General features: G+C 62.0%; 53 protein-coding genes and 1 pseudogene. 27 read left to right on the top strand and 27 right to left on the bottom strand.

What is annotated here, in order from left to right:
* Positions 1-615: 615 nt before the first annotated feature.
* The 3 genes from QWJ46_RS22890 to QWJ46_RS22880 form a co-directional block, all read right to left on the bottom strand.
* Entirely contained in the window at positions 616-1,083 is a 468-nt protein-coding gene (locus QWJ46_RS22890) for a DUF3828 domain-containing protein (RefSeq protein ID WP_302754080.1), read from the bottom strand.
* Positions 1,084-1,308: 225 nt separating this feature from the next.
* A complete protein-coding gene (locus QWJ46_RS22885; RefSeq protein WP_302754128.1) occupies positions 1,309-4,083 on the bottom strand; it encodes a metal-binding protein in 2,775 nt (924 codons plus the stop codon).
* Between the two features lie 293 nt (positions 4,084-4,376).
* The gene (locus QWJ46_RS22880; RefSeq protein WP_302754079.1) at positions 4,377-4,763 is read right to left on the bottom strand and encodes a GNAT family N-acetyltransferase; all 387 of its coding nucleotides are present in this window, start codon (positions 4,761-4,763) and stop codon (positions 4,377-4,379) included.
* 210 nt (positions 4,764-4,973) lie between these two features.
* On the opposite strand from QWJ46_RS22880, the gene QWJ46_RS22875 reads away from it, so the two are divergent.
* The gene (locus QWJ46_RS22875) at positions 4,974-5,696 is read left to right on the top strand and encodes an SOS response-associated peptidase (protein ID WP_302754078.1); all 723 of its coding nucleotides are present in this window, start codon (positions 4,974-4,976) and stop codon (positions 5,694-5,696) included.
* Between the two features lie 118 nt (positions 5,697-5,814).
* The gene (locus QWJ46_RS22870; RefSeq protein ID WP_302754077.1) at positions 5,815-6,513 is read left to right on the top strand and encodes a hypothetical protein; all 699 of its coding nucleotides are present in this window, start codon (positions 5,815-5,817) and stop codon (positions 6,511-6,513) included.
* Positions 6,514-6,922: 409 nt separating this feature from the next.
* Here QWJ46_RS22870 and QWJ46_RS22865 read toward each other — a convergent pair whose 3' ends face one another.
* Together QWJ46_RS22865 and uvrB are read right to left on the bottom strand one after the other, a co-directional pair.
* Positions 6,923-7,372: a hypothetical protein gene (locus QWJ46_RS22865; protein ID WP_302754076.1), complete on the bottom strand. Its 450-nt coding sequence runs from the start codon at positions 7,370-7,372 to the stop codon at positions 6,923-6,925.
* Positions 7,373-7,436: 64 nt separating this feature from the next.
* Positions 7,437-10,445, bottom strand: a complete 3,009-nt coding sequence (uvrB, locus tag QWJ46_RS22860; RefSeq protein ID WP_302754075.1) for an excinuclease ABC subunit UvrB — start codon at positions 10,443-10,445, stop codon at positions 7,437-7,439.
* A 242-nt stretch (positions 10,446-10,687) separates the two neighbouring features.
* Between uvrB and QWJ46_RS22855 the strand changes: the two genes are divergently transcribed.
* The 3 genes from QWJ46_RS22855 (at position 10,688) to QWJ46_RS22845 (ending at position 12,316) form a co-directional block, all read left to right on the top strand.
* On the top strand, positions 10,688-11,008 hold the full coding sequence (locus tag QWJ46_RS22855) for a DUF982 domain-containing protein (protein WP_348647685.1): 321 nt from the start codon (positions 10,688-10,690) through the stop codon (positions 11,006-11,008).
* A 145-nt stretch (positions 11,009-11,153) separates the two neighbouring features.
* On the top strand, positions 11,154-11,543 hold the full coding sequence (locus tag QWJ46_RS22850; RefSeq protein ID WP_184457740.1) for a hypothetical protein: 390 nt from the start codon (positions 11,154-11,156) through the stop codon (positions 11,541-11,543).
* A gap of 395 nt (positions 11,544-11,938) precedes the next feature.
* Positions 11,939-12,316, top strand: coding sequence for a hypothetical protein (locus QWJ46_RS22845; RefSeq protein WP_302754074.1), 378 nt, complete (start codon positions 11,939-11,941; stop codon positions 12,314-12,316).
* Between the two features lie 141 nt (positions 12,317-12,457).
* Here the strand turns inward: QWJ46_RS22845 and QWJ46_RS22840 are convergent, their stop codons facing one another.
* Positions 12,458-12,913: a DUF805 domain-containing protein gene (locus QWJ46_RS22840; protein WP_302754073.1), complete on the bottom strand. Its 456-nt coding sequence runs from the start codon at positions 12,911-12,913 to the stop codon at positions 12,458-12,460.
* 161 nt (positions 12,914-13,074) lie between these two features.
* A complete protein-coding gene (locus QWJ46_RS22835; protein ID WP_302754072.1) occupies positions 13,075-13,845 on the bottom strand; it encodes an adenylate/guanylate cyclase domain-containing protein in 771 nt (256 codons plus the stop codon).
* A gap of 281 nt (positions 13,846-14,126) precedes the next feature.
* Here QWJ46_RS22835 and QWJ46_RS22830 point away from each other — a divergent pair, with 281 nt between their 5' ends.
* The 5 genes from QWJ46_RS22830 (at position 14,127) to QWJ46_RS22810 (ending at position 17,080) form a co-directional block, all read left to right on the top strand.
* Positions 14,127-14,915, top strand: coding sequence for a DUF899 domain-containing protein (locus tag QWJ46_RS22830; RefSeq protein ID WP_302754071.1), 789 nt, complete (start codon positions 14,127-14,129; stop codon positions 14,913-14,915).
* 283 nt (positions 14,916-15,198) lie between these two features.
* Positions 15,199-15,567 (top strand): DUF4087 domain-containing protein, encoded by a 369-nt coding sequence (locus QWJ46_RS22825; protein ID WP_302754070.1) that lies wholly within the window; start codon positions 15,199-15,201, stop codon positions 15,565-15,567.
* Between the two features lie 131 nt (positions 15,568-15,698).
* Positions 15,699-16,256 (top strand): NADH-quinone oxidoreductase subunit B family protein, encoded by a 558-nt coding sequence (locus tag QWJ46_RS22820; protein WP_281413916.1) that lies wholly within the window; start codon positions 15,699-15,701, stop codon positions 16,254-16,256.
* A gap of 138 nt (positions 16,257-16,394) precedes the next feature.
* Complete coding sequence (locus QWJ46_RS22815; RefSeq protein ID WP_302754069.1) at positions 16,395-16,772, top strand: response regulator; 378 nt, start codon at positions 16,395-16,397, stop codon at positions 16,770-16,772.
* A 53-nt stretch (positions 16,773-16,825) separates the two neighbouring features.
* A complete protein-coding gene (locus QWJ46_RS22810; RefSeq protein WP_184457755.1) occupies positions 16,826-17,080 on the top strand; it encodes a hypothetical protein in 255 nt (84 codons plus the stop codon).
* A 31-nt stretch (positions 17,081-17,111) separates the two neighbouring features.
* On the opposite strand, the gene QWJ46_RS22805 is transcribed toward QWJ46_RS22810, so the two are convergent.
* Positions 17,112-18,035: a LysR family transcriptional regulator gene (locus tag QWJ46_RS22805; protein WP_302754127.1), complete on the bottom strand. Its 924-nt coding sequence runs from the start codon at positions 18,033-18,035 to the stop codon at positions 17,112-17,114.
* Between the two features lie 100 nt (positions 18,036-18,135).
* On the opposite strand from QWJ46_RS22805, the gene QWJ46_RS22800 reads away from it, so the two are divergent.
* The 4 genes from QWJ46_RS22800 to QWJ46_RS22785 all read left to right on the top strand — a co-directional run bounded on the left by QWJ46_RS22800 (position 18,136) and on the right by QWJ46_RS22785 (position 23,069).
* The gene (locus QWJ46_RS22800) at positions 18,136-19,017 is read left to right on the top strand and encodes an NmrA/HSCARG family protein (protein WP_302754068.1); all 882 of its coding nucleotides are present in this window, start codon (positions 18,136-18,138) and stop codon (positions 19,015-19,017) included.
* A 152-nt stretch (positions 19,018-19,169) separates the two neighbouring features.
* A complete protein-coding gene (locus QWJ46_RS22795) occupies positions 19,170-19,970 on the top strand; it encodes a class I SAM-dependent methyltransferase (protein WP_184457759.1) in 801 nt (266 codons plus the stop codon).
* Positions 19,971-20,374: 404 nt separating this feature from the next.
* Positions 20,375-21,886 carry a DUF1800 family protein gene (locus tag QWJ46_RS22790; protein ID WP_302754067.1) on the top strand — a complete coding sequence of 504 codons (1,512 nt, stop codon included), beginning with the start codon at positions 20,375-20,377 and terminating at the stop codon, positions 21,884-21,886.
* 10 nt (positions 21,887-21,896) lie between these two features.
* A complete protein-coding gene (locus QWJ46_RS22785) occupies positions 21,897-23,069 on the top strand; it encodes a DUF1501 domain-containing protein (protein WP_302754066.1) in 1,173 nt (390 codons plus the stop codon).
* A gap of 293 nt (positions 23,070-23,362) precedes the next feature.
* Here the strand turns inward: QWJ46_RS22785 and QWJ46_RS22780 are convergent, their stop codons facing one another.
* Both QWJ46_RS22780 and QWJ46_RS22775 read right to left on the bottom strand, forming a co-directional pair.
* On the bottom strand, positions 23,363-23,950 hold the full coding sequence (locus QWJ46_RS22780; protein ID WP_184457765.1) for a hypothetical protein: 588 nt from the start codon (positions 23,948-23,950) through the stop codon (positions 23,363-23,365).
* Between the two features lie 18 nt (positions 23,951-23,968).
* Positions 23,969-24,355 (bottom strand): acyl-CoA thioesterase, encoded by a 387-nt coding sequence (locus QWJ46_RS22775; protein WP_064803309.1) that lies wholly within the window; start codon positions 24,353-24,355, stop codon positions 23,969-23,971.
* Between the two features lie 272 nt (positions 24,356-24,627).
* Between QWJ46_RS22775 and QWJ46_RS22770 the strand changes: the two genes are divergently transcribed.
* The 3 genes from QWJ46_RS22770 to QWJ46_RS22760 all read left to right on the top strand — a co-directional run bounded on the left by QWJ46_RS22770 (position 24,628) and on the right by QWJ46_RS22760 (position 28,346).
* On the top strand, positions 24,628-26,448 hold the full coding sequence (locus QWJ46_RS22770) for a methyl-accepting chemotaxis protein (RefSeq protein WP_302754065.1): 1,821 nt from the start codon (positions 24,628-24,630) through the stop codon (positions 26,446-26,448).
* Between the two features lie 150 nt (positions 26,449-26,598).
* Complete coding sequence (locus tag QWJ46_RS22765) at positions 26,599-27,927, top strand: extensin family protein (protein ID WP_302754064.1); 1,329 nt, start codon at positions 26,599-26,601, stop codon at positions 27,925-27,927.
* Positions 27,928-27,998: 71 nt separating this feature from the next.
* Positions 27,999-28,346, top strand: coding sequence for a hypothetical protein (locus QWJ46_RS22760; protein WP_008535048.1), 348 nt, complete (start codon positions 27,999-28,001; stop codon positions 28,344-28,346).
* 176 nt (positions 28,347-28,522) lie between these two features.
* Here the strand turns inward: QWJ46_RS22760 and QWJ46_RS22755 are convergent, their stop codons facing one another.
* Positions 28,523-28,936, bottom strand: a complete 414-nt coding sequence (locus tag QWJ46_RS22755) for an NUDIX hydrolase (protein WP_302754063.1) — start codon at positions 28,934-28,936, stop codon at positions 28,523-28,525.
* Positions 28,937-29,383: 447 nt separating this feature from the next.
* Here QWJ46_RS22755 and QWJ46_RS22750 point away from each other — a divergent pair, with 447 nt between their 5' ends.
* The 3 genes from QWJ46_RS22750 to QWJ46_RS22740 all read left to right on the top strand — a co-directional run bounded on the left by QWJ46_RS22750 (position 29,384) and on the right by QWJ46_RS22740 (position 31,971).
* A complete protein-coding gene (locus QWJ46_RS22750) occupies positions 29,384-30,160 on the top strand; it encodes an alpha/beta fold hydrolase (protein WP_302754062.1) in 777 nt (258 codons plus the stop codon).
* 126 nt (positions 30,161-30,286) lie between these two features.
* The gene (locus QWJ46_RS22745; protein ID WP_302754061.1) at positions 30,287-31,246 is read left to right on the top strand and encodes an acetylxylan esterase; all 960 of its coding nucleotides are present in this window, start codon (positions 30,287-30,289) and stop codon (positions 31,244-31,246) included.
* Positions 31,243-31,971 (top strand): esterase family protein, encoded by a 729-nt coding sequence (locus QWJ46_RS22740; protein WP_302754060.1) that lies wholly within the window; start codon positions 31,243-31,245, stop codon positions 31,969-31,971. Before QWJ46_RS22745 ends, QWJ46_RS22740 begins: the two co-directional genes overlap by 4 nt.
* A gap of 12 nt (positions 31,972-31,983) precedes the next feature.
* Here the strand turns inward: QWJ46_RS22740 and QWJ46_RS22735 are convergent, their stop codons facing one another.
* The 13 genes from QWJ46_RS22735 to QWJ46_RS22675 form a co-directional block, all read right to left on the bottom strand.
* Positions 31,984-32,976 carry a dihydroxyacetone kinase subunit DhaK gene (locus tag QWJ46_RS22735; RefSeq protein ID WP_302754059.1) on the bottom strand — a complete coding sequence of 331 codons (993 nt, stop codon included), beginning with the start codon at positions 32,974-32,976 and terminating at the stop codon, positions 31,984-31,986.
* 51 nt (positions 32,977-33,027) lie between these two features.
* Positions 33,028-33,441 (bottom strand): hypothetical protein, encoded by a 414-nt coding sequence (locus tag QWJ46_RS22730; protein ID WP_008535099.1) that lies wholly within the window; start codon positions 33,439-33,441, stop codon positions 33,028-33,030.
* Position 33,442: 1 nt separating this feature from the next.
* Positions 33,443-35,008, bottom strand: a complete 1,566-nt coding sequence (locus QWJ46_RS22725) for a putative PEP-binding protein (protein WP_302754058.1) — start codon at positions 35,006-35,008, stop codon at positions 33,443-33,445.
* Positions 34,992-35,336: an HPr family phosphocarrier protein gene (locus QWJ46_RS22720; RefSeq protein ID WP_302754057.1), complete on the bottom strand. Its 345-nt coding sequence runs from the start codon at positions 35,334-35,336 to the stop codon at positions 34,992-34,994. Before QWJ46_RS22720 ends, QWJ46_RS22725 begins: the two co-directional genes overlap by 17 nt.
* Positions 35,336-35,734: a dihydroxyacetone kinase phosphoryl donor subunit DhaM gene (gene dhaM, locus QWJ46_RS22715; RefSeq protein ID WP_037175071.1), complete on the bottom strand. Its 399-nt coding sequence runs from the start codon at positions 35,732-35,734 to the stop codon at positions 35,336-35,338. Before dhaM ends, QWJ46_RS22720 begins: the two co-directional genes overlap by 1 nt.
* 14 nt (positions 35,735-35,748) lie before the next feature.
* Entirely contained in the window at positions 35,749-36,363 is a 615-nt protein-coding gene (gene dhaL / locus QWJ46_RS22710) for a dihydroxyacetone kinase subunit DhaL (RefSeq protein ID WP_302754056.1), read from the bottom strand.
* A gap of 50 nt (positions 36,364-36,413) precedes the next feature.
* Positions 36,414-38,051, bottom strand: coding sequence for a dihydroxyacetone kinase subunit DhaK (locus QWJ46_RS22705; RefSeq protein WP_302754055.1), 1,638 nt, complete (start codon positions 38,049-38,051; stop codon positions 36,414-36,416).
* 52 nt (positions 38,052-38,103) lie between these two features.
* Complete coding sequence (locus QWJ46_RS22700; RefSeq protein ID WP_302754054.1) at positions 38,104-39,111, bottom strand: ABC transporter ATP-binding protein; 1,008 nt, start codon at positions 39,109-39,111, stop codon at positions 38,104-38,106.
* The gene (locus QWJ46_RS22695; RefSeq protein ID WP_302754053.1) at positions 39,104-40,201 is read right to left on the bottom strand and encodes an ABC transporter ATP-binding protein; all 1,098 of its coding nucleotides are present in this window, start codon (positions 40,199-40,201) and stop codon (positions 39,104-39,106) included. The genes QWJ46_RS22700 and QWJ46_RS22695 overlap by 8 nt, the downstream gene beginning before the upstream one ends.
* A 3-nt stretch (positions 40,202-40,204) precedes the next feature.
* Positions 40,205-40,423, bottom strand: coding sequence for a hypothetical protein (locus QWJ46_RS22690; protein ID WP_302754052.1), 219 nt, complete (start codon positions 40,421-40,423; stop codon positions 40,205-40,207).
* On the bottom strand, positions 40,420-41,373 hold the full coding sequence (locus QWJ46_RS22685; protein WP_302754051.1) for a carbohydrate ABC transporter permease: 954 nt from the start codon (positions 41,371-41,373) through the stop codon (positions 40,420-40,422). Before QWJ46_RS22685 ends, QWJ46_RS22690 begins: the two co-directional genes overlap by 4 nt.
* Positions 41,370-42,338 (bottom strand): carbohydrate ABC transporter permease, encoded by a 969-nt coding sequence (locus QWJ46_RS22680; RefSeq protein WP_285195692.1) that lies wholly within the window; start codon positions 42,336-42,338, stop codon positions 41,370-41,372. The genes QWJ46_RS22685 and QWJ46_RS22680 overlap by 4 nt, the downstream gene beginning before the upstream one ends.
* 114 nt (positions 42,339-42,452) lie before the next feature.
* A complete protein-coding gene (locus tag QWJ46_RS22675) occupies positions 42,453-43,778 on the bottom strand; it encodes an ABC transporter substrate-binding protein (RefSeq protein WP_302754050.1) in 1,326 nt (441 codons plus the stop codon).
* Between the two features lie 549 nt (positions 43,779-44,327).
* Here QWJ46_RS22675 and QWJ46_RS22670 point away from each other — a divergent pair.
* The 5 genes from QWJ46_RS22670 to QWJ46_RS22650 all read left to right on the top strand — a co-directional run bounded on the left by QWJ46_RS22670 (position 44,328) and on the right by QWJ46_RS22650 (position 50,780).
* Positions 44,328-45,773 (top strand): MFS transporter, encoded by a 1,446-nt coding sequence (locus QWJ46_RS22670; RefSeq protein ID WP_302754049.1) that lies wholly within the window; start codon positions 44,328-44,330, stop codon positions 45,771-45,773.
* 128 nt (positions 45,774-45,901) lie between these two features.
* On the top strand, positions 45,902-46,966 hold the full coding sequence (locus QWJ46_RS22665) for a sensor histidine kinase (RefSeq protein ID WP_184457803.1): 1,065 nt from the start codon (positions 45,902-45,904) through the stop codon (positions 46,964-46,966).
* 224 nt (positions 46,967-47,190) lie between these two features.
* A complete protein-coding gene (locus QWJ46_RS22660; RefSeq protein WP_302754048.1) occupies positions 47,191-47,742 on the top strand; it encodes a DUF924 family protein in 552 nt (183 codons plus the stop codon).
* A gap of 139 nt (positions 47,743-47,881) precedes the next feature.
* On the top strand, positions 47,882-50,401 hold the full coding sequence (locus tag QWJ46_RS22655) for a mechanosensitive ion channel family protein (protein WP_302754047.1): 2,520 nt from the start codon (positions 47,882-47,884) through the stop codon (positions 50,399-50,401).
* A 112-nt stretch (positions 50,402-50,513) separates the two neighbouring features.
* Entirely contained in the window at positions 50,514-50,780 is a 267-nt protein-coding gene (locus tag QWJ46_RS22650; RefSeq protein ID WP_064810608.1) for a hypothetical protein, read from the top strand.
* Between the two features lie 27 nt (positions 50,781-50,807).
* Here the strand turns inward: QWJ46_RS22650 and arsC are convergent, their stop codons facing one another.
* Both arsC and QWJ46_RS22640 read right to left on the bottom strand, forming a co-directional pair.
* A complete protein-coding gene (gene arsC, locus QWJ46_RS22645; RefSeq protein WP_184457807.1) occupies positions 50,808-51,230 on the bottom strand; it encodes an arsenate reductase (glutaredoxin) in 423 nt (140 codons plus the stop codon).
* 333 nt (positions 51,231-51,563) lie between these two features.
* Positions 51,564-52,547, bottom strand: coding sequence for a squalene cyclase (locus QWJ46_RS22640; protein WP_184457809.1), 984 nt, complete (start codon positions 52,545-52,547; stop codon positions 51,564-51,566).
* Between the two features lie 466 nt (positions 52,548-53,013).
* On the opposite strand from QWJ46_RS22640, the gene QWJ46_RS22635 reads away from it, so the two are divergent.
* Both QWJ46_RS22635 and QWJ46_RS22630 read left to right on the top strand, forming a co-directional pair.
* Positions 53,014-53,844, top strand: coding sequence for a response regulator (locus QWJ46_RS22635; RefSeq protein WP_302754046.1), 831 nt, complete (start codon positions 53,014-53,016; stop codon positions 53,842-53,844).
* Between the two features lie 186 nt (positions 53,845-54,030).
* Complete coding sequence (locus tag QWJ46_RS22630; RefSeq protein WP_184457812.1) at positions 54,031-55,362, top strand: diguanylate cyclase; 1,332 nt, start codon at positions 54,031-54,033, stop codon at positions 55,360-55,362.
* Between the two features lie 136 nt (positions 55,363-55,498).
* Here QWJ46_RS22630 and QWJ46_RS22625 read toward each other — a convergent pair.
* Positions 55,499-55,697 (bottom strand): annotated as a pseudogene (locus QWJ46_RS22625) (IS110 family transposase); the annotation flags it as partial.

Here is a 55,697-nt window from a genome sequence, read left to right as displayed (position 1 = left end):
TGGGGACGAAGGGTCAGTCGGAGAAGTCACGTACGGGGAAAGAACGTCTACGCAGGCGGGTATTCCCGCGCCCCTTCCGTAACGGAAGAGTACCACATCAGTCCAGTCACCGGCATGCAAATGCCCGAGTAGGTGGATTGGTGCCATCATTTCGGTCAAAATGCAAGCGTCATTATTGTGGCATGTTCTTTCTCGTGACAGGAAATGCCGAAGATTCAGTTACTTGAGGAAAAGTTAGCAGATCCTTGCACGGCTGTGCCACATCGGGATTTCGTGCCGAAACGGGATGAGGGGCGCTTCGGCGGCCGGGCATGGATTTTGCGGAGCGGCGGTCGGAGCGGCAGGCCACATCGATCAGCCTCATGCTGAAGAGGATCGCAGAGCCTGCCTCCGGTGTTCCTGGCGCCGTCTTTGCTCCGCCCTCATCCTTGCTGAGGTGCGTAGGCTACAGGGTGAAGCCTTGAAGGACGGGGGCGGCCACCGGCGCCATTGCCTTCGATTCTGCATAGGGGCTGTGTGGAATGCCGGTAAGGGGTTGCGCGCCCGCCCTCGTGGTTCGAGACGGCGCCCCTTGGGCCTCCTCACCATGAGGGTTCTCTTTTGGCGCCTGCGGTATTACTGCGCATCCCCCAGCAATGCACTCAGGCTCCAGGGATTGTCGCCCTGCTGATCGGCGATGTCGTCGACCTTCCAGCCGCCATGCTCGCGCACCAGGCTGTAGAAAAGCGTCACCTCCTTGCCATTGTCGAACTGCACTTCCACCTCGGCCTTGTCGTCCAACAGGGTCGGCTGTCCGATCCTGACATTGCTTGCCTCGCCGTCCTGACCTGCAATGACGGGATCGAAATCGACTGCGCCGACATCGCCTTCGGGCGTGTTGTCGAGATCGGCCTGGAGAAGCTTGTTCAGATGGTCGGAAAAGAAGATCGAATAGGGCGACGGCGCCTCGGCGTCGCTCCTGTCGGTGTCGTAGCTGTAAAGCGCCTTGAGCAGCGCCTTCGGCGTCTTGTAGGTCTCCGCCAAGGCGGGCAGGGCCGCGAACGCCGAGATGGCGAGGGCGAGGATGACGGTGGGCAGACGCATGTAGGCTCTCCTGCGATGAGCAGAGAATCATAGCCGAAACGGGCGTTGAGGTGGAGCGGCATTTTCTGAGATGCCCCGGCCGGGTCGCTTGCCTTGCCGCGTCCCTGGTGCCAGCAGGCAAGCGCCTGAAAATCGCAGCCGGTGGGGCTTGCAGATTGCAAGTCCCACCGGTGCTGAAAGCCCGGACAGCGCACATCTTGGCGTCTGGCAACAATCCTGCCGCGATTAGATCAAGGTGTCATGCAGCAGGCTGGAGGACGACAGCTCGAAGATGTCTTTCACGGTAAGGGTGAAATCGTGGCTAGTGGTGTTGCCGGCTGCGTCATAGGCCTCGGCGGTAAAGGTCAGGCTGTGGGTGCTTTCGAAGTCGATCGCAGCCTTCGTCTGGATCTTGTTGCCGACGAGCTTGAAGATGCCATCGGCATCATCCGTCAGACGCCACTTCACCGTGCCGCCTTCCGGATCGACGGCGGAGAGAAGGCCGACCGAGGTGCCGATCGCGACGTTCTCCGAGATTGAGCTGCGCGAGAAGGAGAGCTTGATCGGCGCCTGGTTGACCGGTGCCTCGTTGACGTCGAGCACGTTGATCGTGATGTCCTTTTCAACCGTGACCTTGCCGTCGGAGACGGCGACCTTGATCGTGTGCGACTGATCGGTCTCATAGTCGAACGCTTTGGAGGTGACGATGCGATTCCCCTTCAGCCGGAAGTGATCGTCGGCGCCGTCGAGCAACGTGTAGGTGAGCGTGTCGCCGTCGGCGTCCTTGGCGCTGAGCAGACCGACCGTGGTCCAGATCGGCGTGTCCTCGGAGAGGGCGGTTTTCGACAGCTGGATATTGGTTGGTGCGTTATTGGTGCTCTCGAAAGTTTGCGTGGCGAAGTCATAGACCCCATCGGCAAAACGGGCGAATTCGACGTCGGTCAGCATATCCTCACCATCTTGCCCACTCAGGCTCATCACGATGTGGGATTGATTGTCGTAGCGGAAGCCGAGCATGTAGTCGGAGAAATTACCGGAGAAGACCGCCGTGTCGGTGCCGGCGCCGCCATGGATGATGTCGTAGCCGCCGTTGCCTTCGAAAATGTCGTTGCCATCGGTGCCCGTAAAATCGTCGTCGCCACCGCCGGTCTTGACGTCAATGCTGGAGCTATAGCCGGTGATAAAAGCTCCGTGGTCTCCCAGTTCATCGGAAAGATCGAGGTGGGCGCTGTCCGTTATTGCCAGTGAGGGCCGAGAAACAACGTCGAACGGATTGATCGACCCGATGATGCTATCAAAGCTTTCGAACTGCGCGCTCGAACCGGCAACCTGAAATCTCCCAGTGTCAAGGACTTCGAAGTTCTCGATCGTTAGCCCTCTAAGATCGGGAGCTTGTAGCGTATCGAACCCGTCACCGCCATTCACTGTTCCGGAGACCAGTGGAGCGAATGGCTGCACGATAACGACATCGCTGCCATTGCCGGCGTCGATGTCCAAGATTTCCGGCACGAGCCCGAGATCCGGAGAGAAGTTGCCAACATCACCGTCGGTGATCGTATCGTTGCCGGCGCCGCCTCTGATGACATCATTCCCGCCGTCGCCGAAGATCTGGTCATTGCCGTCGCCGCCATTCAGCGTGTCGTTGCCAGTTCCGCCATGGAGGTGATCGTATCCAGCGCCGCCGTTTAGTGTATCTGCGCCGTCGCCGCCCGAGATCGTGTCGTTGCCTGTACCTGTCGTGATCACATCATCGCCGCTCGAACCCGTCACATTGGCGGAGCCCGAGCCCAGTTCGTCGGAAAGGTCTAGCGTCCCGGAATCCGAGATTACCAGGGTAGCTGCGAGGAGAGGATTCGTTTCGGAGTGGCGGATGACGTCGTAAGTTTCGAACTCCGCGCCGGTCTTGGTGATCACGGCGCCATTCGTCTCCAGAATATTCAAAGGAATACCCGGCTCGGTACTGTCGGCGGTGAACGTTCCGGTGGCGAAATCGTAGACACCATCGGCAAATCGCGCGAATTCGACGTCTCTCAGCGTATCCGTGCCTTCCAGGGCGCTCGTCACGACGTTATTGAAATTTTCCTGGGCAAGGGAATAGTCGGCAAAATTGCCGGCGAATACAGCGGTGTCCGTGCCGTCGCCGCCATCGATCTCGTCGTCGCCAGCGCCGCCGGTCAATTTGTCGTTGCCGCCATTGCCGGCGAAGTAGTCGTTGCCGCCGCTGCCGTCGAAAATGTCGTTGACGTCACTGCCCTGAAATTCGTCGTCGCCGTCGCCGGTTTTGACGTCAACGCCGGAGGGATTGTTCCAGTCCCAGATAAAAGCTCGGCGGTCCGCCAGTTCGTCGGAGAGATCGACGTGGGCGCTGTCAGTCACCTCCAAAGAGGCGAAGGAGTTGAGGAGCGGATCTGTCGACCCGATGATATGGTCAAAACTCTCGAACTGCGCGCTCGAACCGCTCACAGTGTATGGCCAGGTTTGAAGGACCTCGATGTTCTTGATCGTCAGACCGTCGAGCGAAGAGGTTTGCAGCGTATCGATTCCGGCGCCGCCATCGACTATTCCTGAAATCAGTGGATTGTATCTCTCCACGATTATGGAATCGTCGCCGTCACCGGCGTTGATGTCGGTGAGTTGCTGCTGGTCGCCCGTTCCCGGCCAGGGGATGCCACCATCAAAAATTGTATCGTTACCGGCGCCGCCGATCAATTTGTCGTCGCCGCTACCACCACTGATTACATCGTTGCCGGCGCCGCCGTTCAGCGTGTCATTCCCGTCGTCGCCTGAGATGGTGTCGTTGCCTGCGCCCGTCGTGATCGCATTGCCGTAGTAAGAGCCAATCAAATATGCAGAGACGGAGCCCAGCTCGTCGGCCAAATCCACCACCGACGAATCGGAAACGGTTAGGGAGACAGGCGCGGCGGGGTTGGCTTCGGAGTTGCGGATAACATCATACGCTTCGAACTCAGCGCCGGTCTTGGTAACTGTGGCGCCGTTGGTGTCCAGAATATTCAGGGCCATATTAAACTTTCCAAAAGATGCGTTGCATTCTGTAAAACGAGAAATCTTCAGAAGAACTGTTCTCCGGTTCAACGGACGACAACCCTTCGGGGATCTATGCCAATGCGCAACCAAGTTTTCAATGGAAAATTGTGTTTTTTTATTATGCTTTTAACGGAAAAGTAAGTGTGAACACCTTGTTGTAGTCGGAATTAGAGAACCTGTTGCTTTATTTTAGTCTTTTAAATTATATTGAATTCGCGTAGCGGTTGTGGGTCGGCTTCCGGTTCAGCGCCATTCCAGTCGATCCCGCTTTACGCCAGCTTGATGAGACCTGCTTCTGTGGGCCTGAAGCCGCAGGCTCGGTAAAAGCCGGCCAAGCGCGGTTCGAAATCGACGTGCAGCCACTCAGCGCCGCGCTCGCGGGCGATGCTCGTAGCCTGCCTGACCATGCGCATCGCGATGCCCTGCCGCCGCATATCGGGATGGACCGACGTGTCGAGGAGGAAGGCATGAATGCCTCCATCCCAGGCAACATTGACGAAGCCGACGAGCCTGCCGTCGCTATAGGCGCCGATATGGGCGAGACTGCGGGAGAGGATTTCGGCGAAATCCCGGCTGTGCGGGCTGCCCCAGGCGGCAGAAAAGAGGGCGTTCAATTCGCCGGCGGCGGGGAAGGGGTCGGTACGCAGTTCCAGCATGGGTGGTTTTCTCCGTTCGAGCCGGCCGAGAGCAGAAGCTAGGGCCGGGAGGTTGCGGATCAATCACGGTGGAGTGGTTCGAAGCTGCAGCACGTGTTACACATATGAGGCGCGGGCATTCCCGCAGGGGCGCAACTGAGGCGTCGTTGACACCGTATCGTCACGGAACATAATGAGAACATCTGGCATTCCACTGGCAGAGAGGGTTCCATGTGCGGACGCATATTCGTCAAGACCTCGCTTGAAGAGCTGATCAGCAATTTCTCATTTGCGGTCAGGGGCGGGGATATCGACGGACTGGGAAATCGCTTTCCCCGATGGAATGGCGCGCCGTCGCTGGATTACCCCATCATCATCAGTGACGTCGTGCGCGAGCCTGATACAACAGGCCCCATCTTCGTGTCGGCACGCTGGGGTCTGCTGCCCTCCTGGGCCAAGCCCGGGGGCCGGCCGCCGCCGGTCAATATCCGTTGCGAGAGCATTTCTTCCAATGGCATGTCTCGCGCGGCATATCGTTCGCGCCGGTGCCTGGTGCCGATTAACGGCTTCTTCGAGTGGAAGGACATTCATGGCACGGGCAGGAACAAGCAGCCCTATGCCATCGCGATGAAGGACGGTTCCGCCTTCGCGCTCGCCGGCATCTGGGAAAGCTGGAAAGATGAGAACGGTATTTCGATCCGCAACTTCGCCGTCGTCACCTGCGAGCCGAACGAGATGATGGCTGAGATTCATGACCGCATGCCCGTCATTCTGCATCGCGAGGATTATGAACGCTGGCTGTCGCCGGAGCCTGATCCGAAGGATCTGATGAGGCCTTTTCCGGCCGAGCTGATCACGATGTGGAAGATCGGCCGGGGCGTCGGCTCGCCCAAAAATGACGGGCCCGAGATCATTGAGGAAGTCGAGGACGATCCGGAGCCGACGCTGATCTAGGGCAATTCCGGAAAAGGCGGTGGCGGTCTTGCCTGGAATCGCTCTGATTCACCGGCTCAGGCGGGAGCCATTCACAAAACCATGCGGCCAACCCATCCTCACGAGGAGAGGACAAAGCATGCCAGACGATGCCGGAACGCTGTTACGGTCGTTCCTCAACAATGCCCTTCGCAGGCAGACGCAGCGCCGGATCCGGGATTTCGGCGGCTATGAGATCGGCAAGCGCCGAAAGCCTGATGTCATCGATGCGATCGCAGACGAGGTAGCCGAATTCCTCTGCACCTATCTCGACATCAAGGCGAACGGCCGACCGGCGACCAGGGAAGGGGTGGTCTTCGCCATCGCCCAGGCACTGCGGAATGTCTCCGATGAACTCGCCTACAGGCTGACATCCCGCGAGGACCAGGCGTGGAGAACCGTCTGCGAGTCCGTCGCCGTTTTCCTGGAAGCCTGCATGGAATTCGACCAGAAGCCCTATGACGGGTCGCTGACAGCGCGATCGAACTATAACGGCTGGAAGAGCTGGGAAATGATCGTCAGCGGCGAGAGGCCCCGGGGCAAATGGCGCCACGCGTGGAAGGAAAAACCGGGCGACGATTTCATCGGCTTTGACGGCGAAACCTGTATGGGGCGGATCTTCAAGATCGATTTCACCGGCTCCGACGAGCGCTGGTACTGGCTGATGGCGGCCGATGGCAGCCCACGGCGCGGATGGCCGGCGGCCGGGTATGAGGCGAGTGCGAGGAGTGCGGCTTGTCGGGTGGAGCGGATTTATTTCGCGCTGGCGAAGGGGGCGGCGAGGATTGAGTCTGGGTGAGGGTGGAGGCGGTACTTGGGTAGACTAGTTGGCTCTCTCCAGGTCGGGCGAGGGCGACTACTGCTCCTCCGTCATCCCAATAGTCTTGCATCAGAGAGATATTCCCTCGAGTAATGCGGTACCCGAGCGCGTTATTTGGAGCGCCGCGGAAAGTTCCCCGTTAAAGAGATTCATCGCGATAAGGATGAGAATTTTTCCGTATCATTCCATTGGTGGGGCCGATGCTCATTCAGGCAAGGCTTTGTTTTGCGGATGGAAGCACGTCAGTACAGCATATGCGCATCTCCCTCAGCGTGACAGGTGACAAGCACCCGTACAAATAGCTGGCCTTCAAGCCACGGCGAACCGCGTGTACAAACTTCGCGTTAGCAGATTGTAGCTATGGCTCCCAACCAGTCCCCACAACAACCTAGTAGCGCGCCCAAATCTTGCGCAGTTGAACGCCCACGCACTCGGTCATCTTCCGATCCTGCTCCTCGGTCGTATCGGCAACGCGTGGATTGCGCGCCTCAAGAGCAAACCGACCAAATGCGGCGGGCCAGATGTAGCGCAGGTCGTTCAATGATACGGTGCCGCCGCAGCAGGGGGCTTCGGCGTTCAGGTCTTTGAACCCATCGGCAGCGGCGGCATCCATGGCGTCTCCCCACCATTCCTCGGCATCCGCGCCGCAGGCGCTGCATTCCACCCCGGACCAGTTCTCGCCTGGGTCGTAGAACCTGACCTCATCTTCGAAGCCCGCAGTTACCTCATCCGCCTCGGCGGCGATGGTTTCCAGCAGGGAAACCGCCGTGTCTGCAACCTCGGGGGAGGGCTGCCAATAAGGGTCTGCAGGGACGTAGCGAAGGATGGTTTCGGACATTGTCGCTCCTTTTGGGCTCGAGGCACCGGCTCAGTACTTTACTGCACCAAAAGAGTCGGATTCGTTACCGCCCCGGTCGCCCGGTCTTCCCCTTCGTCCGTCCCTTGCGCTTCTGTTCGCCCGGCTCCTCATAGCTGCCCGCGCCCACCCGGCCGCGCACCACCGGCCGCACGCCGACGTCGCGTTCCGGCTGGCCTTCCAGTAGCGGCGAAAACCGCTTCGTGCCCTTGGCGGCGTCAGGCTTGTCAGGCACATGGCCGCTCACCGGTTTTTCCGTGCGGCCGACGGTCATTTCGTCGAGGGTGTTGCGGCGGAAGAGGCTCTTGTTGTCGGCGGGGGTGGCGACGTGGCGGCCCATTTCGTCGAGTTCGGGCTTGCGGAAGAGGGGCGTGGCTGTGTCCGTGCCGGGGCCCATGTCGTCGAGGGTGGGTTTCGAGAAGTAGGAGGGTGTGGTACCCCCCTCTGTCCTGCCGGACATCTCCCCCACAAGGGGGGAGATCGACTCGCGGGTGGCTTTTCCGTTCCTTTTGCCGCCTTCCTGGTTGCGGGCTTCCTCGCGTGCCATCGGATCGTCCATCGCGGCGAGTTCCACGGCCTTGAGGCGTTTGATTTCGTCGCGGAGGCGGGCGGCTTTTTCGAAGTCGAGGTCGGCGGCGGCGTCGCGCATGCTCTTTTCGAGCGCGTTGAGATGGGCCTGCAGGTTGTTGCCGACGAGGTTGCCGCCGTCGGCGAAGCCTTTGCCGGAGACACCCGAGATGTCGGCGCGGACGTGGTCACGCTCGTAGACGCTGTCGAGGATGTCGGAGATCTTGGCCTTGACGGATTCCGGCGTGATGCCGTTTTCGAGGTTATAGGCCATCTGCTTTTCGCGGCGGCGCGCGGTCTCGTCCATGGCGCGCTGCATGGAGCCGGTGACGTTGTCGGCATAGAGGATGACCTTGCCGTCGACGTTACGGGCGGCGCGGCCGATCGTCTGGATCAGCGAGGTTTCGGAGCGCAGGAAGCCTTCCTTGTCGGCATCGAGGATGGCGACGAAGCCGCATTCGGGAATGTCGAGGCCTTCGCGCAGCAGGTTGATGCCGACCAGCACGTCGAAAGCGCCGAGACGCAGGTCGCGGATGATCTCGATACGTTCAAGCGTGTCGATGTCGGAGTGCATGTAGCGCACCCGCACGCCCTGCTCATGCAGATATTCGGTCAGGTCCTCGGCCATACGCTTGGTCAGCACGGTGCAGAGCGTGCGATAGCCCTTGGCCGCGGTCTCGCGAATCTCGCCGAGCACGTCGTCGACCTGGGTGCGGGCGGAGCGGACTTCGACCGGCGGGTCGATCAGGCCGGTGGGGCGGATCACCTGTTCGGCGAAGACGCCGCCGGATTGTTCCATCTCCCAGCCGCCCGGCGTGGCCGAGACGGCGATGGTGTCCGGGCGCATGGCGTTCCATTCCTCGAAGCGCAGCGGCCGGTTGTCCATGCAGGAGGGCAGGCGGAAGCCATATTCGGCCAGCGTCGCCTTGCGGCGGAAGTCGCCGCGATACATGCCGCCGATCTGCGGCACGGTGACATGGCTTTCGTCGATGAAGACGATGGCGTTGTCGGGGATGTATTCGAACAGCGTCGGCGGCGGATCGCCGGGGTCGCGGCCGGTGAGGTAGCGCGAATAGTTCTCGATGCCCTGGCAGGAGCCGGTGGCTTCCAGCATCTCGATATCGTAGCGGGTGCGCTGTTCCAGGCGCTGGGCCTCCAGCAGGCGGCCGGCCTTCTCCAGTTCGGCCAAGCGCAGCCGCAGCTCCTCCTTGATCGCCTTGATGGCGCCGTTCAGCGTCGGACGCGGCGTGACATAGTGCGAATTGGCGTAGATCTTCACCGATTTCAGGTCGCCGGTCTTTTGGCCGGTCAGCGGGTCGAATTCGGTGATGGCGTCGATCTCGTCGCCGAACATGGAGATGCGCCAGGCGGCATCCTCCAGGTGGGCGGGGAAAATTTCGATCGTATCGCCGCGTACGCGGAAGGAGCCGCGGGTGAAATCCATGTCGCGGCGCTTGTACTGCTGGGCGACGAGATCGGCCAGCAACTGGCGCTGGTCCAGCCGGTCGCCGACATTCATCTGGAAGGTCATGGCCGTATAGGTCTCGACCGAACCGATACCATAGATACAGGAGACCGAGGCGACGATAATGCAATCGTCGCGTTCGAGCAGCGAGCGCGTCGCCGAGTGGCGCATGCGGTCGATCTGCTCGTTGATGGAGGATTCCTTCTCGATATAGGTGTCGGAGCGCGGTACATAGGCTTCCGGTTGGTAATAATCGTAGTAGGAAACGAAATATTCCACCGCATTGTCGGGGAAGAAGTTCTTGAACTCGGAATAGAGCTGGGCGGCCAGCGTCTTGTTCGGCGCCAGGATCACGGCCGGGCGTTGCGTTTCCTCGATCACCTTGGCCATGGTGAAGGTCTTGCCGGAGCCGGTGACGCCGAGCAGCACCTGGCTGCGGTCGCCATTCTCCAGGCCCTCGACGAGATCGCGGATCGCCGTCGGCTGGTCGCCGGCCGGCTTGTACTCCGAGTCCATGCGGATGGTGATGCCGCCTTCGGATTTGTCCGGACGGGCAGGGCGGTGCGGCGTCCAGATCTTGCCGTTCTTGTGCAGCGGGTTGCCGCTCTCGATCAGCTTCGACAGCGCCTCCACCGTGGCGGTGACGCCGCCGGGTGCAATGTTGCCGGCATCCTCGAGCGAAATGTCGAGGCCCGCCACCGGGTTGAGGCCGGCGGCGGCGCGCGTCTTCGGATCGGACGAGCCGCCGATGGAAACGCCGCGCGCGGTCTTGCTCACCGTCGCCTTCTTGTTGACGCTGACGGCTTCCGAATGCTTGCGTGCTTCGTTCTCCACCTTCTTGCGGTGCTTGCCCGCTTTCGAGGCAATCTCGCGCTGGCTTTCGACGCCCGATGCTTCGGCATCGGCCTCCAACTGCTTCACCCAATCGGCGACGGAGCCGGAGAGGGGGACGCCTTCAAAGGACGATTGCGGGGCTTCCTCGAAACCATTCGAGGTCGGAGATTTTTTCGGAGCTTTGGCCATGGCGCGAATATGGAGAGAGTTAGCGCGAAAGGGAAGAGGCAAAGAGTACAAAAGGGAAACGAATGAATCGTTCGGATTGGCTCAACAATTCCTCGAGTTGTGGCTGTCAGCAGGAGCACCCGCCTCATCCTTCGAGGCCCCTCCGGGGCGCCTCAGGATGAGGCTCTCTTGGGCGGGGCACAGTTGCTATCCTCTCGCCCGCACTGGAACCGGGATCGGCCTTCGGCAGTTAATCCAATGTAATTTCAGCTTCAGGTGCGACTGCCATTAGCGACCATTCCGCCTTCTGGAAAAAACCGATCTCGATCGATCTTGATACCGGCGAACGGCTGGTTCTCCGCTCACCGCAGGATGCGCTTTACGCACTCGTCTCCGACTGGCCCGTCAATGGCGGCGTCCATCAGCAGAGGGCGATCGATTTCTGCCGCGCCTGGCTTGCCGGCCGCATGCCGGCGGAAACGGTGCGGCAGGCTTTTATCCTTGCGGCGCTGGAGGCTGGCGTGGCGATCAATGATGACGATGGGAATGGGACCACAAGTTCCGTTTCAAACCCTCCGGTTTAAATAGAGCGTGCAATCATATCTACACGGCGCGCGACCAACACGCGGCTTCAAACAATGTTGTTTGTGTATTGCAAAAATTATTCCCGCTGTGTTTGTAGGAATACGCAGCGTTTATCGCGCTCCGATTCTTTGGAGATTCGTCTGAATGAGAATAAAAGTCCTCGCTTGCACTGCCCTGCTGATGCTGGCCGGCTGCAATGCCCCGGTGTCGCAATCCGTTGCGGATTCCCAACGTGCTCCCTCCAGTGACGTCCGACAGAACTTCATCAATATTGTATTCAAGAGAAGTTATAGACACGAGGCGGGGGAAGTGGTTTGGGCACGGATTTCCAGCGTGGTGCTGCTTGAGCCTGAGAAAAAGATCTATGCTTACTGTGTGCGTGTGGTGCCCAAGCGCAGCTGGGGCGACTGGGCCTATCTCGGGGTTTCCTTCACCGATGGCCAAATCCTCGGCGCAACGGCGAATGACTATCGTTGCAAGGACAAGCGGCTGCACTACTACCCGTTTCCTGAGCTGACCGGCATGAAGACCTGAAGCGGGCGTGAGAGATTTGGCGGCGTCGATGTTGCTGCTTATCGCCATCGACCGCCGGCGCCCCCGCCTCGCCCTTCGAGGCCCCTTCCGGGCACCTCAGACTCTGTGAATCTTTGGGATTTTCGTCGTTTTTACGAGAGCTAAGTCATTGATTTGACTCGCATCGAAAAATCGAAAAATCGATAGATTCACAGGCTCTCAGGGTGAGGCTCTCTTGGGCCTTGCCGGCATAGCCGCGGCGCGCCGGTAGAGGCTGCGGCATCCTCCAATCTCCCTCATGCTGAGGTGCTCAGCCCGCTGGGCGGAGCCTCGAAGCACAGGCTGTAACGTTGCTGCTTTACCATCGCCTTTTGGGAAAACCGATCTATCGGCCTTGATACAGGAGATTCAACCAGATGAAGATTAGATTCCTTGCCAACGCTGCCCTGTTGGTCCTGGCCGGCTGCCAAACTCCGGCGCCGCAATCCGTTGCAGAATCCCAGCGTCCGCCCTCCAGCGCGGTTCGACGCGAGTATGTCGACGCACTGCGGGGAACCATTAAACCGGGGAACTTCGTAAAGGCCGAAATTTCCAGCGTGGTTCTGCTTAATCCGGAAAAGCAGATATATGCTTATTGCACGCGCACGACGGAACGTGCTTACCCAGACTGGTCTTATATCGGCCTGGGCTTGCAACACAACATGATACTCTACTTGAAAAAGGACGACTACCGCTGCCACGACAAGCGGCTGCGTTACTATGATTTTCCTGAATTGCGGAACATGAAGTACTGAGGCACAGGCGGGCTTTTGCCAACCGCGCCGGTCCCTTCCGGATTCCGTCAGAAGCGGACCGCGCACCCCGCAGTCCGCGTAACGACGATGACCGGTGCCTCGGACGGGCTCAACCCCGCGAGGACCGTCCTTACACCTTGCTCAAGCAAAGACGGCTTCCCTGGAATCATCCATTGTGGACGCCGTGCAGTACCCTGCGAGCACGACAACCGATCCAATTGGAACTAGCAGTGCGAGAAGCTGCCACCATCCGCTTCGGTTGATGTCGTGAAGGCGTCGGGCGGCCATGGCGATCGACGGAAGAAATGTGGCCAGCGACCAGATCAGGTTCAAGGTTTCGCTCCGATCCACGACATACAAAACAATGGCGACGAGAAAGATGAAGAGCGCCGAATACCAGAATTCCGATCGGCTCGCCCTGCCGCTGAAGTTCACATAGTTCTTGAAAAAGCTTGCAATCGCTTGGCCGAAACCCATGGCCGGCGGCCGGCCACCGAAGCGGTTCGGCCCGACCAGCGGTTTTTTTAAGACGAAGATCAATGGCACGCCGATCAGGATCAAGACGATCAACCAGTGAAACAGAGAAAAACTGCCCATGAGATACCCCAGCTGTTAAAACAGCTCAGAGATAAGCGATGTTTGTTTCCGGAGGTTTAACTTGCTTGTGATCCGATGTGTTTCGCAATCACAGCGTGAGAAACTGCAGCTGCCATGTTGGCGGCGGTTTGATGCTTTGAGAAGGGCGCGATCGCCGTCGTTCAACGCTTGACCAGTACGCGTGCCTGCACCGGCTGCTCGATGCCTTTCAGCGCCAGCATCCGCGTTTCGGCGCCTGTCACGAGTTCGGGAGCCTTTGCGGCCGTTTCGGCCGAGATCAGGATCTCGCCGGCGGCGGCCTGGGATTCGAGCCTTGCGGCCTGGTTGACGACGCCGCCGATCGCAGTGAAATCGCTGCGGAAGCTCGAGAATTCGCCGATCTGGACCTCGCCGGAATGGATGCCGACGCCGACGCCCAAGGTGCGGCCGGACAGAGCGTCGAGCGCCAGTCCGCTCAGCGCCGCGGCGCAGTTGCGCTGGATCTCCTGGGCGGCCCTGATCGCCGCGCCGGCGTGATCTTTGCGGATGATCGGGAAATTGAAGATCGCCATCAGACCGTCGCCCATCTGCTTGTTGACGATGCCGTCATGCGCCCAGATCGCCTGGGCGCAGCGATCCTGGAACAGGCTGACGATTTCGCTCAAGCGCACCGCCTCGATACGCTCGGAAAGATCGGTAAAGCCCCTGATATCGGCGAACAGGATGGTGGCGTCGACGGTGATCTGGCGCTGTTTCTTCACATATTGGAAGGAGCGCTCGCAGATCGTGCAGATATCGGGATTCATCTTGCTGCGGGTAATGCCGAAGGCGCGGAAGGGAAGCGCAAGCGGGCCGCCGATCGGAATCGGCATATGCATCTGATCCCAGCAGCCGCGGCAGATTCTGGCGCTGCCGTGCCTTGCCTGATCTGTGAAGGTGGATTCTGCCGTCATGTCACGTGATCCAATGGCCGTGGTGAAGCTTCCGTCAACATGTGGGTTTTGGCAACTGTTGTGTTGGTTGAGCAGGTTTTATCGGCCGCGGGCGGAGCCGTTACATTGCCTGCGGACCAACTGCATTGGCTCGCGGACCAACTGCGTTGGCCGCGGGATGACAGACACAGTTGTTACTCCCACTGTTCGATGCCCGATGCGAAACTATCTCCGACCAATCGCGATGCACCGGCTTTCGAACAGGAGGCGCGGGAACTCGCCCCAAAGAGGAGATTGAAGCGATGACTGCAACAGCCGAGAATGGAAAGGGCGGACCGACCATGCAGAGGCCGCCCGTCGTGTCGCAGGCGGCCTGGGAGGCGGCTCACCGGCAGCTTCTCGTGAAGGAAAAGGCGCATACGCATGCCCGCGACGCACTTGCCGCCGAGCGGCGGCGCATGCCGTGGATGGCCGTCGAAAAGCAATATGCTTTCGAAGCGCCGCAGGGCAGGATCAGCTTGCTCGACCTGTTCGAAGGCCGGCACCAGCTCATCGTCTACCGCGCCTTTTACGAGCCCGGCGTCTTCGGCTGGCCCGAGCATGCCTGCCGCGGCTGCTCGATGGTCGCCGATCAAGTCGCCCATGTCGCCCATCTCAACGCCCGCGACACGACGCTGGTCTTCGCCTCGCGCGCGCCGCAGGCCGACATAGCGCGGCTGAAGGAACGGATGGGCTGGACGATGCCGTGGGTGACGATCACCGACGACTTCGACAAGGATTTCGGTGTCGACGAGTGGCACGGCACCAATGTCTTCTACCGCGACGGCGAGCGCATCTTCCGCACCTATTTCGTCAATAACCGCGGCGACGAGCAGATGGGCGGCACCTGGAATTATCTCGACATCACGCCGCTCGGACGCCAGGAAGTCTGGGAGGATTCGCCTGCGGGTTATCCGCAGACCCCGACCTACAAATGGTGGAACTGGCACGACAGTTACGTTGCCGACGCCGAGCCCGATAGGAAATGGGTCGAGGTCTCCGATGCCGGCGAAGCCGCGTTCCGGGAGGAAAGCGCCAAGGGGAAATCCTGAGCCGCGTTCAGGATCAGCCCTCATTCTTGTACGCTGCCGTAGCTGTCTGATGCGGTTGTGCGGCGAAGATGCGCGTTTTAGGATGGAGGGGATGGGGGTGCCACACAGCACGCCCGCAAAGGAAAGACGAAAGTATCTCGTGCTCAAGGCCGGAGCCTCGAAGGCGAGGCGGGTGGCTGGAAAGAGTTGGCGCGATGATGGAGAGAAGTCGCGCGGTCTGAAGTACCCCGGTTGCCTTGCCGGCCACTGACCATGCATAGTGGCCGGCGCGGCGGAGGGGTCGATGATGAGATTGCATGCGCTTGTTCTGATGGTGCTTCTCGCGCCCGCCGCGGCGCATGCCGAACGCCGCTGCGGCTGGCTGGAGAATCCCTCGATGGCGAAATGGTCGCTCATCGATGCCGGCGGCGGCTGGACCATCATGGACAATGGCAGCGGCTACAAGGCGGCCGAGGGAATGGACAAGATCCCCGATCTGACGGCCGGCGAATTTGTCTACACCTATGCCTCGCATGGTTATGCCTGCGCCTGCATGGACGTCGACACCGACGGTGAGGAGGGGATCACCCGTATTCACTCCGTGCGGCAATTGCCGCTCTCGCGGTGCCGGAACGACGCCGCGATCCGCTGGTTCCTCGATAAGGATCAGTGATCCCGGCTACCGGTGGGGGCGTCAGACCTCCGAAAAACACATGAAGCAAATGGTCGCTATTGTACTGGGGCGGGTGCGGCTGGAACTTTGTCGTGCGCGCTGTGTTTGAGGTCGGCTCACAGGAGAAGACGATGCCGTCTACGCAACCGCACTCGGCCCCGCGCAATTTCCAGTTCCCCGGTGAACAGCGGCAGGGCGACCCGACCATGGGGACGATCAATGCCGAGCTTGCCGACAAAGGCTTTCTGGTCACCAGCACCGACGAGCTTATCACCTGGGCGCGCACCGGCTCGCTGATGTGGATGACCTTCGGTCTTGCCTGTTGCGCCATCGAGATGATGCAGATGTCCATGCCGCGATACGATGTCGAGCGCTTCGGCGTCGCCCCGCGCGGAAGCCCAAGGCAGTCGGACCTGATGATCGTGGCGGGTACGCTGTGCAACAAGATGGCGCCTGCGCTGCGGAAGGTTTATGATCAGATGCCGGAACCGCGTTACGTCATCTCCATGGGCTCCTGCGCCAATGGCGGCGGCTATTACCATTATTCCTATTCCGTCGTGCGCGGCTGCGACCGGGTGGTGCCGGTCGACATCTATGTTCCCGGCTGCCCCCCGACGGCCGAAGCGTTGCTCTACGGCATTCTGCTCCTGCAGCGGAAGATCCGGCGCAACGGCAGCATCGAGCGGTAGCTCGCGATCCTTTACCGAATTGCTTACCATTTTTCGCACGCCCCTCCTTTGCGGCGGAAACTTCCGAGCGGGAGTTGCGTTAGGACGGTGACCGGGGATGTGTCCACCGGCGAGCCTGCGATGGGAGGAGGAGGATCCATGAACGTCATGATCGTTGAAGACGAGGGTCTTGTCGCCATGGAACTCGAACGCATCGCGCAGGATGCCGGACACCAGACCGTCGGACCGGTTTCGACCACTGAGCAGGCGCTCGCCTATGCTCCGAAAAGCGATGTCGCGCTCGTCGATCTCAGCCTCGCCGACGGTGCCAGCGGCGCGCAGCTCGCACGCCGACTGATCGATCGCTACGGCGTCGACGTCATCTTCGTGACCGGGAGTCCGGAAAGCGTCGGAAACGGCATTGAGGGCGCGCTCGATGTGATCGCCAAACCCTTCACCGACGAGAGGATCACCCGCGCGCTAGCGCGGGCGCAATCGCTGCGCAGAGACTACGAAGGCAGGAACGCTGTTTTCTGAGCGAGTAAAGTTGTATTCTTCCGTTGCCACTGTCGCCGGGAAGAGATGTCAGGATGAAGCACGCGCTCTTTGCCGTTTTCTTCGCTCTTACGGCCTGCGCCAGCACCGCCGGCGGCCCGCAGCCTCTTCCGGATAGTCTCACCTATGGCGGAAAACTCGTGCGTTCACCTTATCGTCCGGGAACGGTGGTCCAGCACACCTTTCTCGGCGCCTTCGGCTACCGCGTCTTCGAGACCTATGTCGTTCAGCCGGACGGAACGCTCAAGCTGACCTCGCAGACCACCGGACCGGATTTCCTCTGGCGATGATACAAGGCAGCATTTTCAGCGAGGCCAGGGTTCATCCCGATATGATCGCCGGCGCATCCATTGCGCTATAGCCGACATTCAGGTGATCGATCGCCAATTGGACGAATGCCTTGACCAGGGGCGACAGGTGCTGACTGCTGGGATAGACGACATGTAGGCCGCCGGCTGGGGTCGTGTAGCCGTCGAGGACGCGTTGCAATCGGCCATCGGCGATGCAGGCTGCGGCGACGCCGTGCGGCAGTTGCGCAATGCCGTAGCCGGCGATCGCGGCGGCCATGACCGCCTGCATCTCGTTGGCGGCGAAGCGTCCCGATACCGTTACCGTTTCCCGAATGCCCTCGCCCTCCAGCACCCAGTGCGCATTGGCCGCCGACCGACCGGCGATGACGCAATCGTGGCTGGCGAGGTCCTCCGGCCGATCCGGCGCGCCACAGCGGGCGAGATAGTCGGGGCTAGCACAGAGAATCCGGTAGGTCGATCCGAGCTTGCGGGCGATCAACGTCGAATCCTCCAAAATGCCGGTGCGGAAGGCGAGGTCGATGCCGTTCTCGATGAGATTGAACCGGTCGTCGGACAGGCGCAACTCCACCCTGGTTTTCGGGTAGGCCGCCAGGAAATCGAAGATGGTGGCGGAGAGGAAATGACCGCCGAAGCCGACGGGCGCGGAGATGCGGATCGTGCCGGCGGGCTCGGCCCGCGCCTCGGCCAGCCGAAGGTTCGCCTGCTCGAGGGTGCGAAGCGCCTCACTGCTCTCCTCGTAATAGAGGCGTCCCGCATCCGTCAGCCTGAGGCTGCGGGTGGTTCGCTGCAGGAGCCGCACGCCGAACTCGCGCTCCAGCGCGGCGATACGACGGCTGACCGTGGTCTTCGGCATGGCAAGCAGGCGGGCGGCGGCGGTGAAGCTGCCGGCCTCGACGACGCGGGCAAAGACGACGATGTCGTTGAGATCGAGCATTGTATTCACCAGTGGCACGATGTTTCTCAATCTTAGGCTATTATGGTTTAATGCGGCAAGCCTTACCTCTGGCTCATCGCCAACCACAAGGAGCAGAGACATGAGCAAGGAAAGAAGCGTGCTGGTAACCGGCGCGACCGGACAGCAGGGCGGCGCGGTCGCTCGCGCATTGGTGGCGCGGGGCCACCGCGTCAGGGCGATCTGCCGAAGACCGGAGAGCGACAGCGCCAGGCGCCTGGCCGCGGCGGGCGTCGAAGTCGTCGCCGGTGATCTCGACGATGCCTGGTCGGTGACGCAGGCTGCGAGCGGGGTCGATACGATGTTCCTGATGGGCAACAGCTACGAGGCCGGGACGGATGCGGAAACCCGCCAGGGCATCACCGCCGCGAATGCGGCCAAGGCTGCCGGTATCGGGCACTTGATTTATTCCTCCGTCGCCGACGCCGATAGAAAGACGGGCATTCCGCATTTCGACAGCAAGTTTCTGGTCGAGCAGCATATTGCCGGGCTCGGCGTTCCCTACACGATCAGCGCGCCCGTCGCCTTCATGGAAAACACCGTGGCGCCCTGGGCCATAGACGCGCTGCGCCAGGGCGTCTACGCCGCGGCCCTGCCGTCCGGGCGCGCGCTGCAGCAGATCTGCCTTTCCGATATCGGCGCCTTCGTCGCGGCCTTGGCCGAACGGCGCGAACGGGTGTTCGGCAGGCGTTTCGACATCGCCGGCGACGAATTGTCCGGCGAGGATCAGGTGAAGATCCTGTCGGAAGTGCTCGGTCGTCCGATCGGCTATCAGGAATTGCCGATTGCCGCGATGCGGCAGCAGAGCGAGGATGCGGCGCTGATGTATGAATGGTTCGACCGCACTGGCTATGACGCCGACATCGCCTCGCTTCGCGGCGATTTTCCTGACGTCGGCTGGCATCGTTACGACGATTGGGCGCGCGGGTTTGATTGGAGCGTTCTGAATAAAGCTGGCGGCTGACGCGCTCCACGGCGGTTGACGGGTGGCAGATCCTCGGCGCAGGGCCGAGGACAAGGGGGAAGGAGATCTGGTGGATCGACAGCGATTATCCGCTTGCGGCCGCCGGCGGCGCGTTCATAATGAGCCATCGTCCTTGGGGGGAGGAGGCTTTCATGCCGTCTAGTTTTCATGTCGAAAGTGCGGATGGGTATGAGCGGCTGATGGGCCGCTGGAGCCGGAAGCTGGCGCCGATGCTCATCGATTTTGCCGGGCTGGCGGATGGCGATCGCGTGCTCGACGTCGGCTGCGGCACCGGCAGCCTGGCGTTTACGCTTGCGCAAACGCCCAGCCTGCGGGAGATCGCCGCCATCGATTATTCTCCGGTCTTCGTCGAGGCGGCGAAACGGGCCAATACCGATCCACGCATATCGATCCAACAGGCGGATGCCTGCGCCTTGCCTTTCGCGGACGACCGTTTCGACAGGGCGATTTCGCTGCTGATGCTGCATTTCGTGCCGGAGGCCGGCAAGGCGGTGGCCGAGATGGCCCGCGTCGTCCGCCCCGGCGGCGTGGTCGCTGCCGCCGTCTGGGACCATTACGGCGGTATGTCGAATATGCGAATGCTGTGGGATACGGCCGTCATGCTCGACGAGGACGCGCTGCCGCTGCGCCGCCGATATTGTTTCCAGCCGATGATGCGGCCGGGGGAAATGAAACAGACCTTCATCGCGCAGGGCCTTTCCGACGTCGAGGAAACCTCGCTCCTGGTGCGGATGGATTATCTTTCCTTCGACGATTATTGGCAGCCGATCGCGGCCGGCGAAGGGCCACTCGGCAGGTATGTTGCGGGACTCGAGCCGGACAAGCGAAAGGCCGTCGACGCTGCCATTCGGGCCGCCTATGAGTCTGGCGAGCCGGACGGGCCGCGGTCGTTTGCATCGGTGGCGTGGGCGTGCCGGGGCAGGGTGGCTTGAGACGGTCGGGCGGATGCGCCGGTTGCGATGAAGAGCGCCGGGGGCATGCGCCAGTGCTCAAGAGAGCCTCATCCGCAGGGGCTTCGAAGGACGAGGTGGGTGCTGCGGCGGCGAAAAGATGCAAGGAGCGAGGTTGATGCGCGTGCTTCGAGGCTCCGCCCTCTCGGGCTGCGCACCTCAGCATGAGGAAAGCTGGAGGATGCCACCAAGGGCCCGAGAGAGCCTTATCCTGAACTGAAGCCACCCACTGCAATCGGAGCATCCTTCATCTTCCGCGCATGAAACCTGAGCCTTTTCAGTAGATTACAAATCGTCCATGTCGTGATATCGCCGCATTTCCTACAGATTCCCGTCGCAATCGGCTGTCAGCCTGTCACCATCAAGTGATCAGGAGGTGATCGGGCATGAGCCTCTCTTTCCCGACGATGGCGGCGATCCGATTCGGTTATGGTTTCCGGCCGGGCGAGGTGGCGCCGCAAAGCAAGGATGAGCTGATCGGGCAATTGTCCAAAGGGGCGGCGGCAACGCCGGATTTTCCGCTCGGCGGCCCCGACATGCGTCACCGGGCGATCCTCAGCCTGCAGGACCAGCTGAAGCAGATCCGGGAAGATGCCAAGACGGTCACCGACGATCCGACGCAGCGCGAGATGCGCAAGGCTGTGCAGCGCCAGGCGCAGCAGCAGTTTCAGCACGATGCGAACTTGCGGCTGATGCAGGCGGTGCTGTCGCCCTACGGCTTTTACGAGCGGCTTTCGACCTTCTGGACCGATCATTTCTCCACCAGCGCCAACAAGAGCCTGCCGATGCGTCTTATCGTGCCGCTCTACGAGGCCGAGGCAATCCGGCCGTTCATATCGGGCAGTTTCGGCGATCTCCTGCGCAGCGCCACCGCTCACCCCGCCATGCTGATCTACCTCGACCAGGCGGATTCGCTCGGGCCGGATTCGGCCGGCGGCGTCAAGCGCAACAAGGGGCTGAACGAAAATCTCGGCCGCGAACTCCTGGAACTGCACACGCTCGGCGCCGGCAGCGGCTATACCCAGGCGGATGTTACCGCTGCGGCCATGGTGCTGACGGGGCTCACCATCGACCGCAAGGAGATGGATATCGCCTTTCGGCCGAACATTTCGGAGCCCGGCACGCATCAGGTGCTCGGCGTCAGTTATGGCGGGCGCCGGCGCTCGCGCGAGGATTATCTCGACATGCTCGATGACCTCTCGGTCCATCCGAAGACGGCGGCCCATATCAGCCGCAAGCTCGCGGTGCATTTCGTCTCCGACCAACCAGACGAGGGGATGGTCTCCGATATGGCGGCCGCGTGGAAGAAGACGGATGGCGACCTCACCGCCGTCTATACCGCCATGCTCGACCATCCCGCCGCCTGGCAAAACGAGGGCGCCAAGGCGCGTCAGCCGTTCGATTTTGTTGTTGCCGGTCTGAGGGCGCTGAATGCGGGGCCGGTCAACGGCGTCGTCGGCAGCTTCCTGGCAGCCAATCAGCAGGGAACGGATGAGGGCGATATGGCGGCCAATACACCTGGCATGGCGGGAGCGCCAGTGACGACGGATCCCGCCGGAGAGGCGAGGGACAAGCGGCTCAAGGCCTTTCGGGCGGCGCGGGCATTGGGGCAGGGGGCGCTGAAGCGCATGGGCCAGCCGACCTGGCTGCCGCCGAGCCCTGCCGGTTTCGAGGAAGGCTTTTCCGCCTGGATCACCGGCAGCCAGCTCGCCGAGCGCCTGGCCTGGGCAAGGCAGGCTGCGGCGCAGTTCGGCCGCGACGAGGATCCGCGCGAGTTCCTGAGATCGACGCTTGCCGATGCCGCGCGCGATGAAACGATCCGCGTGGTGTCGCAGGCGCCGAACAAGATCAGCGGTTTGACGCTGACGCTGGCATCGCCGGAATTCAACCGCCGATAGGAGGCTCCCAATGAACCGGATTTCGCTTTCCCGCCGCGGCTTTCTGACCTCGGCCTGCTGTCTTGCCGCCGCCCCCGTCTTCACGCCGGTCACCTTTGCGGCAATGCCGGGCGATAATCGTTTCGTCACCATCGTGCTGCGCGGCGCGATGGACGGGCTCGACCTGGTGCAGCCTTACGGCGACGCCGGTTTTGCCGCGCTCAGGCCGACCCTGGCGCTGACGCCGGATAGCGGACTTCTCGATCTTGATGGGCATTTCGGCCTCAATCCCGCCGCCGCCGAACTGATGCCGCTCTGGAAGAGCCGAGAACTCGCCTTTATCCATGCGGTGTCGACGCCCTATCGCGACCAGCGCAGCCATTTCGACGGCCAGGACATGCTGGAATCCGGCGGCGAACATGTCGCCGAGGAAAAGACCGGCTGGCTGAACCGGGCGCTCGCGGTCATTCCCCGCTTGGATGCGCGCAAGGCGATCGACGTCAACACGTCGACGGAGCTGATCCTCTCTGGGCCGAACAATGTCGACGTCTGGGCTTCGGATTCCAATCTGGCGCCGGCGCGTGACGAGATGCAGTTCCTGGCGCGGCTCTATGCCGGTGATCCGCCATTCGCTCAGGCACTTGCCGAGGCGACGCGAGCCGACAGCGCTGCGATGATGATCGAGCCGGACGGCGAGCGCGGCGGGAAGATCGGCGACCTCGCGGCGCTCGCGGCCAACATGCTGAAGGGCGATTACCGCATCGCCAGCTTCTCGATCACCGGGTGGGACACCCATATCGGCCAGGCCGGCCAGTTCAAGCGGCCGGCAGGGGATCTCGCCCAGGCGATCAACACGCTGAAGACGACGCTCGGCCCCGAGATATGGGCAAAGACGGTGGTGCTCGCCACGACGGAATTCGGCCGCACCGTCCGCCAGAACGGCTCCGCCGGGACCGACCACGGCACCGGCGGCTGCGCCGTCCTTGCCGGCGGCGCGATCAACGGCGGCCGCATCCTCGGCCGCTGGCCGGGGATCGGCGATGGCCAGCTGCTCGACGACCGCGACCTGATGCCGACGGCCGATGTGCGCGAGGTGGCGGCGGCGATGCTCTACCGGCAGTTCGATGTGGGCGTGGATGATCTGACGGGGAAGGTATTTCCCGGGCTGGGCTTTGATAAGGGGTCGCAGTTTTTGAAGGTGTGAGAGAGGCGGCACGGCACAACGACCAGCCCTCATGGTGAGGAGGCCCGAAGGGCCGTCTCGAATCACGGGGGCAGGTGGCTTGGCGTCACGCCAGCATCCGCACTCGGCGAAGCGGAGGCCAGCCCCGTCCTTCGAGGCCCCTGCGGGGCACTTCAGGATAGGCTGGGGAGAGGGCGCGACCTTCCAACGAGGTTTGAGAATTTGCCGCTGCCCGGCCCTTCGCTTTCTCTCAGGGCGTTCGGTCCTGCGATCGATTCACTGGATCGATCGCTCCCGCTTCGCGGGATCGGGCCTCACTCCAACACATCATAAAGCCTGAAGATGAAGCTCACCTGGTAGAGCAGGTTGGCGATGACGAAGATTGAGTGGAAGCGGCGGTTCGCGGTCCAGGCGGCGAGGGCGCAGAGCAGGATGTAGACGATATTGCGGGCGGGATATTCCCAGCCGAGCGAGAGGATGCGCTCCGGACCTTTGATCGCCGTGTCGAGGATATCGACGGCGTAGATCAGGCCGAGGACGCCGAAGAACCATTTACGCCGCGAAATGAAATATTCCTCGTAGCCGCCATATTCATCGAGGCTCGCCGGGAAGAGCAGGGCGCAGAGCAGGAAGAACAGGCTGCAGAAGCAGACGAGGAAGAGATAGATGCCGAAGCCGATGACGGGCACGGCCTGCAGGCGATATTCCCACCACCAGATATGGATGATGAAGAGGAACAGGGACAGCGCCCAGCCGAGATGGACGACATAGACCCGCGCCTTGGCCGGGTGTTGGACGATACCGGCCACGCCGGTCAACAGCCTCGCGAGCGAAAGGCTGATGACCATGCCCATCACCACCTTGATATGAAGGAAGACCTCCGGCGAGCTGACCGTTTCCATGGTGTCGATCCCGGCCCGTCACTCCTCGGGGACTTGCTTGGGCTTGCCCTCTTCGTCGAGTGCCACCATGATGAAGGTGGCGGCGGTGACCTTTTCCATCTTTGCGTAACGCGAGCGGTGCGCCCAGGCTTCGACAATCAGCGTAATCGAGGTGCGACCGACGCGGTCGATATCGGTATAGACCGATAGCGTGTCACCGATTTTAACCGGCAGCTCGAAGGCCATTTCCTTGACGGCGGCGGTGACGACGCGGCCCTTGGCGCGCTCGGCGGCGCGAATACCGGAGGCAAGGTCCATCTGCGCCATGACCCAGCCGCCGAAAATATCGCCGGCCGGATTGGCATCGCCCGGCATGGCGAGCGTGCGCAGCGTCAGTTCGCCTCTCGGCTTGGCGGCATCGGTCATGGAAGGTTCCTTCAGGCTGGGTGTTACGATTCTGCAGCCACGTTAGGCGAACTCGTTGTGTGGACCAATCCCTTTCGGCGCCAGCAATGTCGGCAGTGCAAATATCGCGGCCGTCATCGAGCTGAAATCTCATTCGATTCAGCGGGTTGAATTTTACAACCGATACTTCACCTTACGTTGTTTGATCACCTTCTAATAAAACTTTACGCTCCAGTAATTGCGGTGCTTCACAATGAAAGCGGTCTCAAATCCAAGAATCGCCGGGAACCCTCATGCGTAACGTCAAAATATCCACCCGTCTTTACTGCCTCGTCGGCTTCACGCTTGCCGTGCTCGCAGCGACGATGATCTTCTTTCTGAACTATTCCTATTCCGAGCTGGAAGCGGAGCGGAAGGCGGGGCTGGAGAAGATGGAGGCGACGGCGCTCGGCATTTTCGACAAATATTACAAGATGGAACAGGCGGGTACGATGACCCGCGAGCAGGCGCAGGCGGCCGCCAAGGACGTGATCGGCGCCATGCGCTACGGCGCCGACGGCTATTTCTGGATCAACGACATGCGCCCCGCCATGGTGATGCACCCGATCAAGCCGCAACTGAACGGTACCGATATCTCCCAGATGAAGGACCCGACGGGCAAGTTCCTGTTCGTCGAGTTCGTCAACAAGGTGAAGAAGGACGGCAAGGGCTTCGTTGATTATTACTGGCCGAAGCCGGGCGCCGATGAGCCGGTGCTGAAATATTCCTATGTCGCCGGTTTCAAGCCCTGGGGCTGGATCGTCGGCACCGGCGTCTATGCCGATGACCTGGCGGCGCTCTATCGCCAGAATGCGATCTGGGCTGCAGCGCTTTGCCTGCTTGGCGCGGCCGCCACCATTGCGATCGCCTATGCCATCGTCCGCAGCGTAACGGCGCCGATTGCAGGGTTAAAGACGGCGATGAACGCGATTGCTGCCGAGGGAGCATCCGTCGAGATCGCCGGCAGCGAGTACCGTGACGAGGTCGGACAGATGGCCAAGGTGCTGCTGGTTCTGCGTGACTCCGTCGACGAGCGCAGAGCGCTGCGCGGCCGCGAAGACGAGAGGCAGCGGCAGATCGAGGAAGAACGTCGCGGCAACGAGGCGAGCCTGCGGGCGGCCTCCGAACGCCAGACCCATGCGATGCAGGCGCTCGGTGTCGGCCTGGAGAAGCTTGCAAGCGGCGATCTGACGGTTTCGATCGGCGATATCGGTGACGACTACGGGAAACTGCGCAGCGACTTCAATGCCGCCGTCGATGCGCTGAACGGCGTCATCCATGCGATCGCCGAATCGAGCCGCGTCGTCAACGACAGCGCGTCCGACATCAGCGAGGCGACCGGTAATCTGTCGAAGCGCACGGAGCAGCAGGCGGCCGCACTCGAAGAAACGGCCGCAGCGCTCGACGAAATCACCGCGACGGTCAAGACCGCATCCGAGCGGGCGAACGAGGCGCGCGAGATGGTGGCCGAAACCAAAGCGAGCGCCGGCCGCTCCGGCGACATCGTCCGCAACGCCGTGACCGCGATGGGCCGGATCGAGGAATCCTCGAGTCGCATCAACCAGATCATCTCTGTTATCGACGAGATCGCCTTCCAGACGAATCTGCTGGCGCTGAACGCCGGCGTCGAGGCTGCGCGGGCCGGCGAGGCGGGCCGCGGCTTCGCCGTCGTCGCCCAGGAAGTGCGCGAACTTGCCCAGCGTTCCGCCAATGCGGCCAAGGAGATCAAGGAACTGATCAGCCGCTCGGCTGCGGAAGTCGAGGGCGGGGTTGCGCTGGTGCGCTCGACAGGTGACGCGCTGCTGGAGATCGAGGCGCTGGTCAACCAGGTGAACGACCATGTCGCCTCGATCGCGACGGCGGCGCGCGAGCAGTCGACGGGGCTCAACGAGATCAACAGCTCCGTCAATCACATGGATCAGATGACGCAGCAGAACGCGGCGATGGTCGAGGAGACGACGGCGGCCAGCCGCACGCTTGCCGACGAAAGTACGCAGCTGAAGACGCTGCTTGCGAATTTCCGCCTGCGCGAGGCGGGGCGGCCGACCGAGACCCGATACACACGGGCAGCGTGAAAAACAGCAAAGATCAAAGGCCGGGCGACCGGCCTTTTTTAATTCCCACCCTTCAGATTGTGCCGGTAAGTTTTCATTCACCGTTTTTAATTAAAAATGAACCGAGTTTTTTCGGTCACTCTGCGGCCGGCCCATGGAAGCGATAAGAGTATGGCGTTTGTTTCCTTTCCGCGGCGAGCCTTCCTGCCCGTGCTGCTCTCGGCGGCGCTGACCACCTGTTCGATCAGCGATGGGCTGGTGCCGCCGGCCAATGTCGACAATGGCACCCGGGTCAGTTCGATTTCACCGTCTCGCGGTGCCGCGCGTATGGCGCGTGCGGAGCGCCTTGCGCCCGCGGAAACTCAGGCCTCCTATCCCGTCTCCGGCGGGCCTGTCGGCAGCAGCCAGGGCTCGGTCGATTATCTCGATACGCCGAACCTTGCCGGCACCGGGCACGCGGCACAGGCGCCGCAGACGCTGGCCGCGCCGGAATCCCATGGCCGCAAGCTGCCGATGATCGACAGCGACGAGGCGCTGGCGGCAGGCCAGCCGAACGGCAACTGGGGCGGCACGCAGAACCTTGCTGTCCCGTCCGGCGGCGTCAACATGGATGAAGAGCTCGGGGCCGAACCGGTCGTCGGGCTGGCGCAGGAACAGCAGCAGCAGATCGCCGAGGGCAACGCCAGCGAACCCGTCGTCGACGGTATCGGCACCGACAACCCGGCTCAGATCAATCAGCCAGTGCGCCAGTCCGCACCCCGGGCAATGCCGCAGCCGGCAGCGCAGGCTGAGATGAGCCGAGCCCCCGCCTGGAATGACGGCAGTCCTGTCTTGGAGCCGACCCGCGTTCCCGAAGAGGACGAGAGCGAGGAAGTCGCGATGCTCCGGCCGAACAACCCGATGATGAGCCGGCCCGCCGCACCGGTCGATCCGAGCGTCATGCCGGCTTCCGAGCTCGCCTGCCGGCGTGAACTGAAGCGCATGGGCGTGCTTTTCGACGAGAAGCCGCCGATCTCGCAGGGACCAGCCTGCCAGGTGCCTTATCCGGTGTCGCTGAAGGGGCTTTCCGGTAACATCGGCGTGCAGCCGGCCGTGACGCTGAACTGTCAGGTGACGCTCGCCTTCGCCAAGTGGGTGAAGAACGAGCTGGCGCCGTCGGCCCGCTTTCGCTACTGGAGCGGCATCAAGACGATCCAGCCGCTCGGCGGCTATTCCTGCCGGCGCATGAACAACAGCCGCCAGAGATATAATCCGATGTCGGAACACGCCCGCGGCAATGCCATCGATGTCGGCAAGTTCGTGCTGAAGAACGGTCACGCGATCGACGTGCGCAAGAAGGGCCTGTTCTCCTATCGCGAGGGCCGGCTCTTGAAGGCGGTGCGCACAGACAGCTGCCGCTATTTCAATACGGTGCTCGGACCGGGCAGCAACCCCGAACACTGGAACCACTTCCATTTCGATCTGCGCTCCCGCAAAAGCGGAAAGGTTTATTGCGATTAGAAGAGGGTTCATCCCAGCCGCCGGACGCGCTATGGACCTGCGAGGCGCAGTGCTATTGGAAAGTCTGATCCATGAGCTATGAATTTCATGTCGGCCAGAAGGTCGTCTGCATCAACGATACCTTCAAGCATGTCAGCATCGACCAGCTCATCCGCAAGGGCGAGATCTATACGATCCGCTGGGTCGGCGAATATACCCATTATGTCGACGGCACCTTCATCGGCGTGAAGCTTGCGGAAATCCACCGCGGCAATGATGACGGGCCGGAGGGCTATGGTGCGGCCGATATGCCCTATCGCGCGACGCGCTTCCGGCCGCTGGTGAAGGACAAAATCGCATCGCTGCGCAAGCTTCTGGCGCCGACGCCCGATGCGCCGGTGGAGCCGAAAGAAAAGACCAGGAAGAAAGAGAAGGTCTGAGGGACCGGTTGTATAAGAGCGCCGTGCGTCCCTTCGGACGCACAAATGACGCTCTAACGCTATAAATCTGCATCGTGCTTTCGAAAAATCGATTCCGAATTTCGGGCCGATGCGCCCGTCTTCCGGCTGAGAGACAGGCCGGTTTGCCTGCTGAGCTCGAGAACGCCATCGCGCGCTTAATCTTTGCTGTTCCCCTGTACGGTCAAATTTATGAGGATTTTGCCGAGCTCAGGCAAAGCCAGCTCCGTTTCGCATTCGATCGCGGCAGCTCTAAACCATCTGAGCTCGGTGTGTTCGTCGTCAATCAGTTGCGGGCGGCCTCGCCACCGATCGATGCGATAGATATGAAAAGTGGCGGATGTAGCGGATTGGCCTTGCCACCCGAACTTTGTCACAAATTGCCAGAGCTCCGGCGTCACGCCGATTTCTTCCATGAGTTCGCGGCGCATTGCCGTCTCGACATCTTCGCCATCCTCGACATGGCCGCCGGGGAGGCTCCAACGATCCGGATGCTGGTTGCGCCCGGCACTTCGCCTTGCGAGGAGAACGCTTCCATTCTTGATGAGGGCGCCCATCGCGATCTCGGGCATGTCGTCTTCTCCTTTATGTCGGCAAATGCCGGCAACGCCGCGCTTTTTCCGGACGGTCTCCCCTTGAGAGGGCGGCGGGCTCCGCTTTGGCGCACTCCCTTCGCCTACCACGGAGGCGTCCCAATATCGCCGCCCCGTGCCTTCAGAACTTCAAGTTTATGCCCAGCTTGCCGGCTTCGAAGAAGCGGCTGAGCGAGGTGACTTTCTGCCTATTGGGAATACATGTATTCTCCAGCAGGCAGGCATCTCGCAGATGCAAGCCGCTTCAAACGCCGAATTGAACATGGGAGCTCGCGTCACGCAACCGAGTTCAGCGCCTCGCGCCGGGTGGGCTGAGTGCACCACACAGCGTCATAGACCAACCGATTTTCAGTGGCTCCGGATTTCCGGTTCCGAGCCGGCATGCTTTCGATCTTTCAACGCTCTCCATTCGTAAGGAACCAGATCATGACGATGAACAGACGCGCTTTCTCGGCCGCCCTCGTTGCCGGCGCCGCCGCCTCTCTTCTAGCCACCCGCATGGCCGCGACATCAGCTCTCGTCAAAGCACGCAATATCGTGCTTGCGCATGGGCTGTTTGCCGACGGTTCTTGTTGGACCGAGGTGATCACGCGCCTGCAGGCGGCCGGGCTGAACACCACGGCGGTGCAAAACCCGCTGACGACATTGCCCGAGGCCGTCGCCTCGGTAAAGCGGGTGCTCGATCGCCAGGATGGCCCGACGGTTCTGGTCGGGCATTCGTTTTCCGGCATGATCGTCACGGAGGCCGGCGTGCACCCCAATGTTTCGGCGCTTGTCTACGTCGCTGCGCGGGCGCCTGATGCGGGTGAGGATTATACCGCTCTTGCCAAGACTTTCCCGACGCCGCCTGCTTCCGCCGGCATCGTCTTCGACGGTGACGAGGGGCGTCTGAGCGAAGCGGCTTTCCTGCATGATTTCGCCGGCGACCTGCCGGAAGCCAAGGCAAAGGTACTTTATGCCGTGCAGCAGCCGTTCCAGAAGGCGCTGCTGACCGGCAAAACGACGCAAGCCGCCTGGCGCTCCAAGCCGAGCTGGTATGCGGTCTCGACCGAGGACCGGACAATCAATCCCGATCTCGAACGCTTCATGGCCAAGCGCATGGGCGCGAAGACCATCGAGGTGCAGGCCAGCCACCTCTCGCTGATCTCTCATCCGGATGAAATCGCCCAGCTGATCCTGGAGGCGGCGGGGGCCGCAGCCTGACGCACATATCCGGGGAGGAGCGCAGATCCGGAATGCTCAGTCTGGTAATGTCATGGCCGATGCCCATGGCCGGAGGGAAGCGGCAGCAAGGCTTGCGCCGCCGCAGCTTTCACGCGACAAAACGGGATGAGCATTCCCAAGAAACATCCCTTCGCCTTCGATCCGACCTACGGCATGCGGCTCGAAGAGCTTCTTGCGATCGAGCCGCCGGAGGAGCCTGCGGGCTTCGATGCGTTCTGGGAGGCGCGGTATTTGAAGGCGTTGGCAGTCGATCCGCAGCCGGTGCTTTCTCTGAGCAAGTTCAGTCATCCCGACTGGCACGTACTGGACCTCGTCTATCTCTCGACCGGTACGTTCAAGATCGGTAGCTGGCTGCTGCTGCCGCGTGAAGGCGGGGTACGGCGGGGTCTCGTCGTCGGGCATGGGTATGGCGGGCGGGATCAGCCTGACTTCAACCTGCCGGTCGAGGAAACGGCGGTGATCTTTCCGTGCTGCCGGGGGCTGTCGCTGAGCAGGCGTCCGCCGATTTCCGCGAACCCGTCCTGGCATGTGCTGCACGATATCGACAAGCGGGACGCCTATATCATCGGCGGCTGCGTCGAGGATATCTGGCTTGCCGTCTCGACGCTTGTTACGCTCTATCCCTGGCTCTCAAGCCATATCGGCTATAGCGGCATCAGCTTCGGCGGCGGTGTCGGGGCGATGGCGATCGCCTATGATCCACGTATCGATCGCGGTCATCTGGCGCTGCCGAGCTTCGGTCACCAGCCGCTGCGACTGAAGCTGCCGAGCGTCGGCAGCGCGCAATCGGTGCAGGACTATCAGGCGGAACACGGAAACGTGCTGGAGACGCTGCGCTTCTACGATGCGGCGACCGCGGCGCGGCGGATCGATGTGCCGATGCTGACGGCAGTAGCGCTTTTCGATCCCGCCGTCGCGCCGCCCTGCCAGTTCGCTGTCGCAAATGCGATACGGAAATATAATGAAATCTTCATCCTGGACGCCGGTCATTTCGATTACCCTGGAAGCGCTGAGCAAGAGGCGGCGCTCCGCGACAAGATCGGACAGTTCTTCAGGGTGACATGAACCGCGAATATCTCAGCTGGTACAGTCAGCGCCTGCATCGGGAGATGGAGATCTTGGTGTTCGGCCATGCTGGCGCCAAGGTGCTGGTGTTTCCGACGCGGGAGGGGCGCTTTTTCGAATATGAGCAGCTTGGCCTGGTTGCGAGCCTCGCCGACAAGCTTTCGGCCGGTCATTTGCAGCTCTATTGCATCGAGGGACTGGCCGCCGACAGCCTCTACGGCTTCCACCATCATCCGGCCGAACGCATTCGCCGGCATGCGGCGCTGGAGGATTACATCCTCAACGAGGTGCTGCCGCTGATGGCGGCGAAAAACCCGCACGATTGCACCATCGTGCATGGATGCAGCTTGGGCGCCTTCCAGGCGGCGAGCCTCGTCTTCCGCCATCCGCATCTCTTCCGCAAGCTCGTCGCCTTCTCCGGGCGCTACGACCTGACGATGAAAGTGGAAGTGTTCGGCGACCTGTTCGACGGCTATTACGACGACAGGATCTATTTCCACACGCCGACGCATTTCCTGCCCGGTCTCGGCGCGGACTGGCGGCTCGAGCGGCTGCGTGAAATCGACATCGTGCTGACGATCGGCGATGCCGATCCCTTCCTCGACAACAACCGCTATCTCAGCCGGCTGCTCTGCGAAAAGAACATTCGCCATCAGTTGCATGTCTGGGACGGCCGCGCCCACCGCGCCGGCGCCTGGCGGAAGATGGCGCCGCTTTATATCTGATCGGGGCGGCGGTCACGGCCAGCGCAAAGCCGCCGTCGCCACCGGCGCATCCCAGAGCCCGATCTCCCCGTCCGTCAGCAAGGCGAGGGTTACGGACAGGCCCTGCATGTCGAGCGAGGTGACGTAGGTTCCGACAAGCGAGCGCTCGATCGGGATGGCTTTCTCCTCGATGATACGGCGGGCGCAGGCATAGGCGAGGTAGAGTTCGGCGGGCGGCGTGCCGCCGAGGCCGTTGACGAAGAGCAGCGCTTGGGTGCCCGGCATTACTGCGATGTCGGCGATAATGGTCTCGCAGAGATGCCCGATGACGGCGTCGGCGGCGGCGAAGGGCTGCCTGGCATGGCCGGGTTCGCCGTGAATGCCGACGCCCATTTCCATCTCGTCGGGTTCGAGCAAAAACGTCGTGCGCTCGGTCTGCGGCACCGTCACGCCGTTCAGCGCGACGCCCATCGAGCGGATGCGGGTGTTCAGCCCCTCGCCAAGCTGCTTCAATTCGGCGAGCGGCATGCCGCCCTCGGCAGCGGCACCCAGAATCTTTTCGACAATCAGAGTTCCTGCGACGCCGCGCCGGCCGCGACCTTCGCCTGATCTCGATGTCTCGATATCGTCGCTGACGACGATCATGTCGAGGCTGTGGCGGTCACCGGCCATCTCGATCGCCATTTCGAAATTCATCAGGTCGCCGTCGTAATTCTTGACCACGAGCAGGCAGCCGGCGCCGGTATCGGCCTCTTCGATGGCGGCAATAATCTGGCTCGGCGTCGGCGAGGTGAAGATATGTCCGACGCAGGCGGCATCCAGCATGCCCGGGCCGACGAAGCCGATATGCATCGGCTCGTGGCCGGCGCCCCCGCCTGATATCAGCGCCACCTTGCCTGACGTGAGATGGCGGCGGCGGACGCATTTGCGCTCGGTCCCGAACACCACGAAGGTCTCATGGGCGCGCACGAAGCCTTCGACGCTTTCGGCGACCATGGTTTCCGCGGTGTTCATGAACTTCTTCATCAAGCCCCTCCCAAGGCCAAAGACATCACGCTACGTCAGCCCGCTCACACTTCACTGCTCGCTCGCCCCCGAAATCGCGACGATCTTCTGCACCAGATCGGAGATCGCCTCTTCCAGGAGGCGGTTTTTCCTGTCGTCGCCGAAGTCGGGCACCATCAGCGACAGGTGCCGCAATTTCTCGGAATGGCCGAGATCCGGCAGTTTGCCGGGATGGGCGGCCTGATAGGCTTCGAGAAAGCGTTCTTCCTCGGCGGCGCTGAAGTGGCAGACGCGCACGATTGTCGCGAGATGGCGCGCCGGCAGCGGCGTCGCATAGGTCGGACTGGTGATCTGGGTGACGAAGCTGCGGTGCTTGCCGAGCGCCGTCGCCAGGCGCTGGCGCGTGCCGGACGGCCTATTGTCGATGATCTGCGCCAGAATGGACTTGTAGGCGATTATGGCGTCTTCGGTGTCTTCGCGCGCCATCCTACTCTCCGGCTGCCCTGGTGCCGTCGGCGTTGAGGCCGACGATCGCCGATCTTATCGCGGGACGGCGGGCCGGCGCCACGGAAAAATGCCGGAGCCCAGCGGCAAGCAGCCCCGGGAGATAGCGGGGATCGCCGGCCATGTCCCCGCAGATGCTGACGGGTTTGCCGCCGGCAAGTTCTATCGCCTGCTCGATCAGCCGGAGCACGGCGGGGGCTGCCTTGCCGGCATCGACTACGTTGCCGTCGCGGGTGGAGGCGGCGAGATGTTGCGTGAGGTCGTTGGTTCCGAAGGAAAAGAAGGCCGCCGACCCAAAGGTGTCGAGCATCAATGCGGCCGATGGCACCTCCACCATCATGCCGATTGGCGGCATCCGGTGCAGCAACGCGCGGCGGCCGAGCTTTTCGGCCTCCTCGCGGAACAGTTCGCGCATCCTGTCGATCTCGTCGGGAAAGGTCACCATCGGCAGCATCACCGAGAGCTTGCCGAAGATGGCGGCGCGCAGCAGGGCGCGGGTCTGGACGCGGGCGATTTCCGGCCGGGCAAGCAGCAGCCGGATGCCGCGCAGGCCCGGCTCCAGAGCCGGTAGGTCTTCGAGACCGGCGAGCGGCTTGTCGCCGCCGATGTCCAGCATTCTTATGATCACCGGCCTTTCGCCCGCCTGCTCCAGCACGCGGCGATAGATCGCCAGTTGGCGTTCCTCATTGGCGGCATCGGCGATCGAAGTGACTGAAAATTCCGAGCGCATCAGCCCGACGCCCGTCGTTGCCGGATCGAGCGCATCGATCTCGGCGGGATCGTTGATGTTGATGGAGAGAAGGATCGGTACGCCGTCCGCGGTGCGCAGCTCGCCGCTTTCAGTCTTGATGTCGCCGGCTGGCGCGAGCGGCGGGATCAGCATGCCGCCCGCCTCGAGGATGACGGCGCCGGCGTCGCCATCGACGGCGACGGAATCGCCATCCGCTGCTGAAAAACGGCCTGTGCCGACCACCATCGGCACCGATTTCGCCCGGGCGAGCAAAGCGACGTGACCGGCGGCGCTGCCTGCAAACAACGCGATACCGCCGCCCTTCGACCAATCATGGGCGAGGAAGCGGCTCGGCTCCATATCCTTGCCGACGAAGACCGAGCCGGGCGGGAAATCGGCGACCGGGGTGCCGGCGAGCGCGCCGAGCACGCGGTTCTTGATGTCGAGAATGTCGATGGCGCGCGCCCGCATCTGTTCCTCGTCGGCCGCTTCGAGTTCGCCGATATAGGCGTCGAGCGTCGCGACCCAGGCGAAGACGACATTCTCGTCGGCTTTCATGCGCGCGCCCGTTGCTTCCGCGATCGTCGGATCGCGCAGCACCTCGATCTGGAAATCGATGATATCGCGGCTTTCGGCATCGGCGCCATCGGCAAGGCGCTCGAGTTCGCCGATCGAGATATCGATCGCCCTCTCAAGCGCGCCGTAGCCGCCGGCGGTTCCGGACGCGGAAGCAGCCTTCGGCTCCTCCGCGAGGAAGGCCGGGCCGGATGCAATGCCCGGGGACGCTCTCTTTGCTTTCAGCCTAAGCGGTTCTGCCATGTTTCTTTTCCTCATCGAAATTGCGCTCGATGAGTTCCTTCAGCGCGCGGATCGCCTCTTCGGCGAGAATGCCGTCCGCCCGTATTTTGAGGATCGAACCTTTGCGAATTCTCGCACCCATGATCTTGATGATGCTCTTGCCGTTCAGCCAGACGTCGCTGCCGTTGACGGCGACCTCGATCGAGCAGGGGAAGGACTTGGCAAGGCGCGTGAAGGTGACGGAGGGGCGGGCATGCAGCCCGACGCCGTGCTTGACTTCCACCTCCGTCTGGCACTTCAGGTGCAATGGATCGGGCTCCTGTTTTTCACCACGCAATCGGTTCGTCATCAGGGCGACAGTTCCTCTGCCGTGGCGACGACCTTGGCGAGCGACGCGCCCCCTGAGGCTTCGGCGGCGGCGATGACGGCGCCTTCGACGAGCGGGGCGTTGCAGATGGAGACGAGGGCCGAACGGGGAAGGCCCAGCATTTCGATCGCCATCTCACTGTTGGTCTCGGCGCCGCCGAGATCGACGAAGACGGCGACGCCGGCATCGGACCAGGCGGCCTCGATCGCCTTCAGAATGCCGCCGGCATCGGTGCCGAGTTCGCCATGGACATTGCCGCCCGACCAGGCGAGCGGCACGCAGTCGCCGACCATCTGCCGCACCATGTCGGCGATGCCCCTTGCCACCAGTGGCGAGTGGGAGACGATCACAATGCCCACATTTGCGGTCTTTCCATTCATGCCGGTCCTTTCATTCATTCGGGGCGGTGCTCCCCGAGATAGCGGCAGATCGCCGTGGTCAGCAGCGCGCAGCTCGATGCGCCGGGATCGACATGGCCGATCGAGCGGTCGCCGAGATAGGCGGCGCGCCCGCGCATTGCCTTCATCGCGGCGGTCCTATTGGCGGAGCGTTCGGCCTTGCGGGCTACGTCACCGAGCGGAGACCGCTTGGCCAGCGCCGCATGGACGGGATAGAGAACATCGAGTAGCGTCTTGTCGCCGGCGTGTGACCGCCCGCGTCTTGCTACGGCATCGATCGCCTGTTTCAGCACCAGGGAAAAATCGGCCTTCTCCTCGCTTTTGCGAAGCTCGCGGCCGATCTCGATCAGCAGCGTGCCGTAGAGCGGGCCGGCCGCCCCTCCGACATTCATCACCAGCGTCAGGCCGATCTTTTCCACGGCGTCGGGGAAGGGCAGGCTGGACAGGCTCTCGCCCTCGGCGCTCACCGCCTCGCAGCCGCGCCGCATATTGGTTCCGTGATCGCCATCGCCGATGGCGCGATCGAGTGCGCAGAGGTGATCGGCGTTTTCCGCGATCGTCGCGCGGCACACTTCGATCAATCCCGCCACAAGCACCGGTTCCGCCCGCACTGCCTTCCTCCCTGTCGCCCGTCTCCCGCGGGCTTTCGAACTTTACCCGGTCAGGCGAGGCTTGCCGCCACGCCGAACGCGCCGGCAACCGCGACCGCGCCGGGATCGGCGACACCCGCCAGATCCCTTTCGCTGACATAGGAGGCGCGTCCGGCTCTCGCCTTCGTCATCGTTTTCGTCGACTCCGCACCTGATGCCGCTGCCCTTGCCGCGGCAGCGATATCGCCCGACGCGAGCGCCTGCAGGGCAGGCGACAGCGCATCGACCATCGTCCGGTCGCCGACTCCTGCTCCTCCATAGAACGTCATCCTGTCGAGCCCGGCAAGAAGAGCTGCTGATATATCGGCTTTATCGGCCATCGCCTTTGCCGCGGCGGTGAAGAAGATCGATAGCAGCACGCCGCTCGATCCGCCCATGCTGGTGCCGAGGATATCGCCGAGCGAGGCAAGCGTTGCATCCGGCCTGTCGAGCGGCAGCGTGTCGAGGCGGGCAAGCACGCTGCGGGCGCCTGCGGCCACCGTCGAGCCGGTATCGCCATCGCCGACCCGGCCGTCCAGCCGGTTAAGCTCACTTTCCAGAGAGATCAGGTGCTCGCAGAGTGCGGTGATCAGGTGACGGTTCCGGCTGTTCTCGCCTGGTGTCGCCGCGCCGTTCAGGCTGGCCGCCGTCCTCGGCGCAGGGATGACCTTGATCTCGTGGCGTTCGACGGCCGGCATCCAGGCATGCGGCTCGACCGCTGCCGTCAGCGCCGCTTCGCGCGCGCCATCCAGCCGGATCAGCGACAGCGAGAAGCCATTCATGTTGAGCGCGGTCATCATCGGCGCCGGGCCGACGATCAGCCTGACGTGGCGGCCAAGCGGCGAGGACAGCACTGTCTTGGCGATGACGGTCATTTCGAGCGGCGGCACGGCGCCGAGATTGTTGACAAGGAGGGCGTGGTCTGCTCCCTCGCGCAAGACCGGAGTCAGGCGCGCCGCCATGGCAGCGACGATATCGGCGACCGGCTGCAGCGCGATGCGCTCGGCGCCGGGTTCGCCATGGATGCCGAGGCCGAGTTCGCCTTCATCGGCGCCGAGTCGATCCTCATGCGCCTGTCCGGGCACGCTGCAGGTGGAGAGCGACATGCCGAGCGAGACGATATCGCCGGCAGCAGCCGCGGCGTGGGCCGCGACCGTCTTCAGGTCCTCGCCTCTTTCGGCGTGATAGCCTGCGATCTTGTGGACGAACAGCGTGCCGGCGACGCCGCGTGGCTGGTTGATGCCGGGAATGGCGATGTCGTCGGCGACGATGACCATTTCGACGTCGAAGCCCTCGGCGCGCGCCTTTTCGGCAGCAAGGCCGAAATTCAGTCGGTCGCCGGTATAGTTCTTGACGATCAGCAGGGCGCCTTTCGGGCCGGTCACGGCGCGGATCGCCGTCAGCACCGCATCGACGCTAGGCGAGGCGAAGATTTCGCCGGAGACGGCAGCCGTCAGCATTCCCTTACCGACGAAGCCGGCATGGGAGGGTTCATGGCCGGCGCCGCCGCCCGAGATGATCGCCACCTCGGATCTGTCCCAATCCGCGCGCAGGATCACCTTGATGTCGGGAAAGCTGTCGAGACGGGCGAGACGGCTGCTTGTCGTCAGGAGCAGGCCGTCCAGAGCTTCGGTGACGATGGTTTCCTTGCGGTTGAAGAAGTGTTTCATCGATTGAGACCCGTCCGTTTGTTTTTCATGCCATCATCATTTTGTTTGCCGGTCACGACAGGCGCTGTCCAGCCGCATCGAAATAAAGCGGATCGCGCAGTGTCAGGCTGATCCGGTCACCCGGCGCGATCGCCAGATATGGATCCGCGAGTGTGACGAGCTTGTGATTGCCCGCCCTGATATGCAGATGGTTCTGGTCGCCGAGATGTTCGATCCAGTCGACCTCGGCATTGGCGTCCTTGCCGACCACGATATCGAGATGTTCGGTGCGCGCGCCGACCGTTTTGGTCCCGGAGGGCGGATGGCCGCCCGGCAACAGGTCCGCCGGCAGGAGGTTGATATGCGGCTGGCCGAGTCGGGCGGCTACATGCAGGTTGGCGGGATTGCCATAGATCTCGCGCGGCGTTCCCACCTGCATCAGCCGGCCCTCGGCGACGATGCCGATGCGATCGGCCATGGTCATGGCTTCCACCTGATCGTGGGTGACGTAGAGCAGCGTCGAGCCGAGCTCCTTCTGGATGCGCTTCAGCTCCAGGCGCAGTTCGGCGCGCAGCTTGGCGTCGAGCGAGGACAGCGGTTCGTCCATCAGATAGATTGCTGGCCGGCGCACCAGCGCCCGACCAATCGCCACGCGCTGCATCTCGCCGCCGGAAAGCCTGGTCGCGCGGTTTTCCAGCTTGTGGTCGATGCGGACCATGCGCGCGACCTCGCGCACGCGCCGGTCGATCTCCTCCGCGCTCAGCTTGCGCACCGGCGCCTTCAGCGGAAAGGCGAGGTTCTCGTAAACCGTCATGTGGGGATAGAGCGAATATTGCTGGAAGACGAAGGCGACATCGCGCCCGGCCGGCGCTTCGGCCGCGACATTGCGGCCGCCGATCTCGATGCGGCCGCTGTCGGGCTTCTCCAGGCCGGCGATCAGCCTGAGCGTCGTGGTCTTGCCGGCGCCTGTCGGACCGAGCAGCACGACGAACTCGCCGTCTCGAATAAAAAGATCGAGCTCATCAAGAGCCTGGGTGTCGCCGAAGCGCTTGCTAAGATTTCTGAGGACGACATCAGCCATGCCGCGTCTCCTGATAGAGCTGGGATGGCACCGCGCGGCCCGAGACGCAGTCGAAGAGCGCGAGGTTCGCCGGGTTGAATTCGAGACCGACGGTCTCGCCGATCCGGAAGCTGCGGTTGGCGGGAACGCGGGCCTTGATCAGGCCGCCCGGGGTTTCCACTGCTACAACCTGGTTGGTGCCGAGATATTCGCTGCCATAGACCGCGCCACGAAGGGGCGAGGCGTCGCTGAAGCGGATATGCTCCGGCCTGACACCGAGCGCTAGTTCGCTTTCGGCCATGTCCTGATGGATTTCTGGAACGGCAACATTAACACCGTCGAGCAAGATAGACATGTCGCCGCTCTTCAGGCCGGAGGTGAAGCGTATGAAGTTCATTGGCGGCGAGCCGATGAAGTCGGCGACATACATGGTGGCCGGCTTGGCATAGATCTCCTGCGGCGTGCCGAACTGCTCGATGACGCCGTGGTTCATGACGGCGATCTTATCGGCCATCGCCATCGCCTCGTGCTGGTCGTGGGTCACGTAGACGGTGGTGGCATGGATGCGATTGTGCAGTTCGCGCAGCTCATGGACCATGATCTCGCGGAACTCGGCGTCCAGCGTGCCGAGCGGCTCGTCCATCAGGAAGCATTTCGGGCGGCGGACGATGGCGCGGCCGAGCGCTACCCGCTGCCGGTCGCCGCCGGCAAGGCCCGAAACCGAGCGGTTGAGAATATGATCGATCTGCAGCAGGCGGGCGGTCTCTTCGACGCGCTGGCGGATCTCGGCCTTGGGCATGCCCTGCGACAGCAGCGGGAAACCGATGTTCTTGCGCACATTCATATGCGGGTAGAGCGCGAAGAGCTGGAAGACGAAGGCGATGTCGCGGGCGCTTGCGCGGTTGAAGGTGACGTCCTCGCCGTCGAGATGGATCTTGCCGCTCGAAGGCAACTCGAGGCCGGCGATCATGCGAAGCGTCGTCGTCTTGCCGCAGCCGGAGGGCCCGAGCAGCGCCAGGAACTCGCCGTCATGGACGGTGAAGCTCGAATCCTGAACGGCGACGAAGCTGCCGAATTCCTTGCGGAGATTTTCAATCCGAATGTCCGCCATGGTTCACTCCGGGAATTTCGAAACGATGATGAACATGACGGTGCCCAAGAGTAGGGTCACCAGCGAATAGGTGTAGAGCACCAGCAGGAAGGGCTGGAACAGCATCAGGAAGCCGAGCCCGATCAGCACGGTGGCGATATTCTCCATCGGGCCGCGGCGCAGGAAGAATGGCCGTTTCGGGCGGGCAGGGGTGCGGGTGCGTGTTTCGATCAGGTGGCTCATTTGCGGACGGCTCCGAAGGTGATGCCGCGCAGCAGCTGCTTGCGCAGGAGAATGGTGAAGACCAGGATCGGGATCAGGAAGATCGTCGTGCCGGCGGCGACCGCCGGCCAGTCCTGTCCGCCTTCGCCGATGATCGTCGGGATGAAGGGCGGCGCGGTCTGGGCCTCGCCCGAGGTCAGAAGGGCGGCGAAGGCATATTCGTTCCAGGCGAAAATCAGGCAGAAGATCGCGGTGGCGGCAATTCCGGTGGTCGCCTGCGGCAGCACGACCTTGCGGAAGGCTTGGAGCCTCGTATAGCCGTCGATCATCGCCGCTTCCTCGTATTCGCGCGGGATCTCGTCGATGAAGCCCTTGAGCAGCCAGACGGCAAGCGAGACGTTGACGGCGGTATAGAGCAGGATCATGCCGAGTGCGGTGTCCGACAGGCCGAGCTCGCGGTACATCAGGTAGATCGGGATGGCGACGGCGATCGGCGGCATCATGCGCGTCGACAGGATGAAGAACAGCAAATCGTCGGCGAGCGGCACCCTGAAGCGGGAGAAGCCGTAGGCGGCGAGCGTGCCGAGGAAGACAGCCAGGAAGGTGGAGCCGAAGGCGATGACAAGCGAGTTGATGAAGCGCGGCAGGAAGTTCGACGGGCCGGCGATCACCATGTTGCGCTTGCGAGTGACCTCATCGCAGGTGCCGACCGGCGCCGGCAGCGAGACGATATAATCAGGTGTCTGCCGCGTGCGCGTGGTGAAGAGATTGCAATAGCCTTCGAGCGACGGCGTGAAGACGATCTTCGGGGGATAGCTGATCGAATCCGGCGGCGATTTGATGCTGGTCAGGAAGATCCAGACGAGCGGGATGAGGGTGATCAGCGCATAGAGGACGACGATCGTGCCGGCGATGCGCTTGCTGGTGAGGCTCGGCTCGACGACCGAATGGGCGGAGTTGGCGGCGCTCATCTTTGCTTTACCTTGTTCAATGCCTTGACGTAGATGTTGGCGAGGCCGAACACCGCGACGAAGAGGACGATCGCGAAGGCCGAGGCCCGGCCGGTCGCCCAGCTTTCGAAGGCGGCGCGTTTCAGCGTTATCGAGGCGACCTCGGTGACCGAGCCCGGTCCGCCGCCGGTCAGCAGCGTCACCATGTCGAACATCTTGAAATTCTCGATGCCGCGGAAAAGCACCGCGAGCATGATGAAGGGCAGGGCCATCGGCACGGTGATCGACCAGAACTGACGCCAGGGCGATGCACGATCGACCTCGGCCGCCTCGTAGATATAGTCGGGGATCGAGCGCAGTCCGGCGAGGCAGATCAGCATCACGTAAGGCGTCCACATCCAGGTATCGACGATAATGATCGCCCAAGGCGCCAGAGAGACATTGCCGAGCATCTGGACATCGGATGTCGGAATGCCCGACACCAGCGAGACGGCATAGGCGAAGAGGCCGATCTGCGGCTCGTAGAGAAAGCGCCAAAAGTTGCCGACCACGGCGGGCGACAGCATCATCGGGATCAGGATAATCGTCGTCCAGAAGGCATGGCCGCGAAACTTGCGGTCGATCAGGTAGGCGAGCGCAAAACCGATCACCGTCTGCAGCAGGATCGTCCAGAAGACGAAATGGGCGGTGGTCTGCATCGCCTGCCATATATCGGGATCGTTGAGAACGCGTTCGTAATTTCCAAGGCCGACGCCCAGGACCGGCGCATTCGGCCGGTTGGCGCGATAATTGGTAAAGGAGAGATAGACCGCCCAGATGAGCGGGAAGATGTTGATCGCCAGGAGCAGGGTGATGGCAGGCGCGATGAACAGCCAGGCGATCGCCCTGTCGGAGAGGCCGCGGACGCGCCGGGCGAACGAGGCGGGCGTTGCCCTTGCTGTCGCGTCGGCGGCTTTCTCGACGATGGAGGGATGGGAAATGGTCAAGTTTTCACCCGGTCTTTTCGGATATGAAAGATCCGGCGGCCCGGCTCGTCTGCCGATCCGGGCCGCCATCCTGGTGAGGATGGCGCGCAGAGGTGCCACCAGTCCCGTCAGGCACTAGATTTTGCCGTCGTCCTTGAAGACGTCGCTCCAGTCTTTCACCAGGCCGTCGAGCGCTTCCTTGGCAGTGCCGTTGCCGGCGACGACGTAGTTATGGACGCGCTTCTGCATGGCCTGCAGCAGCGAGGCGTAGCTTGGCTCGGCCCAGAAGTCCTTGACGATCGCCATCGAGTCCAGGAAAGCCTGGGCATAGGGCTGGCTCTTGGGGAACTCAGGCGCGTTGACGACCGAATTCAGGCAGGAGAAGCCGCCGAGTTCCCACCATTTGGCCTGCACCTCAGGCTGTGCGAACCATTTGATGTAACTCAGGGCGGCGTCGCGCTTGTCGGAATAGGAAACCACCGAGATGCCCTGACCGCCGAGCTGGGCGAAATGCGCCTTCTCCGCAGGATTGGGGAAGAAGCCGATCCTGTCGCCGCCGACCTTCTCGTCCTTGTAGAGGCCGGGCCAGGTGAAGGCGAAGTTCATCTGCATGGCGACCTGGCCGGATTTGAAGGCGTCGGCGGATTCGACCATATAGACGTTGGAGCTGCCGGGCGGCGTGCAGCAGTCATAGAGCGACTTGTAGAATTCGAGGCCCTTGACCGCATCGTCCGAGTTGACGAAGCCTTCCATCTCGTAGGGCTTCTTCGGGTTGTCGTATTGGAAGCCCCAGTCGTAAAGGACGTTGGTAACGCCCATGGTGATGCCTTCGGAGCCGCGCTCGGTATAGATCGCAGCGCCATAGACGGTCTTGCCGTCGATCTCCCGCTTCTGGAAGAACTCGGCGATCTGCTTCAGCTCATCGTAGGTCTTCGGGGCAGCGAGATCGTGGCCGTACTTCGCCTTGAATTCCTTCTGCAGTTCCGGCTTTTCGAACCAGTCCTTCCGGTAGGTCCAGCCGACGACGTCGCCCATGGCGGGCAGCGCCCAATAGTTCGGCGTGTTCTTCGGCCATTCCGAGTAGCCGACAACAGTCGCCGGCACGAAGTCATCCATCTTGATGCCTTCCTTGTCGAAGAAGTCGTTCAGCTTGACGTAGTGGCCGTTCTCGGCCGAGCCGCCGATCCACTGGCTGTCGCCGATAATGAGGTCGCAGAGCTTGCCGTGGGAATTCAGCTCGTTGAGGAAGCGGTCGGCATAGCTCGTCCACGGAACGAATTCGAACTTCATCTGCGTGCCGGTCTTGGCGGTGAAGTCCTTCGACAGCTCGACGAGCGCATTGGCGGGATCCCATGCGGCCCAGCACAGCGTCAGTTCATCGGCTTTGGCGAGATTGGGCAATGCCGACGACATCACGAACGCCGCGGCCAGCCCCAAAAGGGCTTTCGATGTTTTCTGCATAAGTTCCTCCCAGAACCAAGCCGGCTCCCCACCGGCGTCGCATGTTCATCCGTTTCAGAGAATGCTCACATGAACTCCTCAATCATCATGTTTAGCAAGATGTTTAGTGATAAACCATTTTATAAACATTGCAAGCGGCAATCGTTGCTGCACCGCACAGGCGCCGCGCGCGAAATTGGAGCGGGCGAGGACGGCTGTTTGAGCAAATATTCCGCACGTTCTCGAAAATTTTATCCTGACCGTACCGATGCAGCGATATCGGGCCTCGCTAGGATATCGACGCCGCGATATGGACCCTTCGCCGCTCCCGTGTTTTCCCCGGCGCGGTACAAACTCGGCCTCGCTCCGGCGAGGCCTTTTTCTTTGCGCCCGCCGTCGGGGGCATCTGAATATTGCCGAGCAGTGCGAGATTTAGCCTTTCCGCCTCGATGCAACGGGCGTATTCAGCCAGGGCGCGGTTTTCGATGTCCGCGCGTTCCTCGCGCGGCAGATCACCGATCGGCTTCCTCCCGTTTCCCTGTCGCGACCCAGAATTCCATTGGCGGACCGATGACCACGGCAGAGACGAGCGAGCAAGGGCAAGAGGCGGCAACCGGCCGTCAGGCGAAGATCGTGGCGCTGGTCGTTGCCGTTTCCTTCTTCATGCAGATCCTCGACGGCACCATCGTCGCCACCTCGCTGCCGCAGATGGCGGCGAGCTTCGGCGTGCAGCCGGTGTCGATGAGCATCGGCATCACCGTCTACATGCTGACGATGGCGGCCTTCATTCCGCTGTCGGGCTGGCTCGGCGACCGCTTCGGCGCGCGCCGCGTCTTCCTGGTGTCGATCGGCGTCTTCACCGGCGCCTCACTGTTCTGCGGGCTCTCCGGCAGCCTCACGGAATTCGTGCTGTGGCGTGCGCTGCAGGGGGCGGGCAGCGCGCTGATGACGCCGGTCGGGCGCATCATCGTGCTGAAAAACGCCCGCAAGTCCGAACTCGTCCAGGCAATCGCGCTCATCACCTGGCCGGCGCTGACGGCGCCCGTGGTCGGCCCCGTGCTCGGCGGCTTCATCACCACCTATGCCAGCTGGCATTGGAACTTCCTGATCAACATTCCGATCGGCATCGTCGGCATGGGGCTGGTGCTGCGCTTTGTGCCCGAACAGCGCGAGGCCGATCCCGGCCGGCTGGATATTCGCGGCTTTATCCTGAGCGCGGCCGGATTGACCCTGCTGCTCGCGGCCTTGGAGCTTTCAGCCAAATGGGAGGGCGGGCTTTGGCCGGTCATCTCAATGCTTGCGGCCGGCATCGTCCTATCGGTCATGGCGACGCGGCATTTCCTTGCCGTCGACAATCCGCTGCTCGATCTTTCGGCTTTCCGCGTCCAGACATTTTCGGTGTCGACGCTCTCGGCGGGCACGGCTTGCCGAACGGCCATCAACGCGACGCCTTTCCTTCTGCCTCTCTTGTTCCAGCTCGGCTTCGGGCTGAGCTCGATTGCCGCCGGCACCTATCTGCTCGTCTATTTTCTCGGCAATTTCAGCATGAAGGCGGTGACGACGCCGCTCTTACGCTTCTTCGGCTTCCGCACCGTTCTCGGGCTCAACGGGCTGATTGCAGCGCTCTCGATCGTTGCCTGCGGTTTCCTGACGCCTGACACGCCGCCGTTTTTCATCCATGCGCTGCTCTTTCTCGCCGGCCTGTCGCGGTCGATGGAGTTCACGGCGCTGAACACGCTCGCCTTTGCCGATATCGGCCCGGCGCAGCGAAGCTCGGCCTCGACGCTGTCGAGCATGCTGCAGCAGATGTCGATGCTGCTCGGCGTTGCGGTGGCCGCCGCCGCGCTCAATATTTCCTCGGCTCTCAGAGGCGCCGACAATCCCGTTCTGGCCGACTTCCGATGGGCCTTCGTCGTGGTCGGCGCGATCGGCATCGTCTCGTCGCTGCGCTTCCTGCAATTGCCGAAAGAGGCGGGCGCCGAAGTCTCCGGCCATCGGAAATTCCAGAAGAGCTAACGTCGCCTGCGACAAGAGCGAGGGAGGAGCGATGTTTACCTCGGGCGGGCAATGCAATACGACAGTGCCCATGCCGACGACTCGGACCTTGCGGCCGTCGTTGCTTAGAGAGAACGCCGGGAGACGGAATGAGCAATTCTAGCGGCGATGCGGATGCCTTGATCCACATCCTCTATATCGACGACGACGAGGGGCTCGCCCTCCTGATGCAGAAGAACCTTGCGCGGCGCGGCTTTTCGGTCGAGTGGGCGCAGAATGGTTCTGCCGGCCTTGCTCGGATCGCCGAGGGCGGCATCGACGCCGTCGTGCTCGATCATCTCCTGAGCGGCGAGACTGGACTCGACATTCTGCCCTGCATCACGTCCGTTCCGGATCATCCGCCGGTCATTTATGCGACGGGGTCGGACGACACCAGCATCGCGGTCGCGGCGCTGAAGGCGGGCGCCGATGACTACATGCTGAAGGGGATTTCGGCCGATTATTTCGACCTGCTCGCGGCCGCCCTCGAACAGGCGCTGGAGCGGGCGCGCTTCCGCCGCGAGACGGCGCAGGCGCAGGAGGTGATCCGTCAGCAACGCGACCATGCCGAGTTGCTGCTTGCCGAAGTCAATCACCGCATTGCCAACAGCCTAGGCCTCGTCGGCGCGCTGATCCGCATGCAATCTTCCATGACCAAGGACCAGGTGGCGGTCGACGCGCTGCACGAGACGCAGATGCGCATCAACGCGATCGCGAGCGTGCATCGCCGGCTCTATACCAACCGGCAGGTCGGCTCGGTGCAGGTCGATGAATATCTGAACAGTCTGCTGACCGAGCTCGAAGCTTCGATGCGCGACGACAAACGGCCGCACCGTATCGTGTTGACCGCAAAGCCGGTTAATCTGGCGACCGACAAGGTGATCACGCTCGGGTTGATCGTCAGTGAACTCGTCACCAATGCTTTCAAATATGCCTATCCCGAGAGCGTCTCGGGCGAGATCCGCGTTTTTGTCGACCAGACGGACGGGCAATTGCGCGTCATCGTCGAGGATGACGGAGCGGGGTTCGATCCAGAGGGCCCAGCCAGGGGAACGGGGCTCGGCACACGGATTCTGACGGCGATGGCCGCGAGCTTGAAATCGGATTTCGCTTATGATCCCGGGCATGACGGGACGAGGGCGATGCTGGTATTTTCGTTGAGTGAGGGGACGTAAATAGGAGTGAAGGGTGTGCCGAGCGGCCCCCTCATCCGACCCTTCGGGCCACCTTCTCCCCCCTGGGGAGAAGGGGTTATGCCGCGAGGTCTCGATTCCCTCTTCTCCCCAGCGGGGAGAAGGTGCCCGTAGGGCGGATGAGGGGCACACGGCACACCTTGTCCTATTTTTACAAAAGCTTGCCGGCATAACATCATCAAACCAAACGCTACGGGAGGCAGAATATGACGGCGATCCGCACACCCCGGGAGGTCTACGATTTCTGGTTCGTTCGATGCGGCCGCGAGCTATGGTTTCGTCCGCCGCCGGAACTCGATGCCGAGATCCGTGATGTTTTCCGCAATACGCATCTGGCGCTTGCCGCAGGCGTCGGCGATGAATGGCGGGCCGATCCGGTGAGCCGTCTGGCGGCGGTCATCGTGCTCGATCAGTTTCCCCGCAACATCTATCGCGGCACGGGGCTTGCCGTTGCTACCGACGGGCTGGCGCTTCGGGAAGCCAAGCTCGCGCTTGCGGCCGGCGCCGACCAGGCGGTGGAACATGCATGCCGAACCTTTTTCTACCTGCCCTTCGAACACGCCGAGAATCTCGACGAGCAGGAGCGTTCGGTGGCATTGTTCACCGCGCTGGGCGACGAGGAATATCTCGATTATGCGATCCGCCACCGCGAGATAATCGCCACCTACCGGCGCTTTCCTCACCGCAATGCCATGCTCGGACGGGAATCGACGGCAGCAGAACTCGACTATCTCTCCAAGCCCGGCGCGGGGTTCTGAGCAGTTCGAACGAGCGGTTGAGTGCTGCATGGAGCAAGGTCGGTGCAAGGCGCTTAAGGCATCTTCCGCCTTTCTGTCGCCTTTGTTTGCTACGACAAGCTGGCATTCTATTCCGACGACAACCTTTCCGGAGGCGCTTTTGCGGCTGAGAACGACCCTGCTTCGCACCATTCTTCTGATGACGCTGGCGTTCGCCGGTGCGCATTTCGAGAGCGCAGCAGCCTTCGCACAGGAACCGCAGCCGCAGGCAGCAGAGGCGCCGCTTGTCGATACGCCTTCCGCCCAGGCGGCGAAGGAGATCGAGAAGGCGAAGGTCCAGCTTGGCTCGCTTCAGGACAGCGTCAAGGAGAACGCCGATAATGACGATGCGCTGGTCGGGCTTGCGACCAAGGCCGATGAGCTCAGCCGCGCCGTCATCACCATATCGGTCAACCTGAGGCCGCGTTTCGACCAGATCAAGAACCGGCTGACCGAGATCGGCGAGCCGCCGAAGGATGGACAGCCGCCAGAGGCGCAGATCGTCACCGACGAGCGTAACGCGCTTGCCGCCGAGCGCGCGCAGATCAACGCGGTGACCGGTGACGCCGAAAACCTGTCGATCGCTGTGACGAAGCTCATGAACGAGATCATCGAGATGCGGCGGCAGCTTTTCGCCGATACGCTTTTCAGGCGCACGGAAATCTCCGTCTCGGTGCTCGACGATGCCGCGCGCGCCTTCGTGCACGAGGTCAGCGAATTCTCACAGGCCTTGGCGAGCTGGGCCTCCTTCGTCTGGAAGTTCAAGCGGTTCCCGCTGTTTGCCGCGATCTTCCTGTCGCTCGCCTCAGCACTCGTCCTGCTCTCCGGCAGCTACCGGCTGTTCGGCTCGTATTTGCGCCGCGATGAGGCGGTCGAGAACCCCTCCTATATCGGCAGGCTGTCGATCGCCTTCTGGTCGACGCTGATCCGGACGCTGGCGCTGGCGGTCCTGCTCGTTACCTCCTTTTTCTTCCTCAACAGTTTCAATGTGCTGCGACCCGATATCGCGCCTGTTATCGGCGCGCTGTTCGGCACGATCGGGCTCGTCTATTTCGTCGGCCGCTTCGTCAACGCCATTTTCGCGCCGAGCGAACCACACTGGCGGCTGGTGAAGCTTTCCAATCTCGGCGCTCGCGCGATCGGCTACTGTCTCTCGGCGATGGCTGTCGTCAACGGACTCGACTATCTCTTCGGCACGGTCAGCGAGGCGATGGGATCGCCGCTGGTGCTGACCGTCGTACGGAGCCTCATCGCTGCGCTGATCATCGGCATCATCCTGATCGCCGTCTCCTTCAGCAAGCCGATGCTGGCGAGAAGCGGCGATCCCGACGCGCCCGGCAGACATTGGCCGCGCGGCATGGCAATCATCCTACGCGTCGTCGGTGCCGCTTTGATCGTTACGGCGCTTGCCGGCTACGTCGGACTTGCCCGCTTCGTCGCGACGCAGCTCATCATCACCGGGGCGGTCGTCGCCACCATGTATGTCGGCCTGCTCTCCGGCAAGGCGATCTCGCGGCAGGAAAGCTTCGGCGACACCTTCTTCGCGCGCTTCCTGGCGCGGCGCTTCAACCTCGGGCCGGTGGCGATAGACCAGGTCGGCCTGCTCGTCGGTCTTGCCATGTATGCGGTGGCGCTGCTCGTCGGCATTCCACTGATCCTGTTGCTCTGGGGCTTCCATGTACAGGATCTGCAGCTTATCGCCTTCCGGCTGTTTACCGAGGTCAAGCTCGGCGGCATCAGCATCTCGCTGCTCGGAATCTGCACCGGCATCCTGCTCTTCGCCGGCGTCTATCTGCTGACGCGTTGGCTGCAGCGCTGGCTCGACGGCAATGTCATGGCTCGAAGCCATGTCGATCTCGGCGTGCGAAACTCGGTCAAAACGGGCATCGGCTATCTCGGCGTCGGCATTGCCGCGATCATCGGCGTTTCCGCCGCCGGCATCGATCTGTCGAGCTTCGCGCTTGTCGCCTCGGCACTTTCGGTCGGTATCGGTTTCGGCCTGCAGAACATCGTCTCCAACTTCGTGTCAGGCCTGATCCTGCTGGTCGAGCGGCCGTTCAAGGTCGGCGATCACGTCGTCTCCGGAACGGCCGAAGGTATCGTCAAGCGTATTTCGGTGCGCGCAACCGAGATCGAGACTTTCCGCAAGCAGGCGATCATCGTGCCAAATTCGGAACTGATCAACGGCCTCGTCGGCAACTGGACACACCGCAACAAGATCGGTCGCTCGGAAATCCCGGTTTCCGTCAGCTACGACGCCGATCCGCAACAGGTGATGGATATTCTCTTGGAGTTGACGGCGAAGATACCGCTCGTCATGCGCAATCCCGAGCCACATGTCGAATTCCTGCGCTTCGGCCCCTATTCGCTCGATTTCGAGCTGCGCTTCTTCCTCGCCGATATGGGCGACGGCCTGACGGTGCGCAACAATCTCAGGATCGAGATCCTCAAGCGCTTCAAGGCGGAAGGCATAGAAATCCCGCTGCCACAGAGCGACCTTACCATCCATCGGGAGGCTGCCCTCGTTCTGCCCAATGCGGTTAAGGAGCATGCGGACGGCCATGAGAATTCCAAGGATAGACCGGTGGAGGAAGAAGAGCGGCCGGTGCGCCAGCTGCGCGGGCGGGCAGCGGAGAGCTGAACAGCTTATTCAGCCATCATTCACAGGTCTATGTGCATGATACCTTCCATCGGGATTGCTGCCGAGGGCAGCACCGATCTTTCGAGGGGAGGGCGCGTCAGCGCCGCCGCACATGATGGCAAGATTTGCCGCCTTTTTGCTTGTCCCGCTGCTTGCCGCGCCGGCGGTCAACGCCGCATCCATCACCAACACCGATCCTGCCGCCGTGGTGCTCGTCATCACCGAGGGCGGACAGCGTGTCGAAGTCGTGGTCGATGCCGGCGCTTCCGAAAGCCTCTGCTCCTCGGGCTGCTTCATGACGACACCCGACGGGGACCGGATCGGGCTCGATGGCGGCGAGACGATCGACATCGTCAAAGGCTCGGCGGTCGTCAAGTAGGATTGCGGACCTGTCAGGCTGGACGGCTCAGATAATGGGCTTGCCGTCCGCATCCAGGACCTTCTCGCCGTCTTCCTTGGCGAAGGCGCCCTTGTGCGTCTCCGGCAGGATTTCCAGAACCACCTCGGAAGGCCGCGACAGGCGTGTGCCGAGCGGTGTGACGACGAAGGGCCGGTTGATCAGGATCGGCTGCGCCAGCATGGCGTCGAAAAGCTGATCGTCGGTCAGATCAGGATTGTCGAGGCCGAGTTCGGCGTAGGGCGTATCTTTGTCGCGAAGGGCCTGACGCACGGTGAGACCGGCATCCGCGATCATTCTTGCCAGCTCCTCCCGCGATGGCGGGTTCTTCACATAGTCGATGATATCAGGCTCGATGCCAGCATTGCGGATCATCGCCAGCGTATTGCGCGAGGTGCCGCAGCCGGGATTGTGATAGATGGTGACGTTCATGATTTACCTGTGGTGATCGGGATGATAGCGTGAGTTATCGCAGCCCGCTTTGGAAGAAAAGAGCTGTCCTTAGCGGGCAAACTCTAGGTGGCGGCCCTCCGGCAACTCGGCAGGGTCTTTGTCGTGACTTCCTCACACGCATCTGACGGAGCTCATCGCCGCCTGGGCAGCTGATAATAGCTGGTTTGTCGCCGGTCCCGGTTCTGCGGCGGTGTTTCTGTTCAATCCGTGCACGGTGTCCTCAATCAGGCCGGCATCGGCGAGACGCCGTCGGTTTGCGCGGAATTGCTGCACAAGATCCAGGCGCACTTCCTGCGTTCGCTGGGTTTGCCGTCAGTGTCGGATTGATGCCTGGCTATCCCACCATCTGAGCACCCGCATCGCCCGCAGCGTGATCCAGCGCGACGGCTGGCCTTGCCCCTCGTCGACATGGAACCAGACGCGCCCGGGCAGGGTCCAGTCCAGCAGCCATCGGCCGTCGTTCGAGCGCCTGGAGCGAAGGTGGCCGATCGCCTCGCCAAGGCGCGGATCTGGATCGGCGCCGGTCAACATGGCGCTTGAGCGGAAATAATCGAGCGCACGCAGGATATCGTAGCGCCAGCGATTGGGGTGGAGGAAGCGCAGGAAGCGTTCGTCCGCCGGTTCGCCGGTGCCGAGACGGCGGAAGAGCTTGCGTTCGAGCAGAAACTTCTCGCCCGTGCTGCGCGCCTCGCGGGACCGGGGCGTGCCGCCTGTCGATCTTTCGAATTCGAGCAGACCTTCCAGCACGTTGATCGTGCTGGCGAAAGAGGAGCGAAGGGAGCCGCGGACGCGTTCGCAGTTCCAGCCGCCGTCATCGAGGCGCTCGCCCGTGAGCCTCTCTACGATGCGGGAGACGTCGATGCCGAAATAGGCGCCGTCTGCGACGGTCCGGCCGTTGATGCATTCCTCGACTTCACCCTCCCAATAGGGCTGGCCGCCTTCTTCCCAGCGGGCGCTGGCGCCGAGCGATGCGACTGTGCGCCTGGCGCGTTCCGATGACGGGTCGAGGCCGAACTCTCGCAGTTGCGACAGCGAAAATGTCGTGGCCGTCCAGGGCTGGCCGTGCTCGCGCCATTCATGAGGATCGAAATCGGCGGGCAGAAAGGCGCCACCCGCCCATTGTCCATCGTCGTCCTGAAAGGAGAGGAGCTTTGCACCCCAGCCTTCGGTCTCCACTTTGGCCCGTTCTGCCATCCATTCCGGTTCCGGAGCTTCGATGAGGTCACGCATCACCTGCCAGCGGATCGCCGGGTCGGAATCGAGAAGCCATTCGATCACCGGGTCGGGTTGGGTCATGGGCGGACCTCTTCGGCGGACGGTCAGTAACCTGTTTATAATCACTTCGGCCGCGTGCGGCCAGCCCGACGGCGGCGGGAGTGGGCCTTTCACACGCGCGACCGGCACCCATATCCCGAGCTTCGCGCACTATTTCTTAATCATATGTCCAAGAAATCGGAGGCGGCCATCGGGCCGCGAGGGCTTCCGACAAACCACTGCAGAACCTGCGACGTCATCCTCGCCCTTGTGCCGAGGATCTGCTCGCGTCCATTAAGTATCTGAGAATAAATGTTTTCCCGTCAAAGCAATTGCTGTGATCAGATACTCGGCATAAGGCCGAGCATGACGGAGGAGACTTTGTCCACAAACTGGTGGCCCACTGGTCCGCTTCTTCGTTTCATATCGGGACGTGCTGATTAATAATTAGTCAAATCAATTGATGTATCACTTCGGCTGGGGACGGGTTTTACATTAAAGGTTTATCATGGCGTTTTTAGGTATTTCGGGGATGCAATATTCCGGAGAGATGTTTGCCGGCGCGCGTATTATTGTCGCGGAAGATTCAAACGTATTCACCTCGATGATCAGCAAACGCCTCAAGGAGTTGTTCGACATTGATGTAGAGATCTGCCGTAACTTCGAGGATCTGCAGTTTTCCTACGACAAATCGTCCGATCCGATCACGCTGGCGATTTCGAACATCAATCTGCCCGGTGCCGAAAACGGCGAAGCGCTTGAATATCTGGTCGACCTCTCCATCCCGACCATCGTCTTCACCGGCACCTTCCATGAGGGCATGCGCGACAAGCTGATCGCCAAGGACATCGTCGACTACATCCTCAAGGACAATATTTTCGCCGTCGACCTTCTGGCGGAGTCGATCTGCCGGTTCCTAACCAATCATCGCCATCACGTGCTGATCGTCGACGACAGCGCGACGGCGCGCGCGCTGCTGTCGAGCCGGCTGAAGCGCTATAATTTCCGAGTGAGCACGGCCGAAAACGGCGCCAAGGCGCTGGAGACCCTGAAGGTCAATCGCGATATCGGCCTGATGATTACCGATTACAATATGCCCGATATCGACGGGTTTGAACTGACGCGGCGCATCCGGGCCCATATCGGCTCGCACGAATTGCGCATCATCGGTGTTTCCTCCTCCTCGAATCGGCTGCTTTCGGCGCGGTTTCTGAAGGCCGGCGGCAACGATTTCATGCTGCGTCCCTTCATCGACGAGGAGTTCTACTGCCGCGTCAACCAGAATCTCGACACGCTGCTGCAGATCCAGTCCATGCGCAAGGAGCGGGCGGTTGCCTGACGGCTCTTCCGGAATCCGGATCGCGAGGAAGTCCCGGGCGATCGTCGCCGCCGGGCGCCGGATCTTTGCAATTACAGGTAACCCGAATATTTGTCCCCTTCACGTGGATGAGCCTCTCGGTTATCGTCCGCCGCGCCGGGCGGAGGGCCGAGTCGAGCCCGCAAGGCGCAGGGGGGAATAGCGGCTGTGGCTTTTCAGGCGGATTTTCAGCGAGATGGTATCGGGCTGCGTTCCGGCGGGCTCAAAATACTTCTGGTTGAAGATTCCCGAATGTTTTCCGCCGTGCTTTGCCACCGGTTCCAGACGGAACTTGGCCTTGCCGTCAAATCCTGCTCGTCGCTGAAAGCGCTTCGCAGGGAACTTGCCGACGACGGTCACGGCTACACCATGGCCGTCGTCGATCTCAACCTGCCGGATTCGCCCTATGGCGAGGCGCTCGACTGTACGATCGAGCACGATATTCCAGCAATCGTCTTCACCGCCACGTTCGATCTCAATACGCGCAACAGGATCATGGAGCGCAATGTCATCGATTACGTGCTGAAGGACAATGAGTTTGCGCTCGACAATCTGGTCGCCACCGTCCGCCGCGCGATCTCCAACCGCAAGACGCGGGTGCTCGTCGTCGACGATGTCGTCTCGGTACGCCAGGTTCTCGTCGATCTCCTGAAGGCACAGCAATATCTGGTCGTCGAGGCAAGCTCGGGGCTCGAGGCGCTGGCGGCGCTCGAAGCCTATAGCGATATCGAACTCGTCGTCACTGATCATCACATGCCCGATATGAGCGGGTACGAGCTGACGCGGCGCATCCGCCATCGCTTCGGTTCGGACCGGTTGCGCGTCATCGGCGTCTCCTCCTCCAACGATCGTATGCTGTCCGCGAGTTTCCTCAAAGCCGGCGCCAGCGATTTCGTCTATCGGCCCTTCGTCGCCGAGGAGTTGCAATGCCGCATCGCCAACAATGCGGAAACGCTGGCGCAGATGCGCCAGTTGAGGGCCGCTGCAGCCTGCGACTATCTCACCGGCCTCTATAACCGCCGCTATTTCTACGACAATGGCCCGAAGCTGGTGAACGAGTGCCTGCGATTGAAAGTGCCGAGCTCGGTCGCCATTCTCGATATTGACCACTTCAAGCGGCTGAACGACACATACGGCCACGAGATCGGCGACAAGGTGTTGAAGGCGGTTGCAAACAGGCTGTTCACGATCTTCGAGGGCAGTGACAACCTGCTCTCCCGCCTCGGCGGCGAGGAATTCGCCATCCTGTTCCCGCAGATGGATTCGGCCGCCGCCACCAAGCTTTGCGACGAGATCCGCTCGGATATTTCGCGGCTGAAGGTAACGGCCGACGACGAGGAACTCGGCGTCACCATCTCGATCGGCATCGCCGAAATCGGCAGCTACGAAACCTTCGAGAATTATCTCAACGCCGCCGACCAATTCCTCTACATGGCCAAGCATCGCGGCCGTAACCAGGTCTATTCCGACGCCAGGATGACGGAAGAGGTGGCGCAGTAGGGCTGCTTTCGTTTACTCGGCGCCGTATCCGCCTCTCTCATCCGCAAATGCCCATTCTTCAGGCTCGGTAAACGAGCTTAAAGGGCTCTGCCGCGACCTCTCGAGTCCCCCTTCTCCCATCGGGGAGCAACCATGTTTAATTTTTGCGGTATTGTGGCGTCCATTCGGTCTTGCGAAAGAGGATTGTGTTGGCGAGAACGATGAGTTTTCGGGCGACGGCTATGACGGCGCACAGGTGTTCCTTTCCGCTCTGACGCAAGCGCGTGTAGAAAGCGGCGAGATCCGGATTGTGCCGGGTTGCCGTGAATGCGCACATGAACAGGCTCTTTCGCAGG

Origin of the sequence: Rhizobium sp. CBN3 (genome assembly GCF_030518245.1) — a bacterium.
In the GTDB taxonomy this organism is placed as follows: Bacteria; Pseudomonadota; Alphaproteobacteria; order Rhizobiales; family Rhizobiaceae; genus Rhizobium; species Rhizobium aethiopicum_A.
This window is presented reverse-complemented; position numbering and strand designations above follow the sequence as displayed.

What these genes read in the sequence shown, in the direction of transcription:
- QWJ46_RS22880 (WP_302754079.1), bottom strand. Translation starts at nt 4,763, where the DNA reads ATGCTGGAACTGCGTACCGACCCCTTCCCCGCCGCCGGCGAATTGAAC.
- QWJ46_RS22845 (WP_302754074.1), top strand. Translation starts at nt 11,939, where the DNA reads ATGAAGATTAGATTCCTTGCCAACGCTGCCCTGTTGGTCCTGGCCGGC.
- QWJ46_RS22740 (WP_302754060.1), top strand. Translation starts at nt 31,243, where the DNA reads ATGAACCGCGAATATCTCAGCTGGTACAGTCAGCGCCTGCATCGGGAG.
- QWJ46_RS22795 (WP_184457759.1), top strand. Translation starts at nt 19,170, where the DNA reads ATGCCGTCTAGTTTTCATGTCGAAAGTGCGGATGGGTATGAGCGGCTG.
- QWJ46_RS22750 (WP_302754062.1), top strand. Translation starts at nt 29,384, where the DNA reads ATGACGATGAACAGACGCGCTTTCTCGGCCGCCCTCGTTGCCGGCGCC.
- QWJ46_RS22635 (WP_302754046.1), top strand. Translation starts at nt 53,014, where the DNA reads ATGGCGTTTTTAGGTATTTCGGGGATGCAATATTCCGGAGAGATGTTT.
- QWJ46_RS22815 (WP_302754069.1), top strand. Translation starts at nt 16,395, where the DNA reads ATGAACGTCATGATCGTTGAAGACGAGGGTCTTGTCGCCATGGAACTC.
- QWJ46_RS22840 (WP_302754073.1), bottom strand. Translation starts at nt 12,913, where the DNA reads ATGGGCAGTTTTTCTCTGTTTCACTGGTTGATCGTCTTGATCCTGATC.
- QWJ46_RS22865 (WP_302754076.1), bottom strand. Translation starts at nt 7,372, where the DNA reads ATGTCCGAAACCATCCTTCGCTACGTCCCTGCAGACCCTTATTGGCAG.
- QWJ46_RS22850 (WP_184457740.1), top strand. Translation starts at nt 11,154, where the DNA reads ATGAGAATAAAAGTCCTCGCTTGCACTGCCCTGCTGATGCTGGCCGGC.
- QWJ46_RS22720 (WP_302754057.1), bottom strand. Translation starts at nt 35,336, where the DNA reads ATGACGAACCGATTGCGTGGTGAAAAACAGGAGCCCGATCCATTGCAC.
- QWJ46_RS22785 (WP_302754066.1), top strand. Translation starts at nt 21,897, where the DNA reads ATGAACCGGATTTCGCTTTCCCGCCGCGGCTTTCTGACCTCGGCCTGC.
- QWJ46_RS22660 (WP_302754048.1), top strand. Translation starts at nt 47,191, where the DNA reads ATGACGGCGATCCGCACACCCCGGGAGGTCTACGATTTCTGGTTCGTT.
- QWJ46_RS22730 (WP_008535099.1), bottom strand. Translation starts at nt 33,441, where the DNA reads ATGGCGCGCGAAGACACCGAAGACGCCATAATCGCCTACAAGTCCATT.
- QWJ46_RS22820 (WP_281413916.1), top strand. Translation starts at nt 15,699, where the DNA reads ATGCCGTCTACGCAACCGCACTCGGCCCCGCGCAATTTCCAGTTCCCC.
- QWJ46_RS22650 (WP_064810608.1), top strand. Translation starts at nt 50,514, where the DNA reads ATGATGGCAAGATTTGCCGCCTTTTTGCTTGTCCCGCTGCTTGCCGCG.
- QWJ46_RS22810 (WP_184457755.1), top strand. Translation starts at nt 16,826, where the DNA reads ATGAAGCACGCGCTCTTTGCCGTTTTCTTCGCTCTTACGGCCTGCGCC.
- QWJ46_RS22705 (WP_302754055.1), bottom strand. Translation starts at nt 38,051, where the DNA reads ATGAAACACTTCTTCAACCGCAAGGAAACCATCGTCACCGAAGCTCTG.
- QWJ46_RS22725 (WP_302754058.1), bottom strand. Translation starts at nt 35,008, where the DNA reads ATGGCAGAACCGCTTAGGCTGAAAGCAAAGAGAGCGTCCCCGGGCATT.
- uvrB (WP_302754075.1), bottom strand. Translation starts at nt 10,445, where the DNA reads ATGGCCAAAGCTCCGAAAAAATCTCCGACCTCGAATGGTTTCGAGGAA.
- QWJ46_RS22665 (WP_184457803.1), top strand. Translation starts at nt 45,902, where the DNA reads ATGAGCAATTCTAGCGGCGATGCGGATGCCTTGATCCACATCCTCTAT.
- QWJ46_RS22670 (WP_302754049.1), top strand. Translation starts at nt 44,328, where the DNA reads ATGACCACGGCAGAGACGAGCGAGCAAGGGCAAGAGGCGGCAACCGGC.
- QWJ46_RS22830 (WP_302754071.1), top strand. Translation starts at nt 14,127, where the DNA reads ATGACTGCAACAGCCGAGAATGGAAAGGGCGGACCGACCATGCAGAGG.
- QWJ46_RS22875 (WP_302754078.1), top strand. Translation starts at nt 4,974, where the DNA reads ATGTGCGGACGCATATTCGTCAAGACCTCGCTTGAAGAGCTGATCAGC.
- QWJ46_RS22735 (WP_302754059.1), bottom strand. Translation starts at nt 32,976, where the DNA reads ATGAAGAAGTTCATGAACACCGCGGAAACCATGGTCGCCGAAAGCGTC.
- QWJ46_RS22870 (WP_302754077.1), top strand. Translation starts at nt 5,815, where the DNA reads ATGCCAGACGATGCCGGAACGCTGTTACGGTCGTTCCTCAACAATGCC.
- QWJ46_RS22640 (WP_184457809.1), bottom strand. Translation starts at nt 52,547, where the DNA reads ATGACCCAACCCGACCCGGTGATCGAATGGCTTCTCGATTCCGACCCG.
- QWJ46_RS22770 (WP_302754065.1), top strand. Translation starts at nt 24,628, where the DNA reads ATGCGTAACGTCAAAATATCCACCCGTCTTTACTGCCTCGTCGGCTTC.
- QWJ46_RS22755 (WP_302754063.1), bottom strand. Translation starts at nt 28,936, where the DNA reads ATGCCCGAGATCGCGATGGGCGCCCTCATCAAGAATGGAAGCGTTCTC.
- arsC (WP_184457807.1), bottom strand. Translation starts at nt 51,230, where the DNA reads ATGAACGTCACCATCTATCACAATCCCGGCTGCGGCACCTCGCGCAAT.
- QWJ46_RS22825 (WP_302754070.1), top strand. Translation starts at nt 15,199, where the DNA reads ATGATGAGATTGCATGCGCTTGTTCTGATGGTGCTTCTCGCGCCCGCC.
- QWJ46_RS22745 (WP_302754061.1), top strand. Translation starts at nt 30,287, where the DNA reads ATGAGCATTCCCAAGAAACATCCCTTCGCCTTCGATCCGACCTACGGC.
- QWJ46_RS22675 (WP_302754050.1), bottom strand. Translation starts at nt 43,778, where the DNA reads ATGCAGAAAACATCGAAAGCCCTTTTGGGGCTGGCCGCGGCGTTCGTG.
- QWJ46_RS22690 (WP_302754052.1), bottom strand. Translation starts at nt 40,423, where the DNA reads ATGAGCCACCTGATCGAAACACGCACCCGCACCCCTGCCCGCCCGAAA.
- QWJ46_RS22800 (WP_302754068.1), top strand. Translation starts at nt 18,136, where the DNA reads ATGAGCAAGGAAAGAAGCGTGCTGGTAACCGGCGCGACCGGACAGCAG.
- QWJ46_RS22700 (WP_302754054.1), bottom strand. Translation starts at nt 39,111, where the DNA reads ATGGCTGATGTCGTCCTCAGAAATCTTAGCAAGCGCTTCGGCGACACC.
- QWJ46_RS22760 (WP_008535048.1), top strand. Translation starts at nt 27,999, where the DNA reads ATGAGCTATGAATTTCATGTCGGCCAGAAGGTCGTCTGCATCAACGAT.
- QWJ46_RS22835 (WP_302754072.1), bottom strand. Translation starts at nt 13,845, where the DNA reads ATGACGGCAGAATCCACCTTCACAGATCAGGCAAGGCACGGCAGCGCC.
- QWJ46_RS22805 (WP_302754127.1), bottom strand. Translation starts at nt 18,035, where the DNA reads ATGCTCGATCTCAACGACATCGTCGTCTTTGCCCGCGTCGTCGAGGCC.
- QWJ46_RS22890 (WP_302754080.1), bottom strand. Translation starts at nt 1,083, where the DNA reads ATGCGTCTGCCCACCGTCATCCTCGCCCTCGCCATCTCGGCGTTCGCG.
- QWJ46_RS22790 (WP_302754067.1), top strand. Translation starts at nt 20,375, where the DNA reads ATGAGCCTCTCTTTCCCGACGATGGCGGCGATCCGATTCGGTTATGGT.
- dhaM (WP_037175071.1), bottom strand. Translation starts at nt 35,734, where the DNA reads ATGAATGGAAAGACCGCAAATGTGGGCATTGTGATCGTCTCCCACTCG.
- QWJ46_RS22695 (WP_302754053.1), bottom strand. Translation starts at nt 40,201, where the DNA reads ATGGCGGACATTCGGATTGAAAATCTCCGCAAGGAATTCGGCAGCTTC.
- QWJ46_RS22765 (WP_302754064.1), top strand. Translation starts at nt 26,599, where the DNA reads ATGGCGTTTGTTTCCTTTCCGCGGCGAGCCTTCCTGCCCGTGCTGCTC.
- QWJ46_RS22775 (WP_064803309.1), bottom strand. Translation starts at nt 24,355, where the DNA reads ATGACCGATGCCGCCAAGCCGAGAGGCGAACTGACGCTGCGCACGCTC.
- QWJ46_RS22885 (WP_302754128.1), bottom strand. Translation starts at nt 4,083, where the DNA reads ATGGCCCTGAATATTCTGGACACCAACGGCGCCACAGTTACCAAGACC.
- QWJ46_RS22685 (WP_302754051.1), bottom strand. Translation starts at nt 41,373, where the DNA reads ATGAGCGCCGCCAACTCCGCCCATTCGGTCGTCGAGCCGAGCCTCACC.
- QWJ46_RS22780 (WP_184457765.1), bottom strand. Translation starts at nt 23,950, where the DNA reads ATGGAAACGGTCAGCTCGCCGGAGGTCTTCCTTCATATCAAGGTGGTG.